52 protein-coding genes and 1 pseudogene (1 of these 53 only partly in view) are annotated in these 55,590 nt (G+C 70.9%); 26 read left to right on the top strand and 27 right to left on the bottom strand.

Features of this window, described 5'->3' with window-relative positions; genetic code table 11:
• Nucleotides 1–63 precede the first annotated feature (63 nt).
• Nucleotides 64–3,306, bottom strand: a complete 3,243-nt coding sequence (locus AB0J58_RS19975; RefSeq protein WP_364217586.1) for an efflux RND transporter permease subunit — start codon at nucleotides 3,304–3,306, stop codon at nucleotides 64–66.
• 116 nt (nucleotides 3,307–3,422) lie between these two features.
• Here AB0J58_RS19975 and AB0J58_RS19980 point away from each other — a divergent pair, with 116 nt between their 5' ends.
• From AB0J58_RS19980 to AB0J58_RS20010, 7 genes are all read left to right on the top strand, one after another.
• Nucleotides 3,423–3,905 (top strand): MarR family winged helix-turn-helix transcriptional regulator, encoded by a 483-nt coding sequence (locus AB0J58_RS19980; protein ID WP_364217588.1) that lies wholly within the window; start codon nucleotides 3,423–3,425, stop codon nucleotides 3,903–3,905.
• Nucleotides 3,906–3,916: 11 nt separating this feature from the next.
• Complete coding sequence (locus tag AB0J58_RS19985; protein ID WP_364217590.1) at nucleotides 3,917–4,690, top strand: SDR family oxidoreductase; 774 nt, start codon at nucleotides 3,917–3,919, stop codon at nucleotides 4,688–4,690.
• 337 nt (nucleotides 4,691–5,027) lie between these two features.
• On the top strand, nucleotides 5,028–6,188 hold the full coding sequence (locus AB0J58_RS19990) for an MFS transporter (RefSeq protein WP_364217592.1): 1,161 nt from the start codon (nucleotides 5,028–5,030) through the stop codon (nucleotides 6,186–6,188).
• Nucleotides 6,189–6,473: 285 nt separating this feature from the next.
• Complete coding sequence (locus AB0J58_RS19995) at nucleotides 6,474–7,343, top strand: SDR family oxidoreductase (protein ID WP_364217593.1); 870 nt, start codon at nucleotides 6,474–6,476, stop codon at nucleotides 7,341–7,343.
• A gap of 165 nt (nucleotides 7,344–7,508) precedes the next feature.
• Nucleotides 7,509–8,318: a hypothetical protein gene (locus AB0J58_RS20000; RefSeq protein ID WP_364217595.1), complete on the top strand. Its 810-nt coding sequence runs from the start codon at nucleotides 7,509–7,511 to the stop codon at nucleotides 8,316–8,318.
• A 210-nt stretch (nucleotides 8,319–8,528) separates the two neighbouring features.
• On the top strand, nucleotides 8,529–9,380 hold the full coding sequence (locus AB0J58_RS20005) for a helix-turn-helix domain-containing protein (protein WP_364217597.1): 852 nt from the start codon (nucleotides 8,529–8,531) through the stop codon (nucleotides 9,378–9,380).
• Nucleotides 9,381–9,447: 67 nt separating this feature from the next.
• Nucleotides 9,448–9,843 carry a VOC family protein gene (locus tag AB0J58_RS20010; protein ID WP_364217599.1) on the top strand — a complete coding sequence of 132 codons (396 nt, stop codon included), beginning with the start codon at nucleotides 9,448–9,450 and terminating at the stop codon, nucleotides 9,841–9,843.
• A gap of 540 nt (nucleotides 9,844–10,383) precedes the next feature.
• Here AB0J58_RS20010 and AB0J58_RS20015 read toward each other — a convergent pair.
• The 6 genes and pseudogenes from AB0J58_RS20015 to AB0J58_RS20040 all read right to left on the bottom strand — a co-directional run bounded on the left by AB0J58_RS20015 (nucleotide 10,384) and on the right by AB0J58_RS20040 (nucleotide 14,369).
• Nucleotides 10,384–10,923: a DUF1062 domain-containing protein gene (locus AB0J58_RS20015; RefSeq protein WP_364217601.1), complete on the bottom strand. Its 540-nt coding sequence runs from the start codon at nucleotides 10,921–10,923 to the stop codon at nucleotides 10,384–10,386.
• A gap of 349 nt (nucleotides 10,924–11,272) precedes the next feature.
• Nucleotides 11,273–11,632, bottom strand: a pseudogene (locus AB0J58_RS20020) (VOC family protein); the annotation flags it as partial.
• Between the two features lie 151 nt (nucleotides 11,633–11,783).
• A complete protein-coding gene (locus AB0J58_RS20025) occupies nucleotides 11,784–12,119 on the bottom strand; it encodes a DUF3703 domain-containing protein (RefSeq protein WP_364217603.1) in 336 nt (111 codons plus the stop codon).
• Nucleotides 12,112–12,864 carry a cation transporter gene (locus AB0J58_RS20030; protein WP_364217605.1) on the bottom strand — a complete coding sequence of 251 codons (753 nt, stop codon included), beginning with the start codon at nucleotides 12,862–12,864 and terminating at the stop codon, nucleotides 12,112–12,114. Before AB0J58_RS20030 ends, AB0J58_RS20025 begins: the two co-directional genes overlap by 8 nt.
• Complete coding sequence (locus AB0J58_RS20035) at nucleotides 12,861–13,337, bottom strand: metalloregulator ArsR/SmtB family transcription factor (protein ID WP_364217607.1); 477 nt, start codon at nucleotides 13,335–13,337, stop codon at nucleotides 12,861–12,863. The genes AB0J58_RS20030 and AB0J58_RS20035 overlap by 4 nt, the downstream gene beginning before the upstream one ends.
• Before the next feature lie 96 nt (nucleotides 13,338–13,433).
• Nucleotides 13,434–14,369: a LysR family transcriptional regulator gene (locus tag AB0J58_RS20040; RefSeq protein WP_364217609.1), complete on the bottom strand. Its 936-nt coding sequence runs from the start codon at nucleotides 14,367–14,369 to the stop codon at nucleotides 13,434–13,436.
• 131 nt (nucleotides 14,370–14,500) lie between these two features.
• Here AB0J58_RS20040 and AB0J58_RS20045 point away from each other — a divergent pair, with 131 nt between their 5' ends.
• Together AB0J58_RS20045 and AB0J58_RS20050 are read left to right on the top strand one after the other, a co-directional pair.
• A complete protein-coding gene (locus AB0J58_RS20045) occupies nucleotides 14,501–15,757 on the top strand; it encodes an MFS transporter (protein ID WP_364217611.1) in 1,257 nt (418 codons plus the stop codon).
• On the top strand, nucleotides 15,754–16,350 hold the full coding sequence (locus AB0J58_RS20050) for a cysteine hydrolase (protein ID WP_364217613.1): 597 nt from the start codon (nucleotides 15,754–15,756) through the stop codon (nucleotides 16,348–16,350). The genes AB0J58_RS20045 and AB0J58_RS20050 overlap by 4 nt, the downstream gene beginning before the upstream one ends.
• Before the next feature lie 233 nt (nucleotides 16,351–16,583).
• On the opposite strand, the gene AB0J58_RS20055 is transcribed toward AB0J58_RS20050, so the two are convergent.
• Nucleotides 16,584–17,627 carry a saccharopine dehydrogenase NADP-binding domain-containing protein gene (locus AB0J58_RS20055; protein WP_364217615.1) on the bottom strand — a complete coding sequence of 348 codons (1,044 nt, stop codon included), beginning with the start codon at nucleotides 17,625–17,627 and terminating at the stop codon, nucleotides 16,584–16,586.
• Nucleotides 17,628–17,728: 101 nt separating this feature from the next.
• Between AB0J58_RS20055 and AB0J58_RS20060 the strand changes: the two genes are divergently transcribed.
• On the top strand, nucleotides 17,729–18,676 hold the full coding sequence (locus AB0J58_RS20060; RefSeq protein WP_364217617.1) for a helix-turn-helix domain-containing protein: 948 nt from the start codon (nucleotides 17,729–17,731) through the stop codon (nucleotides 18,674–18,676).
• A 19-nt stretch (nucleotides 18,677–18,695) separates the two neighbouring features.
• Here the strand turns inward: AB0J58_RS20060 and AB0J58_RS20065 are convergent, their stop codons facing one another.
• Together AB0J58_RS20065 and AB0J58_RS20070 are read right to left on the bottom strand one after the other, a co-directional pair.
• Nucleotides 18,696–18,833 (bottom strand): hypothetical protein, encoded by a 138-nt coding sequence (locus AB0J58_RS20065; protein WP_364217619.1) that lies wholly within the window; start codon nucleotides 18,831–18,833, stop codon nucleotides 18,696–18,698.
• Between the two features lie 56 nt (nucleotides 18,834–18,889).
• Nucleotides 18,890–19,873: a YafY family protein gene (locus AB0J58_RS20070; protein WP_364217621.1), complete on the bottom strand. Its 984-nt coding sequence runs from the start codon at nucleotides 19,871–19,873 to the stop codon at nucleotides 18,890–18,892.
• Nucleotides 19,874–19,930: 57 nt separating this feature from the next.
• Between AB0J58_RS20070 and AB0J58_RS20075 the strand changes: the two genes are divergently transcribed.
• Nucleotides 19,931–20,689, top strand: a complete 759-nt coding sequence (locus tag AB0J58_RS20075; RefSeq protein ID WP_364217623.1) for a DeoR/GlpR family DNA-binding transcription regulator — start codon at nucleotides 19,931–19,933, stop codon at nucleotides 20,687–20,689.
• A gap of 77 nt (nucleotides 20,690–20,766) precedes the next feature.
• A complete protein-coding gene (locus AB0J58_RS20080) occupies nucleotides 20,767–21,936 on the top strand; it encodes an MFS transporter (protein WP_364217625.1) in 1,170 nt (389 codons plus the stop codon).
• 106 nt (nucleotides 21,937–22,042) lie between these two features.
• Here AB0J58_RS20080 and AB0J58_RS20085 read toward each other — a convergent pair whose 3' ends face one another.
• From AB0J58_RS20085 to AB0J58_RS20100, 4 genes are all read right to left on the bottom strand, one after another.
• Nucleotides 22,043–23,641, bottom strand: coding sequence for a glycoside hydrolase family 13 protein (locus AB0J58_RS20085; RefSeq protein ID WP_364217627.1), 1,599 nt, complete (start codon nucleotides 23,639–23,641; stop codon nucleotides 22,043–22,045).
• Nucleotides 23,642–23,680: 39 nt separating this feature from the next.
• Nucleotides 23,681–24,661, bottom strand: coding sequence for a carbohydrate ABC transporter permease (locus tag AB0J58_RS20090; protein WP_364217629.1), 981 nt, complete (start codon nucleotides 24,659–24,661; stop codon nucleotides 23,681–23,683).
• 15 nt (nucleotides 24,662–24,676) lie between these two features.
• A complete protein-coding gene (locus tag AB0J58_RS20095; protein WP_364217630.1) occupies nucleotides 24,677–25,594 on the bottom strand; it encodes a sugar ABC transporter permease in 918 nt (305 codons plus the stop codon).
• Between the two features lie 72 nt (nucleotides 25,595–25,666).
• Nucleotides 25,667–27,040, bottom strand: a complete 1,374-nt coding sequence (locus tag AB0J58_RS20100) for an extracellular solute-binding protein (protein WP_364217632.1) — start codon at nucleotides 27,038–27,040, stop codon at nucleotides 25,667–25,669.
• A 420-nt stretch (nucleotides 27,041–27,460) separates the two neighbouring features.
• Between AB0J58_RS20100 and AB0J58_RS20105 the strand changes: the two genes are divergently transcribed.
• Both AB0J58_RS20105 and AB0J58_RS20110 read left to right on the top strand, forming a co-directional pair.
• A complete protein-coding gene (locus tag AB0J58_RS20105; protein ID WP_364217634.1) occupies nucleotides 27,461–28,834 on the top strand; it encodes an FAD-dependent oxidoreductase in 1,374 nt (457 codons plus the stop codon).
• Between the two features lie 114 nt (nucleotides 28,835–28,948).
• Nucleotides 28,949–29,236, top strand: coding sequence for a Fe-S cluster assembly protein HesB (locus tag AB0J58_RS20110; protein WP_343973386.1), 288 nt, complete (start codon nucleotides 28,949–28,951; stop codon nucleotides 29,234–29,236).
• An 85-nt stretch (nucleotides 29,237–29,321) separates the two neighbouring features.
• On the opposite strand, the gene AB0J58_RS20115 is transcribed toward AB0J58_RS20110, so the two are convergent.
• Entirely contained in the window at nucleotides 29,322–31,637 is a 2,316-nt protein-coding gene (locus AB0J58_RS20115; protein ID WP_364217636.1) for a phosphoketolase family protein, read from the bottom strand.
• A gap of 250 nt (nucleotides 31,638–31,887) precedes the next feature.
• On the opposite strand from AB0J58_RS20115, the gene AB0J58_RS20120 reads away from it, so the two are divergent.
• Together AB0J58_RS20120 and AB0J58_RS20125 are read left to right on the top strand one after the other, a co-directional pair.
• A complete protein-coding gene (locus AB0J58_RS20120) occupies nucleotides 31,888–32,733 on the top strand; it encodes a fumarylacetoacetate hydrolase family protein (RefSeq protein WP_364217638.1) in 846 nt (281 codons plus the stop codon).
• Nucleotides 32,734–32,818: 85 nt separating this feature from the next.
• Nucleotides 32,819–34,006: an FAD-dependent monooxygenase gene (locus AB0J58_RS20125; RefSeq protein ID WP_364217640.1), complete on the top strand. Its 1,188-nt coding sequence runs from the start codon at nucleotides 32,819–32,821 to the stop codon at nucleotides 34,004–34,006.
• 90 nt (nucleotides 34,007–34,096) lie between these two features.
• On the opposite strand, the gene AB0J58_RS20130 is transcribed toward AB0J58_RS20125, so the two are convergent.
• The 3 genes from AB0J58_RS20130 to AB0J58_RS20140 are packed head-to-tail and all read right to left on the bottom strand — an operon-like array spanning nucleotide 34,097 to nucleotide 36,371.
• Nucleotides 34,097–35,836, bottom strand: a complete 1,740-nt coding sequence (locus tag AB0J58_RS20130; RefSeq protein ID WP_364217642.1) for a SulP family inorganic anion transporter — start codon at nucleotides 35,834–35,836, stop codon at nucleotides 34,097–34,099.
• The gene (locus AB0J58_RS20135; protein ID WP_343973370.1) at nucleotides 35,833–36,168 is read right to left on the bottom strand and encodes a metalloregulator ArsR/SmtB family transcription factor; all 336 of its coding nucleotides are present in this window, start codon (nucleotides 36,166–36,168) and stop codon (nucleotides 35,833–35,835) included. Before AB0J58_RS20135 ends, AB0J58_RS20130 begins: the two co-directional genes overlap by 4 nt.
• Before the next feature lie 2 nt (nucleotides 36,169–36,170).
• Entirely contained in the window at nucleotides 36,171–36,371 is a 201-nt protein-coding gene (locus AB0J58_RS20140; protein WP_364152826.1) for a hypothetical protein, read from the bottom strand.
• 292 nt (nucleotides 36,372–36,663) lie between these two features.
• On the opposite strand from AB0J58_RS20140, the gene AB0J58_RS20145 reads away from it, so the two are divergent.
• Both AB0J58_RS20145 and speB read left to right on the top strand, forming a co-directional pair.
• Nucleotides 36,664–36,831: a DUF3073 domain-containing protein gene (locus tag AB0J58_RS20145; RefSeq protein ID WP_084195352.1), complete on the top strand. Its 168-nt coding sequence runs from the start codon at nucleotides 36,664–36,666 to the stop codon at nucleotides 36,829–36,831.
• Nucleotides 36,832–37,194: 363 nt separating this feature from the next.
• Complete coding sequence (gene speB / locus AB0J58_RS20150) at nucleotides 37,195–38,220, top strand: agmatinase (protein ID WP_343973359.1); 1,026 nt, start codon at nucleotides 37,195–37,197, stop codon at nucleotides 38,218–38,220.
• 5 nt (nucleotides 38,221–38,225) lie between these two features.
• Here speB and AB0J58_RS20155 read toward each other — a convergent pair whose 3' ends face one another.
• The gene (locus AB0J58_RS20155) at nucleotides 38,226–38,675 is read right to left on the bottom strand and encodes a hypothetical protein (RefSeq protein WP_364217644.1); all 450 of its coding nucleotides are present in this window, start codon (nucleotides 38,673–38,675) and stop codon (nucleotides 38,226–38,228) included.
• Nucleotides 38,676–39,060: 385 nt separating this feature from the next.
• Here AB0J58_RS20155 and AB0J58_RS20160 point away from each other — a divergent pair, with 385 nt between their 5' ends.
• From AB0J58_RS20160 to AB0J58_RS20170, 3 genes are all read left to right on the top strand, one after another.
• Nucleotides 39,061–39,996 carry a CHAP domain-containing protein gene (locus AB0J58_RS20160; RefSeq protein ID WP_364217646.1) on the top strand — a complete coding sequence of 312 codons (936 nt, stop codon included), beginning with the start codon at nucleotides 39,061–39,063 and terminating at the stop codon, nucleotides 39,994–39,996.
• A 90-nt stretch (nucleotides 39,997–40,086) separates the two neighbouring features.
• On the top strand, nucleotides 40,087–41,028 hold the full coding sequence (locus tag AB0J58_RS20165; RefSeq protein WP_364217648.1) for a siderophore-interacting protein: 942 nt from the start codon (nucleotides 40,087–40,089) through the stop codon (nucleotides 41,026–41,028).
• 146 nt (nucleotides 41,029–41,174) lie between these two features.
• Nucleotides 41,175–43,013, top strand: a complete 1,839-nt coding sequence (locus AB0J58_RS20170; RefSeq protein WP_364217650.1) for a glycoside hydrolase family 15 protein — start codon at nucleotides 41,175–41,177, stop codon at nucleotides 43,011–43,013.
• A gap of 52 nt (nucleotides 43,014–43,065) precedes the next feature.
• Here AB0J58_RS20170 and cbiE read toward each other — a convergent pair whose 3' ends face one another.
• On the bottom strand, nucleotides 43,066–44,295 hold the full coding sequence (gene cbiE / locus AB0J58_RS20175) for a precorrin-6y C5,15-methyltransferase (decarboxylating) subunit CbiE (protein WP_364217652.1): 1,230 nt from the start codon (nucleotides 44,293–44,295) through the stop codon (nucleotides 43,066–43,068).
• A 145-nt stretch (nucleotides 44,296–44,440) separates the two neighbouring features.
• The gene (locus AB0J58_RS20180) at nucleotides 44,441–44,839 is read right to left on the bottom strand and encodes a TIGR03618 family F420-dependent PPOX class oxidoreductase (protein WP_364217654.1); all 399 of its coding nucleotides are present in this window, start codon (nucleotides 44,837–44,839) and stop codon (nucleotides 44,441–44,443) included.
• Between the two features lie 302 nt (nucleotides 44,840–45,141).
• On the opposite strand from AB0J58_RS20180, the gene AB0J58_RS20185 reads away from it, so the two are divergent.
• Nucleotides 45,142–45,615 (top strand): low molecular weight protein-tyrosine-phosphatase, encoded by a 474-nt coding sequence (locus AB0J58_RS20185; protein ID WP_364217656.1) that lies wholly within the window; start codon nucleotides 45,142–45,144, stop codon nucleotides 45,613–45,615.
• Between the two features lie 91 nt (nucleotides 45,616–45,706).
• Here the strand turns inward: AB0J58_RS20185 and AB0J58_RS20190 are convergent, their stop codons facing one another.
• Complete coding sequence (locus AB0J58_RS20190; RefSeq protein ID WP_364217658.1) at nucleotides 45,707–46,543, bottom strand: ABC transporter permease; 837 nt, start codon at nucleotides 46,541–46,543, stop codon at nucleotides 45,707–45,709.
• The gene (locus AB0J58_RS20195; RefSeq protein ID WP_364217660.1) at nucleotides 46,540–47,445 is read right to left on the bottom strand and encodes an ATP-binding cassette domain-containing protein; all 906 of its coding nucleotides are present in this window, start codon (nucleotides 47,443–47,445) and stop codon (nucleotides 46,540–46,542) included. Before AB0J58_RS20195 ends, AB0J58_RS20190 begins: the two co-directional genes overlap by 4 nt.
• 168 nt (nucleotides 47,446–47,613) lie before the next feature.
• On the opposite strand from AB0J58_RS20195, the gene AB0J58_RS20200 reads away from it, so the two are divergent.
• Together AB0J58_RS20200 and AB0J58_RS20205 are read left to right on the top strand one after the other, a co-directional pair.
• Nucleotides 47,614–48,759, top strand: coding sequence for a sensor histidine kinase (locus tag AB0J58_RS20200; protein WP_364217662.1), 1,146 nt, complete (start codon nucleotides 47,614–47,616; stop codon nucleotides 48,757–48,759).
• The gene (locus AB0J58_RS20205; protein ID WP_364217664.1) at nucleotides 48,756–49,427 is read left to right on the top strand and encodes a response regulator transcription factor; all 672 of its coding nucleotides are present in this window, start codon (nucleotides 48,756–48,758) and stop codon (nucleotides 49,425–49,427) included. Before AB0J58_RS20200 ends, AB0J58_RS20205 begins: the two co-directional genes overlap by 4 nt.
• Nucleotides 49,428–49,597: 170 nt before the next feature.
• Here the strand turns inward: AB0J58_RS20205 and AB0J58_RS20210 are convergent, their stop codons facing one another.
• Together AB0J58_RS20210 and AB0J58_RS20215 are read right to left on the bottom strand one after the other, a co-directional pair.
• Nucleotides 49,598–50,554, bottom strand: a complete 957-nt coding sequence (locus AB0J58_RS20210) for an FAD binding domain-containing protein (protein WP_364217666.1) — start codon at nucleotides 50,552–50,554, stop codon at nucleotides 49,598–49,600.
• 223 nt (nucleotides 50,555–50,777) lie between these two features.
• Nucleotides 50,778–53,291, bottom strand: a complete 2,514-nt coding sequence (locus AB0J58_RS20215) for a molybdopterin-dependent oxidoreductase (protein ID WP_364217667.1) — start codon at nucleotides 53,289–53,291, stop codon at nucleotides 50,778–50,780.
• Nucleotides 53,292–53,384: 93 nt separating this feature from the next.
• Between AB0J58_RS20215 and AB0J58_RS20220 the strand changes: the two genes are divergently transcribed.
• The gene (locus AB0J58_RS20220) at nucleotides 53,385–53,927 is read left to right on the top strand and encodes a TetR/AcrR family transcriptional regulator (protein ID WP_364217669.1); all 543 of its coding nucleotides are present in this window, start codon (nucleotides 53,385–53,387) and stop codon (nucleotides 53,925–53,927) included.
• A gap of 10 nt (nucleotides 53,928–53,937) precedes the next feature.
• On the opposite strand, the gene AB0J58_RS20225 is transcribed toward AB0J58_RS20220, so the two are convergent.
• Both AB0J58_RS20225 and AB0J58_RS20230 read right to left on the bottom strand, forming a co-directional pair.
• Nucleotides 53,938–54,855 carry a helix-turn-helix transcriptional regulator gene (locus tag AB0J58_RS20225; protein ID WP_343977209.1) on the bottom strand — a complete coding sequence of 306 codons (918 nt, stop codon included), beginning with the start codon at nucleotides 54,853–54,855 and terminating at the stop codon, nucleotides 53,938–53,940.
• Between the two features lie 129 nt (nucleotides 54,856–54,984).
• Nucleotides 54,985–55,221, bottom strand: coding sequence for a DUF397 domain-containing protein (locus AB0J58_RS20230; RefSeq protein WP_364217671.1), 237 nt, complete (start codon nucleotides 55,219–55,221; stop codon nucleotides 54,985–54,987).
• A 229-nt stretch (nucleotides 55,222–55,450) separates the two neighbouring features.
• Here AB0J58_RS20230 and AB0J58_RS20235 point away from each other — a divergent pair, with 229 nt between their 5' ends.
• Nucleotides 55,451–55,590, top strand: the 5' portion of a protein-coding gene (locus AB0J58_RS20235; protein WP_364217673.1) for an ATP-binding protein. The gene runs 361 nt beyond the window's last position; the window shows 140 of its 501 coding nt (coding positions 1–140); it begins with the start codon at nucleotides 55,451–55,453; its stop codon lies off the right edge, out of view.

The raw sequence follows: 55,590 nt of genomic DNA on the forward strand, positions 1-55,590 counted from the left end.
GTCGCGCGGTGCGCACCGCGCGACGACCGGCTCACAGGGCTTGCCCGGAACCTACTCCAGGGTTCACTGCCTGCTCGGCGCCAGCTCGTCCTTGTCGTAGACCTTCAGCTCCGGCCGCGAGTTCCCCTCCTTGGGGGTACGCCGCAGCCGCTCCTTGAGCCGCTCCACCATCACGTACAGGGTCGGCACCAGCACCAGCGTCAGCAGCGTCGACGACAGCAGCCCGCCGATCACCACGATCGCCAGCGGCTGGGAGATGAACCCGCCAGAACCGGTCAGCCCCAATGCCATCGGAATCAACGCGAAGATCGTCGCCACCGCGGTCATCAGGATCGGCCGCAGCCGCCGCCGCCCCCCCTCGACCACCGCCTCCACGATTCCCATGCCCTGCTCGCGGTACTGGTTGATCAGGTCGATCAGCACGATGGCGTTGGTCACCACGATGCCGATCAGCATCAGCATGCCGATCAGGGCCGGCACGCCCAGCGGCGTGCCCGTGGCCAGCAGCAGCCCGATCGCACCGGTCGCCGCGAACGGCACCGACACCAGCAAGATCAGCGGCTGCACGAAACTCCGGAACGTCGCCACCATGATCATGAAGACGATCGCGATCGCCGCGAGCATCGCCAGCCCCAGCTGCCCGAACGCCTCGGCCTGGTCGGCGCTGACCCCGCCCACGGTGAAGCTCGCCCCCGCGGGCATCGCCAGCTTGTCCAGCCTCGCGGTCAGCTCGGTGCTCACCGCACCCAGGTCACTGCCAACAGCCGTGCCCGACACCGTCGCGCTGCGCGCACCGTCGATCCGGGTCACCTGCGTGGGGCCGTCGACCTTGGAGACCTCGGCCACCTGCGACAGCCTGACCATGCCCGCCGCCGTCGGCAGCGTCAGCGCGCGCACCGCCTTGAGGTCCTCGGGAGCCTCACCGGCCCGCAGCACCACCGCACCGGCGCGCCCGTCCAGCGTCAGCTCACCTAGCGACATCCCGCGGAACCGCTGCGCGACCAGCTGCCCGATCTGCGTCTCGGTCAGTCCCCTGGCCGCAGCCTTCTGGCGGTCGACCCGCACCTCGATGCGCTGCGCGCCGGCCTCCAGGTTCGAGGTCACGTCCCGCAGTTCGCCCAGGTCCGCCATCGCCGCGCGCACCGTCTCGGTCGCGGTGCGCAGCGTCGTCACATCCGGCGCCTGCACGATCACCTGCAACTGATCGGTCGAACCGCCGCCGGGGGCGCCCTGAGCGCCGCCCACGGTGATCTCCCCGACGTCGGAGAGCCCCTTCAGCCGCTCACGCAGCGCCTCCTGCAACGCCTCGGCGTCGGCACCCTCCTCGATCGTCAGCGAGTAGGAGGCCCGGTCTCCGCCGCCACCACCGGTCAGCCCCTGGAGCCCACCGCCGGCACCCACGTTCACCTGATAGCCGTCCACCGCCTTCAGTGACCTCAGAACCTCCTCGACCTTCTTGGCCGCGGCGTCCGTCGTCGCCAGGTCCGTCCCCGCGGGCATCCGCTGGCTGATCGAGACCGTGTCCTGCCCCGAGGAGTCGATGAAGTTGGTCTCCAGCCGGCCGGCCAGCCCCATCGTCGCGGCGAACACCACCACCCCCACCAGCAGCGTCACCAGCCGCCGCCGGGTGGCGAAACGCAGCACCGGCAGGTAGGCCCGCTGCAACGGACTGCGCAGCTCCTTGGCCTCGGCCTCCTCGCGCACCGCCCGCGCCTGCTCGGGCGAGAGCACCGGCGTCTTCAGGAACCAGTAGGCCAGCACCGGCACCACGGTCAGCGACACCAGCAACGACGCCAGCAGCGCCACGCTCACCGTGATCGCGAACGGTGCGAACAGCTGCCCCACCATGCCGCCCACCACCGCGATCGGCACGAACACCGCGACGGTCGTCAAAGTCGAGGCCGTCACCGCGCCGCTGACCTCACGCACCCCCTCCAGCACCGCCTTGCGCTTGGCCTCGCCGTAGCCGAGATGACGCTTGATGTTCTCCAGCACCACGATCGAGTCGTCGACCACCCGGCCCACCGCGATCGTCAGCGCGCCCAGCGTCAGCATGTTCAGCGAGTAGTCACCCACCCACAGTGCGATCAGCGCGATGATCACCGACAGCGGGATGGAGGCCGCCGTCACCAGCGTCGAACGCACCGACAGCAGGAAGACCAAGATGACCAGCACCGCGAACGCCAGCCCCAGCAACCCCTCGGTCGTCAGGTCGTGGATCGACCGCTCCACGTAGGGCGCCTGGTCGAAGACCACCGTCACCTGCGAGGAGTCACCGATCGCCCGCACAAAGCCCGGAATCTTCTCGCGCACCGCGTGCGAGATCGCCACCGCGTTGCCGTCCGGCTTCATCGTCACCACCACACCCAGGCTCGGCTGCCCGTTGGTGCGCGTCAGCGAGGTGCCCTCGGCCAGCGACCGCTCCACCGTGGCCACCTCGCCCAGCCGCACCGGCTGGGGGGCCGGCGCCGGACGCTGGGCCTGAGCCTGCCGGCCCTGCGTGCCCTGCTGGGCACCTCCCGGCCGCGCCTGCGCCGGTGCCTGCGCGGGAACCTGCGCCGGCACCGCGGGGGTCAGATAGAGGTCCTTCAGCTCCTGCAGAGTCGAGACCCGCGCGCCGACCTGCACCGTCAGCGACGCCTTGTCCTCGGTCAGGCTGCCCGCGGGAATCGGCTGTCCGTTGGCGCGCAGCAGGTCGGCCACCGCCGTGGGCGCCAGACCCAGCAGCGCCAGCTTCCCAAGGTCCGGAGTGATCGTCACCACCTCGTCGCGGGTGCCCGTCACCGCCGCCTCGCGCACTCCCTCGATACCCTGCAGTTCCGGCACCACCAGCCGCTGCAGCCGCTCGGCCATGACCCGCTGGTCGCCGCCGTCGCCCACCGCCAGCTGCACCACCGGAATGTCGTCGGTCCCGCCCGTCAGCACCTGCGGGTCGACCTCCGCCGGCAGCTGCGTTTTGATCCGCGACAGCGCCTGCTGCATCTTCGAGACCGCGGCGTCGATGTCGGTGCCGTACTCGAACGCCACCTGGATCTGCGCCATCCCCTCCCGAGACGTCGAGGTCACCTCCGTGACGCCCTCCAGCCCCTGGAAACTGTTCTCGATCGGCTCGGTCACCTGCTCCTCGACGATCTCGGGAGAGGCGCCCAGGTAGGGGGCCACCACGAACGCCCCCGGGAAGGAGAGCGAGGGCAGCAGTTGTTGCTTCAACGACGGGATCGCGAAGACACCGAACGCGCTGAGCACCAGCGCGATCAGTATGACGAGGCTACGGTTGGCGAGGCTCAACCTGGCCAAGGAGGTCATGGGGGCGGGACTCCTCAATGGATGTCACAACAAGATTCGCCCCAGACTAACACTTCGCCTCATACGAATATTTAAGGAAGCTTACCGTTCCTGATAAACTTCTCAGGAAGCGAGAGGTGAGCGTGAACGACAACCGCGAACGACTGATCGACCAGATCGGTGCCATCCAGCGCGACCTGGGACGACTGTTCGCCCAGCACCGCCCCTCCTCGCCCCTCTTCGACTCCAACCTGACCATGCGCCAGCTCAAGGTCGTCATCTTCCTGTCCTGCCAGGACTCCGCCTCCGGCCAGGACCTCGCCGGCCACCTCGGCGTCGGCCTCGGCACCGTCACCGGCATCGTCGACCGCCTCGTCGCCCACGGCCTCGTCGACCGCCGCGAGGACCCCCACGACCGCCGGGTACGGCGCGTCGGACTCACCCCCGCCGGCCTGGCCCTGACCGAGCAGATCGCCGACGCCGGCTTCGCCGACTTCCGCCGCATCCTGTATCACCTCGACACCGCCACCCTGCGCGACCTGTCCAACGTCATGGAGAAGATCCAGCAGGCCGCCTCCACCCTGCACGACCACTCTGCACACGAAAAGGTAGGACGATAGGTTTCGTTGCTGTGATCACACCTATCAACGACCTCTTCCGCCTCACCGGCCGCACCGCCCTCGTCACCGGCGGCAGCTCCGGCATCGGACGCACCATCGCCCACACCCTAGGCCACGCCGGCGCGGCCGTCGTCATCGTCGCCCGCCGCACCGAACAACTCACCCGCACCCTCGACGAACTCCACGACCAGGCCATCAACGCCGCCGCCATCAGCGCAGACCTCGCCGACCCCGCCGACATCACCCGCATCCGCGACCAGGCCCCCACCCTCTTCGGCGACATCGACATCCTGGTCAACAACGCCGGCAACAACATCCGCCCCCCCATGGCAAAGCTCACCGACGACGACTACCACCAGACCATGGCCGTCAACATCACCGCCCCCTACCTCCTCGGCCAGCACTTCGGCCCGCGAATGGCCCAGCGCGGCTGGGGACGCATCATCAACCTCGGCTCCCAGCAATCCCACAAAGCCTTCGGCGACAGCGGCGCCTACGGCATCTCCAAAGCCGCCATCACCGGACTCACCCGCTCCCAGGCCGAAGCCTGGTCCCCCCACGGCGTCTGCGCCAACACCATCATCCCCGGCTTCGTCCTCACCCCCCTCACCGAACCCGCCCAGGCCATCCCCGGCCGCGTCGAAGCACTCGCCGCCCGCTCCATGATCGGCCGCAACGCCACCCCCGCCGACTTCGCCGGCCTCACCCTCCTCCTCGCCTCCGACGCCGGCGCCTACATCACCGGCCAGGCCATCTGCGTCGACGGCGGCTTCTCCGTCCACTGAGCCACCCACCGGCCACGCCATAGCGACCCCGCTGCCCCCCAAGCCATCAAAACCGTCCCCAGACCGCCCCCAAGCCGAGGTGGCGCGCGCCGGCACCGAGGAGACCGGCGCGCCGCCCATGCCGCAGCAGTCGCCGACCGGGACGACCCCGCCCGCGCCACCGCCCGCCGTGACCAGGACGACGCTCACGGACCTCCCCGCACCCCGGGCCTAGCACTACACCCACGAGCAGAATCCCAGCCCCCCAACCCGGCAAAACCCCCATACATCATCAGCCTGCGCATCACCCACCATGATTGAATAACGCCCCGGATCCCAAACACACCCGGGGACGCTCATGACCACCACACACCAGCACCCCACCAACGCCCGACGAGCCGTCTCCTACTTCTTCATCCTCCTCGGCACCGTCTCCGGAGCCTGGGCCGCCCGCATCCCCGCCGTCAAACACACCCTCGACCTCAGCGACGGCCAGCTCAGCTACGGACTCCTCGCCATCGCCATCGGACTCATCACCGGCATGCGCTTCGCCGGACACCTCACCGACCGCCTCGGCAGCGCCCGCCTCATCACCCCCGCCGCCATCGCCACCTCACTGACCGTCATCCCCCCCGGCTACGCCACCACCCTCCCCGCCCTCATCGCCACCCTCTTCCTCTTCGGCCTCGTCAACGCCTCCCTCGACGTCTCCATGAACGCCCACGGCGTCGAAGTCGAACGCGCCTACGGCCGCCCCATCATGTCCTCCTTCCACGGCATGTTCAGCATCGGCGGACTCATCGGCGCAGGCATCGGCGGACTCTTCGCCTGGCTCGACCTCAGCGCCGCCGCCACCCTCACCGCCGTCGGCATCCCCCTCGCCCTCGTCTCCCTGTACGCCCGGCGCCACCTCCTCCCCACCACCCCACCCCCGGCCACCCACACCACCACCCCACGCCGCGCCCCATGGACCAACTGGATCATCCTCATGGGAATCGTGGCCTTCGCCGGACTCGTCGGAGAGGGCGCCGCCAACGACTGGACCGCCGTCTACCTCTTCCAGAACCTCGGCGCCCCCCAAGCCGTCGCCGCCGCCGGATTCGCCGTCTTCTCCACCGCCATGACCATCGGCCGCTTCGCGGGAGACCACCTCGCCCAACGGTTCGGCCCGGTGCACCTGGTCCGCTACTCCGGGCTCGTCGCCGCCCTCGGCCTCGGCACCGCCCTGCTCGTCGGCCAGACCCTCGTCGCCTTCGTGGGATTCGCCCTGTTCGGCCTGGGCCTGGCCACCATCGTCCCCCAGGTCTTCTCCGCGGCGGGAAACCACGACCCGGCCCGCGCCGGGCAGGCCATCGCCCAAGTAGCCACCGTCGGTTACGCCGGGCTCGTCGCCGGCCCCGCCATCATCGGCGGCGCCGCCGAACTCATCGGCCTGCCCGCCGCTCTGGGGATTCCCGTCCTGCTCGCGGCGTTCATGGCGGCCTCCGCCGGAGCGCTACGCCACCCGCAATCATCATGATCGGTGAAACAGGACGGCCCTCGTTTTTTGGAGAGAGTCTTTAGTCCGCTGTAAATGATCTTGACAAAGAGCGGGCGCCTTTACATTGTAGATTTATAAGAGAGGTCCAAGTCCGTGCGACCACCGGTGCCGGTATGCCTTCGCCTGCCGGTGCTCCACCGGAAGCCATGAGACCGACCCCGTGGTCACCCCGCCCCCCGATGTGCGTGAAGGCCCCCTACCTGCCCGCAGACCTGGCTGGACAACACCCCGGCGTCATCCGCACCAGGAAGGAAAGACCCGCCCATGACCGACCAGCCCACCCGCTTCGGCGACGCGACGATCGCGGTCACCGGCGCCACCGGCCGTCTCGGCGGGCGTGTGGCCCGCCGCCTGGCCGCCACCGGCATCCCGCAGCTGCTGCTGGTGCGCGACCCCGCCCGCGCCCCGCGCCTGCCCGGCACCGCCGTCGCCCGCGTCGGCTACGGCGACCACGAGGCCGCAGCGGCCGCCCTGTGCGGCGTCGAGACGGTGCCGATGGTCTCGGCCTCCGAAAGCCCCGACCGTCTGGAGCAGCACCGCGCCTTCGTCGACGCCGCCGCCGAGGCCGGCGTCGCCCACCTGGTGTACATCTCCTTCTACGGCGCCGCACCGCAGGCCACGTTCACCCTGGCCCGCGACCACCGGGTCACCGAGCAGCACATCCGTGCCACCGGCCTGGCCTTCACCTTCCTGCGTGACAACCTGTACGCCGACTTCATGCCCGCCCTGGTCGGCGACGACGGCGTCACCCGCGGCCCCGCCGCCCTGGGCCGAGCCGCGGTCGTGGCCCAGGACGACATCGCCGACGCCGCGGTCGCCGTCCTCACCGACCCGGCCGGGCACGCCGGGGCCACCTACGACCTGACCGGCCCGCATGCTCTCACCATGGAGGAGATCGCCGCCATCCTGTCGCAGGCCACTGGCCGCGCCATCACCTACCGGCCGGAGACGGTGGAGGAGGCCTACCGCTCCCGCGCCGCCTACGGCGCCCCCGCCTGGCAGCTCGACGCGTGGATCTCCACCTACACCGCCATCGCCGCCGGCGAACTCGACGGCCTCGGCGACGCCGTTCCCCGCCTGACCGGCCATCCGGCCACTCCCCTGGCCGACGTCATCGGCGGGCGGAGCGGGTAACCCGAAAAGGGACGGACACGTCAAACGACAAGTTCGCAGCTTGGTGCAGTTTCGGGAGTGCCCGGCCGAACCAGCGGGGCGTCGGCGAGGAGCACAGGGAGTTGACACTGGGTTATCGCAACCTCACAGTGAAGCCAGCAGACGCTCCCGCCGCGAGGGGATCCCATGAGCGCATCGCACGATGCTGACCGCCGTCTCCGGGCCCTGGAACTGCTTCGGCGGGAAGGGGTCCACTCCCTCGACGACCTGGCGGGGCTACTGCTGGCCGAGGCCGACCGCACGGGAGCCTCTGAGGAGGACATCCTCTACCGCCGGGCCAGCGGCAAGCCGGTCGGGCTCGCCCAGCCCGCCTCCCCCGCGTTGCCTTGGCGGGCCGGGCGTACGAGCGGCCCCTACCGGCACCGGCCCACCCAGCTGCCGATACTGCTGGACGACAAACACGAGATCGCACCCGGCGAGGTGGCCGCACTGGATGGCCTCGCGCTGGATTACGTATGGGACGACGCAGCCGCCGAACGCCAGGTCCTTCGCGCCTTCTCCGTAACCCAGGAAGCGCTGGACTACATGCGCGCCCAACCCGTGCGGACCGCGTCCCCCGGCACCGGCACCCACTCCGCGGGCGAACCCGGCACCTCCGCCTTTCACCACGTCGACGGCACGCCCGCGACGTTGTGGGAGCACGTCGACTTCTCCGGCTGGCGCATCGACCTGGATCTCGGCCACGTCCTACCGGACCTGACCGAGGTACACATGGCCGGGATCTTGTGGTGGTGGACCAGCTGGAACGACCAGATCTCCTCCGTGAGAGCCGGATCCGGCTGGCTGACCTTGTGGGAGCACGTCTATCCCGCCACCTACGGTTTGCCGCCTGGATCCAAGCTGCACGTGCAGCCCTTCCAGAGCATCGCCGATCTGGGAGCCAAGGGGTTCAACGATCGCATCTCCGCTGTGAACCACCACTACTTCGCGTTCTAACAGTCGTTGGTGAGAATCGGCCGATCCCTGGGATCGGTCGCCGGGGTCGGCGACGCCCGCGACGTCGGTGCCCCCAGCACGTGAGGAGGCGACATCCGCAGGTGGGCGCTGTTCGACGATGTCCGACCATCGATCTCGGGGAGCCGCACCAGGCGGGCGGGCGACCGTAGCGAGGCGGAGAGAGCGGCCGCATCGCCGTACTGTGAATGGGTGACCACCGTGCCTGCTCATCAGAGGTCCGCGGCTCTGGCGCCGTTCGTGGCGACGCTGAGCGCCTACGAGCTCGGCCCGGGCTCGGTCGGCGTTCATCGCGGGCTGCCCTCGTCCACGATGTCGATCACGATCCCGGAGGCGGACTCGTTGGAGATCTCATGGCTCGGGCGGCCCGGCTCGCGGGAACGGTTCCGGGCCGTCGTCGCCGGGCTTCACCTGGAGGCAGCCGAGCTGAGGCAGGAAGGCGGCACTCGCGGCGTGTGGTTGACACTCAGCCCGCTGGGCGCCGGCGCGCTGCTGGGAATCCCGGCGTCGGCGCTGACCGGCCGCGTCGCCGATCTCACCGACGTGGCCCCAGCGATGGCGCACCTGCCGGAGCGGCTGGCGGCATGCCGGTCCTGGCCGCAACGCCGAGCCCTCGTCGAAGACGTCCTGATCGCCGGACGGGCCCGGCACGAGGAGAACACCGGCGGCCAAGAACTACGGGCCATGCTGGCGGCACTGTCCGGGACCGCCCGGGTGCAGGAGGCGGCTCGGCTTCTCGGGTGCTCCCGGCGTCACGTGAGCGGTACGGTTCGCACCGAGTTGGGGGTGACGCCGAAGGAGTACCAGCGGCTCCTTCGGTTCGAGGCCGCACGTGGCGGGCTCGTGGCCGCCGCCCGTGCCGGGGCGGTCAGCCTGGCGGCAGTGGCTGCGGCGTCGGGATTCGCCGACCAGGCGCACCTCACCCGGGAATGGCGGGCCATGGCCGGGTGCACGCCGACCGAGTGGTTACGCGCCGAAGGCCTGACCGCGCGGGGCCCATCAGCCCGCGACAGGCCACCAGGCCATGAGGGTGCGTCCAGATGACGGCGGACGCCTGGAGTGTTCCCAAATCTTCAAGACCCCTGCCTCCGTCCGGCCCGACGATGGGTTCATGACGCCTGACATTCACCTTTCTCCCCGTCTCATCGTGCCCGACCCAGAGCGCGCGTCGGCGTTCTACCGGGTCGCCCTTGGCGCTGAGCAGGTGTTCAGCGCTCCCCTGAGCGACGACGGCCGGCCCAGCGTCATTGATCATCGCGTCGGCGGGTCGTCCTTCCGGGTCTCGCCTGCCGTCTCGTCGTGGGGGTGGCTGTCACCCGATGATCTCGGCGGATCCGCGGTCCTCCTCGAGGTCGAGGTCGAGGATCCGGACGCGGCCGGCGAACGCATGATCACCCACGGCGCCGAGGTGATCGTGCCGATCGAGAACCGGCCCTACGGCAAGCGCTCGGGCCGCATCTGTGACCCGTTCGGCCACCTGTGGATCATCACGGGCGAGCTACGCTGAGACGGCCGTCCTGCCGGCCGTCTCGCGCGGGACGGCCGCACGGGCTGCGGGCGCGCATTCCGGACGGCCAGACCGACTGGCAACAGGCCGCCTACGAATCCAAGACCGCCGGCGGATTGCCGCGCGGCGCGGTCTCGGTCCTGGATTGGATGGGCCGATCGTGACGAAGCTGTCGGCGCGGGCCGCGCGGGAGAGGATCAAACGGACTCCGCCCGCTCACCCCCGCCCCGTGACCGGATCCGGGGCGGCACGCCGGGAGGCGGCGATGGTGACCCCAGACCGACGGCGGAGGGCCGACACCGTAACCGAAGGGGGCACCCCGGTGCCGGACAAGAGCGACGATCCTGTACGGCTACGACCGCAAGACCGACACCCTCCGGGGAGCCGTCACGACCTGGGGTGCCGGTAAGGGAGCTGCCACCGGACGTCATCTGAGGGTTCTTTCGCGTTTTACGGCGGGGTGTGGCTTGTACGTTCGGCATTGGCACGGTTTCGGAGGGGGTGGCCGGGCGAGCCGGATGACCCGCCCGGCCACACCCGCTAGTCTCCGGCCATCACGGTAAAGGTGAAGCCGGCGCTCGTCGGACGGCGTAGCGGAATGTCACACTTGATCCGGCGCAGTACCTCGCGCCTGCTGAGGCCGAGTCCTCGCGCGATGAGCCGTTCCGGGCGCACCGGTACCGGATCCTCGAAGAGGACCTCCACCTGGACCGGCCACGCCTCGTCGAGCCATGCCGACGGGGTGTCCAGCCGCCAGGCCCCCGTCCAGTCCAGCGTGAAGCGACTGCGCCGGGCGAGCAACGGATCCAACAACCTGGACGCCACCAGTTCCGGATCGTTGACGCGGTAGCCGTGGAGCTCGGCCGGCTCGAAGGATCTGACCGGCGCTCGCTCGTGCACGGTGAGCTTGCTCGTCCGATCGCAGGATACGCAGCGGACCAGCAGCCACACGTCCAGCAGCTTGCCGTTGGCGTTGACGCGGAACCTGCCCTCGCCGGTGGTGGCCGACTCCGACCGGCAGTCCACGCACCGCAACGACAGCAGAGGCAGCCTGGTCCGACGAACGACCCAGGGCAGCACGGTATGAGGTTGTGAAGACATGATCTCTCTAGACCTGACACGAGGCCGATTACGCGCGACCTCAAACGCTGTATGACCGGGCGCACGAGGGCAGCCCGGCAGAACCGACGAGAGCGTCGGCTACAGGTGAGCGGAAGAAGATGTCAGGTCTGAAGAGCAGGCGGGGTCACGCGGTTTTGTCCTCTGTCCTCACTACGACGGGCCATGGGCAACCTACGGGAACGCGGAAGGAAGGCTCAAACGATTTTCGTCAGGGCCGCCGGGACCCCTCAACGGTGTCGTCGAGGCCCGGCCGGTCGTCACCGGTGTCCACGGCGCGGGCCGGCGAGACTCCAGGTCAGCCCGGGGTGAGGACGCAGAACTCGTTGCCCTCCGGGTCGGCCAGAACCGTCCACGGGACATCGCCCCGGCCCACATCCGCGGGCGTCGCACCGAGGTCCTTCAGGCGCGCGACCAACTCCGCCTGATGGGCCGCAGAGGTGGTCGCGAGATCGAGGTGCACGTGGTACCTCACCGTTTCGGGGTCCGGGACGGTGACGACATCGACGCAGACGGCGACGGGGTCCGGCCAGGCGAAGCCCACGGGTTCGACGTTGGTCACACCGGGTCCCTCGCTGGAAACACCCCAGCCGAGCGCCTCCGCCCAAAACCGGCCGAGGGCTGAGTCGTCCCGAGCCTTGAAATTCACCTGGACAAGTCGCAGCGCCATGCCGCCCAACCCTACGCCCAGCATGAAGCGGCCGGGCGCGGCCGGTACCGTCGCCCCGACCGGGGCGGCTTTGACAGGGCGGCGGGAGTGCTCGCCCACCGGCGACCACCAGACATCGAGTCTGTCCGAACAGCCGACCCGATAGCTTCCATCAGGCGGCCTTGAGCACGGTGGCCAGGTCGTCGGGAACGGGCATGGGCCGGGTGAGGCCGACGCGGGCGCGGCCGGTGTTGCCCTCGGGGTAGCGGCCCAGCGCCGAGCCGGGCGCCGCGACGACGATGCGCACAACCTGGCCCAGGGCCTCGCGGCGGTCGCGCTGGGCCACGGCGAGGGCGAACATCGCGAGGTGGTTGGCGGTGTGCGGCCACGGCCAGGGCTGGGAAAGGATGTGGGCACGCTCCAGGTGCCGCCAGCGGGTCTGCGCCTGCGTGGCGGCGCGGGCGGCGCGCATCTCGGCCTGGTAGGCGACGCGCATGCGTTCAGGCATCCGGCCGATCATCATGCCTCCTGATCATCGTGTCGATGCTGACGGTGGCGGGGGCGTCGGCCTGGCAGCAGCCGTCGGCGCAGTCCTTCCCGTTCGCCGTGGCGGTCTGGCCCGCCTCACCGGTGGGGGCGCAGCAGGCGTCCCCGCGCCAGGCTTCGCGGCCTTCCTTGACCGCGACGGCGGCGATGACCAGGGCGGCGATCGGGTCGGCCCAGGACCAGCCGAACAGGCTGTTGAGCGCCAGGCCCACCAGCAGCACGCCGGACAGGTAGGTGCACAACAGCGTCTGCTTGGAGTCGGCCACCGCCGAGGCGGAGCCCAGTTCGCGGCCCGCGCGACGCTGCGCGTACGACAGGAACGGCATGATGACCAGGCTCAGGGCGGCCAGGGTCAGGCCAGGGGTGGAGTGCTCGGCCTCTCCGGCGCCGAGCAGGGCGCGGACGGCGTCGAAGGTGACGTAGGCGGCCAGGGCGAAGAACGAGATCGCGATGACGCGCAGCGCGGTCTTCTCGCGGCGTTCGTGGTCGGCGGCGGAGAACTGCCAGGCCACCGCCGCGGCGGAGGCGACCTCGACGATCGAGTCGAGGCCGAACCCGATCAGCGCCGCGGAGGAGGCGACGGTGCCGGCGGTGATGGCCACGGCCGCTTCGACCACGTTGTAGGTGATGGTGGCGGCAACCAGCAGCCGGATGCGGCGCTGCAGTAATACCCGCCGGTCCGGGGCGGGCAGGTTCAGCGTGGTCATGACACGCCCTCTGCTTCGATCGCGCCTGCCTGCTCGGCGAGGCGGCCGAGATCGTGGTCGATCTCGGCCCGCAGAGCGCCGTGCGCGTCGGCCGGGCCCTGCTGGGTGCCGGACCGGGTGCCGTGGACGGGGCACAGCACCACGGCGTGGCCGGTGACGGCCAGCAGGTGCTCGGCCGAGGCCAGCAGGTCCATCAGCTCGGGCCGGGCCAGGGAGTAGAAGGACTGGCGGCCTTCGGCGCGATAGTCGACCAGGTCGCAGTCGCGCAGGCAGGCCAGGTGTTTGGACACCGTCGACTGGGCCAGCCCCAGCTCTGCGGTGAGGTCCACCACCCGGGCCTCACCGCGGGCGAGCCGTTGCACGATGCGCAGCCGGCTCTCGTCGGCCAGGGAGTGGAACAGCGCTGCCGCCGGGGAGACACCGGCCGCGATGTCGGCACTGACACACCGGCCACCATCAGAATCAATCGCCATATGACGATGATATCCCGATTTGCTTATGTATTGGTGGGAGGGTGCGCTGCGCTCGGCGTTGACATCACGTCACGGTGATCGCAGACATGGCGGCGTTCAGCGCCGAATCGCCCAGCCCGGCGCCCAGGTCCCGGTAGCGTCGTGACCGGCGGCCACGGCGGCGAGGTGGGCGCGGAGGGTGGCCAGCGCCGGGTGGGGGTTGTCGCGACGCCACAGGAGCGAGTGCGGGTAGACGGGCGTCGGGTCGGTCACCGGGATGCGGCGCAGGCCGTGGTCGGCGGGCCAGACCAGGCGGGTCTGCTCGCTCATGAAAGTGGCCAGGGCCGGGGTGTCGGCGATGGTGTCGAGGAGCGCGTCGGAGCCGAAGTTGGGGCCGGTCGCCTCGATGGTGAGGCCGAACTCGGCGACGAGATCGTCGTAGTAGGCGGCCCACTCGGTGCCGGGGACGATGCCGGGCATCCAGATCCGGTGCCCGGCGAGCTGGGCGACGGTCACCGACCGGGCGCCGGCCAGCGCGTGGGCGGGCCCGGTGAGGAGCTGGAGCGGCTCGTCGAGCACCCAGGCGGACTCGATGTCCTCGGGAAGGGGCCGGCCGGGCACGACGACGGCGCGGAAGGACGCGTCGATCGTACCGGACCGAATGGCGGCGACGGCCGCCTCGATGTCGAACAGCATCACTACGTCGAGCTCGATCTCGGGGTGCGCGCGGTGGAAGCCGCGCATCAGGCCCGAGGTCGCGGTGCGTGAGGCGATCACGTCGACGCGCAGCGGACGGCTGCCGGGGAGCACGGACGCGACCGCCCGCTCGGCGACGCGCAGCAGCTCGCGCGCGTGGGGCAGGAAGGCCTGCCCGTCGATGGTGAGCCGGGCCCCGCGCGCAGCGCGAGTGAACAGCCGCACGGCGAGGTCCTTCTCCAGCCCGGCGATGCGCTTGGAGACGGCCTGCTGGGTGATCGACAGGTCTGCGGCGGCGTGCTGGAACTGGCCGGTGTCCACGACGGCGACGAACGTGCGCACAGCATCGAGATCCACACCGGCTGACCTTAGCGCACAACTCGCGGTTGTGTGACTTCGGTCGGCTGGTTGTTTGACCCGCCCGCTAGCTGCGCGTTTTGATCTCTCGAATCAACGGGTGGTTGTTTCCTAGAGATGGCGGGTGCGCGGTGGGGAGGTCGCTGGGGCGGCGGTTCAGGTGGTTCTGGACCGCCTATGCGGTCAGCACGTTCGGCACGAGGTTCGCCTTCGACTCGTTCGCCCTGATCGCGATTCTCGCTCTGGACGCAGGGCCCACCGAGGTGTCGGTGCTGGCCGCCGCGGGGCTCGCGGTCGGGGCTGTGGTCGCGGTGCCGCTCGGGCCGTGGGTGGAGTTCCGGCGCAAACGGCCTGTGATGATCGCGATGGACCTGATCCGGTTCGCGGCGCTGTCGAGCGTTCCCGCCTCCTACGTGCTCGGCCGGCTGAGCCTCGCTCAGCTCCTGGTCGTCGCGGTCGTTGTCGGCGCGGCCGACATCGCCTTCACCGCCGCGAGCGGAGCATGCCTGAAGGCGCTCGTCCGGTCCGAGGACCTGCTCGTCGCGAACGGGCGGCTCGAGGCCACGACCTGGACCGCCACCGCGCTCGGGCCGCCGCTCGGTACCGCCGCGCTCGGGCTGGTGGGCCCGGTGACGAGCGTGGCGGCCAACGCGGTCAGCTTCCTCCTCTCGGCCGCGGGGATCCGCGCCATCGGCGGGCGGGAGCCACGTCCCGCGCGAACCGCCACACCGCCCCGGCCTGGAGCCGGCGACCTGCTGGAGGGGTGGCGACACATCCTCGCCAGCCCGGCGCTGCGCCCGTTGTTCTTCAACACCGTCCTGGTCAACGGGCTGATCATGGCAGTCTCACCGTTGCTCGCCGTCCTCATGCTCGGCGACCTCGGGTTCGCCCCCTGGCAGTACGGCCTCGCCTTCGGAGCACCCTGCGTCGGCGGTCTCATCGGCTCGCGGCTGGCCCGCCCGCTCCTGGCGCGGTTCGGGCAGCACAAGGTCATGCTCACCACCGGGACGCTGCGCACGTGCTGGCCGCTCGGATTGGCCTTCATCGGCCCCGGCCCCGCCGGACTCCTCCTCGTCATCGCCGTCGAACTCGGGCTGATCACCTGCATGGGCGTGTTCAACCCGATATTCGCCACCTACCGGCTCGAACAGCTTCCGTCGGACCGGATCGCCCGCACGCTGTCCGCCTGGTCGATCACCAGTAAGGCCACCATCGCGGCCATGACCGGACTGTGGGGCCTGCTGGCCGGCCTCACCGGCCCCCGCACCGCGATCGCGATCGCCGGTCTCCTGCTTCTGGCGACCTCGCTCCTCCTGCCTCGACACGACCGCACATCCCAACTCAAGAACACCGACCAGGCGCCATCGGAAAGGCGAACACTCGCATGAGCACCGCCCCCGCGCTCGACCCCGCACACACCGCCCTGCTCGTCATGGACCGTCAGCCCGCGATCCTCGCGCTGTTCCCCGAAAGCGACAGTGAAGCCCTGCTGGGACGCGTGGAGAAGGCGATCCCCGAGGTCCGCGCCACGGGCGGCACCGTCGCCTATGTCCGGGTCGGCTTCACCGAAGCCGACTGGGCTGCGATCCCGCCCCCCAACAGATCTTTCGCACCGATCGCCCAGCACCGTCTCATGCACCACGCAGACCGTGACACCGCCGTCCACGAACGTCTCGCTCCCCAGGACGGAGACATCATCGTGCGTAAGATCCGTCACGGCGGCCTATCCACCACCGACCTCGATCGGCGGCTGCGTGAACACGGCATCACCACTTTGATCATCGCGGGCATCAGTACCAGCGGCGCCGCCCTGTCCGCCGTGCTCGACGCGGCCGACCGCGACAACCGGCTCCACGTCCTGGCCGACGGCGTCGCCGCCCCTGACCCCGAAGCGCACGAGGTCCTGCTCCATCAGGTCCTTCCCGCACAGGCCCACATCCTCGAAACCGCCGAGTTGCCCACCCTCCTGCGGGCCGGCTGACACCGGCCGCGCCCACCCCGCCCGGCGCGGCTCCCGAGGAGGCTCCCAGCCCAAAGTAGCGGGGCGGTGCGCGCCGACCTGCTGTGATCCAGCGCGCGCGGCGACGGGCGAGCGGATCGTTTTCGGCGGTGACGCGGGCGGCGGCAAGGAGTTCAGGGACGATGGAGCGCGACGGGCCGAAGCCGCCGTTCCGCCGTACCGGGCACGGCCCGGATCCCGGCGCGGGTCGCCGGTCAGCCGCGTGTGTCGAGCGGGACGTGCAGCGAGAGGTGCGAGGACAGGGCGCGGAGGAAGTCCGGGGCGTCGAAGACCGCGCCCGCGGAGGCGACGCCGGTGGTCCTGGTCCGGCCGGTGAGGATGCGGTCGACGGCCTCCACCGCGAGCGGCGCGCTGATGGCGTAGATGTCCTGACCGGCGGCGACCAGGCGGCGTTCCGTGCCGCCGGAACGGACCAGGACGTCGACGAGGAAGGTCTGCGCGGAGCGGCCGCGCTCGTCGACGGCGGCCGGTGCCGAGGCGCCGGGAGCGGACAGGTCCGCGGCCGCCTCGGCGGTCATGTAGGTACGCACCTCCGGGACGGCCAGGTGGCTGGGAACGGTGACGACGTCGGCCATGGTGAACTCTCCGATGACGCTCCGGGGGCCGAGCGGAGCCGGGAAGGGCCACTCCAGGATCGGCAGAGCGTCGTCGTGGTACTCCAGCCGTCCGCCGGTGTAGCGGACACGGCGGCCACCCCGTCGCCGCCCCGAGACCACGCCCGAGGCGAGCGTCCCGGCGGTGGGATGCCAACTGCTCAGGCCGTAGGCGATGTGCGCCTCGTCGGCCGCCGTCCAGTCGCCCATCGCGGTGGTGACCAACAGGTCGCCGAGGCCGCCGTAGAAGGCCATCGCCGGGACCACCACGGTGCCCGCGGCGCGGGCGCGCTCCGCGAAGTGCGCGAACGTGTCAAGGTTCGCCTCGATCTCGGCCGCCACGTCGACATACGGGATGCCGGCGCGCAGCGCCGCCTCGACCAGCGGGGCGACGGTCGTGGCGAAGGGCCCGGCGCAGTTGATCACGGCGGTCGCGCCGTTCAGCGCGCGGTCGAGCGAGGCCGGATCGTCGACCGACGCCTGCCGCACCTCGAGCCCCGGTTGGGCCTGCGCCAGCGCCAGCAGCTTGTCCCGGTCGCGGCCGAGGAGCAGCGGAACGTATCCGCGCTCGCGCAACTCCGCGACCACGAACCGTCCGGTATGCCCGTAAGCGCCGAACACCGTCACGTTTCGGTCCGATCCCATGCCTGCTCCCGCGTGCTCGAAGTGATCCACTGCGGGAATCCTGTCCTCGTCGGCCCATCGGGGCCAGTGTCTGAAATGACATCACCCGTACAATTTCCGACATGAGTCCTGTCTCGCGTTCCGTCGCGGTCGCCGCTACCGACGGGATGCTGCACTTCGAGCTGGCCCTGGCCTACGAGGTCTTCGGCTCCGCCCCGGCCGCGCTGCCAGGTCCCTGGTACGACGTCAGGGTGTGCGGCACGCACGCCGTCCGGGTCGGCCGGTTCCTGCTGGAGCCGGACTGCGGGCTCGACCGGCTGGCGCACGCCGGCACCGTGATCGTCCCCGCCTTGGCGGACGTCGACGAGGACCCGCCGGCCGACCTGGTCGAGGCGGTGCGCGCGGCCCACGAGTCGGGCGCGCGGGTGGTCTCCCTGTGCACGGGCGTGTTCGTGCTCGCCGCCGCCGGCCTGCTGGACGGGCTACGCGCGACCACGCACTGGGCCCACACCGAGGAACTGGCCGCGCGCCATCCCCGGGTGAAGGTCGATCCGGACGTGCTCTACGTCGACAACGGCAGCGTGCTCACGTCCGCGGGCAAGGCCGCGGCGATGGACCTGTGCCTGCATCTGGTCCGCCGCGACCACGGCTCGGCGATCGCCAACGTGGTCGCCCGCCGCCTGGTCGTGCCGCCTCACCGGGCCGGTGGCCAGGCCCAGTTCGTCACCACACCGGTGCCCGCCCAGGACGGCCATCCCCTGACCGAGCTGCTCCCCTGGGTGATGCGGCGGCTGGACCAGCCGCTCACCGTGGAGGACCTGGCCCGCCAGGCGAACATGAGCTCGCGCCACCTGACCCGCCACTTCCGCTCGGCGACCGGCACCACCCCGCTGCAGTGGCTGCTGACGCAGCGGATCCGCCGCGCGCAGGAACTGCTGGAGAGCACAGACGACAGCGTCGACGCCATCGCCTCGGCCGCGGGCATGGGCACGGCGACGACACTGCGCCGCCACTTCCACCGCACGATCGGCGTACCACCGGACACCTACCGTCGCACGTTCCGGGCATGAGGCCGCGGTCCTTTCTCGGTCAGCCGGTGGGGGTGATCGGGCCGGTGGCCACCGAGGGAGGACTCATCGCGACATCTGTGATCGCGCACATGAGGACGTAGTAGGTCTCCTCCGATTTCAGTCCCTGGACGACCGCGCTCGCCTGGTTCGCGGGCACGGTGACACGGCTGCGCGGGGAGGTGAGGATGGCGTAACCGAGGTGTGGACGCGAGGTCAGCCGGGACCCGGACCGTACAGCACGGCCAGGTCGGCGACGGTGGCGGCCATCCGCTCGCGCAGCTCGGGCGGCTCCAGCACCTCGATGTCCGCGCCCAGGCGCAGCAGCAGCCAGTGGGCGTGCCTGACGGACTCGGTCGGCAGGCGCAGCACCACCCAGCCGCGCTCGTCGGGCGGGCCCGCGGCGGCGAGCGCGGCGTCGGCGACCTCGGCGCCCACCGTGTACCGCAGCATCTTCTCGGTGCCGGGCGCCATCCGCACCAGTGCCTCACCGGTGTACATCCGCTCGCGGAAGTCGGCCGTATAGCGCTGCCAGAACCCGGGCAGGTCGAAGTCGGCGGGACGCTCGAAACGCCCCGCCAGGAGTTCGGCGCTCACGATCCGCGCCACCTTGTAGGTACGCGGCCCTCCCTCACCGGCGACGGCCACCATGTACCACGACCCGCCCTTGAGGACCAGGCCGTACGGGTGTGCCAGGCGCTCGACGTCACGAGGTCCCCAGCGGCGATAGGTCATGCGCAGCGGGCGCTGCTCCCACACCGCCTCGGCGACCTCCCCCAGGAAAGGGGTCGCGTCGGCGTCGCGATACCAGCCGGGCACGTCCAGGTGGAAGCGCTCGCGCATCCTGGCGGCATGGAAGCGCGGCTCGGGGGGCAGCGCGGCGAGCATCTTCAGCTCGGCGTTCGCCGCCACCTCGGCCAGTCCCAGTTCGGCGGCGGGGCCGGGCAGCGCCGCCAGGAACAGCGAGGAGGCCTCCTCGGCGGTCAGGCCGTTGAGGCGGGTGCGGTAGCCGTCCAGCAGGCGGTATCCACCGGCGGGCCCGCGGTCGGCGTAGACCGGCACCCCTGCCGACGACAGCGCCTCGACATCGCGGTAGACCGTGCGGACGGAGACCTCCAGCTCCCTGGCCAGCTCGGTGGCCGTCAACTGCCCCCGCGTCTGCAGGAGCAGCAGGAGGGAGAGCAGACGACTCGCGCGCATGGCGGCCATTGTTCCGCACGTTTGCCAATCTCACACACACCATGTTCAAATGAACACATGGAAGGTAACAATCGCATTCGCGCGATCATGTCGGCGCTACGCGCCAGCGACGCCGTCTCCGTCGCGGAGCTGGCGGTCGAACACGCCGTCTCGGAGATGACCATCCGCCGCGACCTCGACGAACTCGCCCAGCAGGGCGTGGTCAGGCGGGTCCGCGGCGGCGCGGTGAGCCTGCTGCTGCGCGGGGAGGAACCGCCCTTCGTGGTCCGCGAACGCGAGGCGGTGGAGGCCAAGCGGCGGATCGCGAGCGAGGTCGCGGCCCTGCTCGCCGACGGCGAGGCCGTGCTGCTCGACAGCGGCACCACTTCCCTGGAGATCGCCCGCGCCATCCGTGACCGCCGCCTGACGGTCCTGCCGCTCTGCCTGCAGGTGACCGCCGAGCTCAGCACCGCCCCCCGGATCCGCCTGGTGCTGCCCGGCGGGGAGGTCCGCCCCGGTGAGCTGAGCCTCACCGGGGCGCTGACCGAGAACGCCATCCGCTCCCTGCGCTTCGACACCGCGGTCATCGGTTGCTGCGGCCTGTCCGCCGAACACGGCCTCACCGCCCACGACCTGTCCGACGTCGCCGTCAAGCAGGCCGCGATCGCCTCCGCCCGGCGCGTGGTCGCGGCCACCGACTCCGGCAAGTTCACCCGCACCGCGTTCGGCGCGGTCTGCCCGCTGGACCGTCTCGACATGGTCGTCACCGACACCGCGCTCCCCCCCGCCGAGTACGACGCCATGATCGCGGCAGGCGTCGCCGTCCGCGCCGTCTGACCCGCCCGGCCGGAGCCCCTGCCGCACGGCCCGAACCGCCCGACCTGATCCGCACCACTTGACTGGAGCCCTCCCCCATGCGCGTCACCCCCCTCGACCGGACCGCGCTGCTGCGCGGCCGGGTGGCGGTCTACCTGCTCTTCCTGCTCTCGGGCATGGCCATCGGCACCTGGACGGCACGCATCCCATCGATCAAGCAGGGACTGGAACTGAGCGAGGGCGAACTCAGCGTCGCGCTGCTCGGCATCGCCGCCGGGGCGATCGCCGGCATGCAGGTGGTCGGTCACCTGGTCGACCGCTACGGCAGCGTCAAGGTGATGCTGCCGATGGCCTTCGCCCAGAGCGTGGTGCTGGTCCTGCCCGCCCATATGCCGAACCTGGCCGGCCTCGCCATCGCGCTGTTCGTCTTCGGCGCGGCGCACGGCACCCTGGACGTCGCGATGAACGCGAACGCCGTCGAGGTCGAGCAGGCCACGGGCCGGCCGATCATGTCGTCCTTCCACGCGGTGTTCAGCATCGGCGGGTTTCTCGGCGCCACCACCGGAGGACTGCTCGCCCAGGCTTCGTTCAGCCCGGGAGCCACGTTCGCCGCGGTCGCCGCGGTGATCGCCGCGCTCGCGCTCTGGGCGGCCCGCTGGGCGATCCCCCTGACCGCACAGGCCGTCCCCTCGGGAACGGAACCGGCGTCCGGCAGAGGTGAAGGGGTGATGCTGCTGGGTGTCCTGGCCTTCTGCTGCATGATCGGAGAAGGCGCCGCGGCCGACTGGAGTTCCGTCTACCTGAACGAGAGCCTCGGCAGCTCCGACGGGTTCGCCGCGGCCGCCTACGCCGCCTTCTCGGTCATGATGACCGCCGGCCGGTTCGCCGGCGACAGGCTGGCCGCCTGGCTGGGACCGGTGAACCTGGTACGCGCATGCGGTGCGCTGGCCGCCTCCGGACTCGGCCTGGCTCTGCTGGCCGACCATCAGGTCGCCGCGGTGATCGGTTTCGGCTGCTTCGGGGCGGGCCTGTCCTGCATCGTTCCCCAGGTCTTCTCCGCGGCCGGCCGGCGCGACCCGGCTCGCGCCGGACAGGCGCTGGCCCGGGTGTCGAGCCTGGGCTACGCGGGATTCCTCACCGGACCCGTGCTGATCGGGGGTGCCGCCGAGCTGATGGGCCTGCCTCTCGCGTTGGCGATCCCCGCCCTGCTGGCCTTTCTTGTCGCTCTGGCCGCGGGAGCGCTCAGAACCACGCCCTTTACAAAGTAGATCAAAATAGTGGGCGGGTCCCGCGCCAGGCCACCGGGACACGGCGTCGCTGACCGGCCGAGCGAGATACGGCCGGTCAGCGACGGCCCCGGGCCTTCGAAGGGGATCAGATCCGGCGGAGCCAGACGGCGGTGTCGGAGGGGAGCCTGTCCCCCTCCAGCGGACCGCTGGCCAGCAGGACCGACTCGTGCTCCGGCAGGGAGACCGACTCCGCGCCGAGGTTGACCACGCAGATCAGGCCCGACTCCCGGCGGAAGGCCAGCACCCCCTCCCCCACCTCCAGCCAGGCCAGCGTGCCGTCACCGAGCAGCTCACGACGGAGACGCAGCCCGGTGCGGTAGAGGGTGAACATGGACGCCGGGTCGGCGGCCTGCGCCTCGGCCGTCAGCGCCTTCCACTCCGGCGGCTGCGGCAGCCACGGCTGCCCCGCACCGAACCCGAACGGCGGTTCGTCACCCGACCAGGGCAGCGGCACCCGGCAGCCGTCACGGCCGGGATCGGTGTGGCCGGAACGGGCCCAGATCGGATCCTGGCGCCGCTCGTCCGGCAGGTCCTCCACCTCCGGCAGCCCCAGTTCCTCACCCTGGTAGACGTAGAGCCCGCCGGGAAGCGCCATCGCCAGCAGCGCGGCCGCGCGGGCCCGCCGCTCGCCCAGCACCGGATCCGACGGCATGCCGTGCTTGCGGTCGGCGTGGTCGAAGGAGGTGTCGGCCCTGCCGTACTTGGTCACCGGGCGGGTCACGTCGTGGTTGGACAACACCCAGGTGGGGGGCGCGCCCAGCGGGAGGTGCGTGGCCAGGGTCTCCTCGATCGACCGGCGCAGCGCGGCGGCGTCCCAGGCGCACGCCAGGAAGTCGAAGTTGAACGCGGTGTGCATCTCGTCGGGGCGCAGGTAGAGCGCGAAGCGCTCCTGGTCGGGCAGCCACACCTCGCCGATCAGGATCCGATCGTCGTACTCCTCGGCCACCCGGCGCCAGCCCCGGTAGATGTCGTGCACGCCGTCAAGGTCGGTGTACGCCTCCTCCCCTCCCTCGCTGTCCATCTCCTTGACCAGCAGGGCGGCCGAGTCGATCCGGATGCCGTCCACCCCCCGGTCGAACCAGAAGCGCAGCACGTCGTGGAACTCCTCGACGACCTCGGGGTTGGCCCAGTTGAAGTCGGGCTGCTCGGGGGCGAACAGGTGCAGGTACCACTGGCCGTCGGCGACCCGGGTCCACGCGGGACCGCCGAAGATCGACTGCCAGTCGTTGGGCGGCAGCTCACCACTCGCCCCCCGGCCCTCGCGAAACAGGAAGCGTTCGCGCTCGGGCGACCCGGGCCCGGCCTCCAGTGCCCGCACGAACCACTTCTGCTGGTCGGAGCCGTGGTTGGGGACGATGTCGGTGATCGTTTTGATACCCAGGGCGTGCGCCTCGGCGATGAACTCCTCCGCCTCGGCGAGCGTGCCGAACGATGGCTCGATGTCCCGGTAGTCGGCCACGTCGTACCCGCCGTCGGCCATCGGCGAGGGGTACCAGGGATTGAGCCAGATCGCACCGATGCCCAGGTCGGAGAGGTATGGCAGGCGGGCGCGAAGCCCCGCGAGGTCGCCGACCCCGTCGCCGTTGCCGTCGGCGAAGCTCCGGAGGTAGACCTGGTAGATCGCGGCTCCCCGCCACCATGCTTCGGGGTCCGGGGTCGCTCCCGGGAAGGTGCTGCCGGACATGCTGGAACAACTCCTTGCGGTTGAAAGTGGGTAACGAGGTCAGCCCTTGAGACTGCCGGCCGTGAGGCCGGCCATGATGCTGCGTTGGAAGATGAAGAAGACCACCATGGTCGGGATACTCGCGATCACCAATGAGGCGATCAGCACGTTCTGCGGCATCTGCGCCGAGAGCGAGGCGATGCCCACACTGATCGTCATCTTGTCCCCGTCCGGCAGCACGAGCAGCGGCCAGACGAAATCCTTCCAGACGTTGACCACCGAGAGAATGGACACCACTCCCAGGATCGGCCGGGAGACGGGCAGCACGATCGACCACAGGATGCGGGCCGGAGAGGCGCCGTCGATCTGGGCGGCCTCCAGCAACTCCCGGGGGATCGAGTCGAAGAACCGCTTGAGCAGGAAGATGAAGAACCCGTTGGCCGCCGCGGGCAACCAGATCACCCACGGGGTGTTCAGCAGGTCCCAGCCGAAGATCGGCATGTCCTTGACCGTCAGGTAGGCGGGCAGCAGGATGACCATCGGCGGGATCATGAGCGTGGCCAGCATCAGCGCCAGGACCACGTTGCCCAGCACCGGCCGCAGCTTGGACAGCGCGTAGGCGGCCGAGACGTCGATGGCCAGCGTGAACAGCCAGGCGCCACCGGCGTAGACGACGGTGTTGGTGAGGAAGAGTCCCAGGTCGAGCTGGTCCCACGCCTCGGCGTACACCCCGAAGTCGAAGGAGCCGGGAAAGAAACTCGGCGGGATCTGTGCCAGTTCCTCGGGGGTCTTCAGCGCGCCGGTGACCATCCAGTAGAGCGGGAACACGAACACGGCGGTGAAGACCGCCACCACCAGGGTCAGCGTGATCCGGTAGACCAGCCGCCCGCGCGGGGTGTTGAGCGTGTGCGGGGAGACCAGGCTGCGAAACTCCCTGGGCGCCTCCCTGGCCGCACGCGTCCGCCCGGCCTTCTTTCCCGAGCCCCGCTCCGGCGGCCGGGCGGGGGCGGGGCGAGGTGGGTGGACTGTAAGGTTCGACATCGGCTCGGCTCCTCCCTAGCTCTGGTTGTCCCGCGACAGGCGCAGGTAGAAGGCGGAGAACACCATCAGCACGACCATGAGCATCAGCCCGAGCGCGCCTCCGGCGCCGAAGTCACCGAAGTTGAAGGCGTACTGGTACATGAGATAGGCGACGGTGAGCGTCGCGTTCTCCGGGCCGCCGCCGGTGAGCAGGTACGGCTCGATGAAGACCTGCATGGTCGCCACGATCTGCAGCAGCAGCATCACCAGCAGGATCAGCCTGGTCTGCGGGATCGTGACGTGCCAGACCCTCTTGAAGAGCCCGGCACCGTCCAGTTCGGCGGCCTCGTACAGCTCACTCGGGATGCTCTGCAGCGCGGCGAGGTAGATCAGCGTGCCGGTTCCCAGGTTCATCCAGGTGGAGACGATCACGAGGGAGATCAGCGCGGTGTCCGTGGAGTCCAGCCAGCTCAGGGCCGGCAGGCGCGCCAGCTCCAGGATCTGGTTGAACAGTCCGGCGCCCGGGTCGTAGAACCACTTGAACAGCAGCACCCCGACGGCCGGCGGCAGCATCACCGGAAGGTAGACGATGAACCTCAGGTAGGCCCGTGCGTGTCGCAGCTCGTTGAGGACGATCGCCGCCACGAAGGGGATGACGTAGCCGAACACGAGTGCCAGGCCGGTGAAGGCGAGGGTGTTGAGCCACGCGTCGGCGAACGCCGAGTCCTCCGTCACGGTGCGGAAGTTCTCCAGGCCGACCCAGGTGGGCTCGTCGACGAAGTTCGTCTGCTGGAAGCTGAGCAGAACCTCCCGCACCATGGGGTACCAGGAGAAGAAGGCGAAGCAGATCAGCGCCGCGCAGAGGAACCCGTAGGCGGTCAGGTTGCGTTGCAGCCCACGCCGGAACGCCCCCGGTCCCCGCCGCCGTGAACCTTTCACGGTCATTGTGGTCATCGGTCGACTCCCGATTTCGACATGAATGCCGGGGTGCCGGCCGACGGACCGGCACCCCGGGAGGGCAGAAGATCAGCTCGACTTCGCCAGCACCTTGTTGGCCTTGGCCTCGGCGTCGGCCAGGAGCTTGTCGATGTCGGCGTCCTGCCTGGTCAGCACCGCCGACATGGGGACATCGAGGATCGCGTAGAGCTCCTGGGACTTCGGCGGCTCCAGCTTGTTCTGGATGGTCGCCGACCCCTCCACGAAGGGGGTGAAGTTCTCCACCGGCACCGTGGCGTTCGCCTTGCGCAGCTCGGTGATCTCCTTGCCCGGCGCGGCGTCGCCGTACAGGTCGGGGATGGGCAGGCCGACCGGGCGGCCCTGCTGCTTGCTGCGCGCGTAGTTGAACTGGCCCTGGCCTGGGGTCAGCTCATGGAACTCCAGCCACAGCATGGCGGCCTTGATCTTCTCGGGCGTGGCCTTGGGGTTGATCATGTAGCCGTCGCCGCCGTTGAGCGAGGCCCTGGCCTCGGGCAGGGCGGTGACCCCGTAGTCCTCGAACTTGCCCTTGAAGTCGTTGTTGACCGTCTGGACGACATCCGGGGCGCCGATCATCATGCCGAGTTTGCCGCCGCCCATCATCCGCATCAGGTCCTCCCACTGGAGGAGCTGCTTGGTGCCCATGCTGTCGTCGGTCCAGCGCATGGTCTTGAGGTTCTCCAGGACGGCCTTGCCCTCCGGGCTGTTGAACGCCGCGGTCTTGCCGTCGGGGGTGACCATCTCGCCGCCCCGCCCGTAGAGGGAGGCGGCGAAGTGCCAGCCGCCGGTGTTGCCGGCGCTGTACTCACCGAATCCGACATATCCGGCACCAAGTCCGGAGATCTTCTTCGCGGCCTCTCGCACCTCGGCCCAGGTCCTGGGCGGTGCGGCGGGGTCGAGACCCGCCTGGGTGAACAGCTTGCGGTTGTAGACCAGGCCCATGGAGTAGTTGTTCCTGGGAAGGCCGTAGATCTTGTCGCCTTCCTTGAAGATGCTCATGACGTCGGGCCGCAGGTCGCCCAGCCTGGTGACGCCGCCGACGTACGGGCTGATGTCGGCCGCCTGGCCCGCGGCGATGATCTTCTTGACATCGGTGTAGTAAACGTAGAAGACGTCCTCCATCGTGCCGCCGGCCAGCTTCGCCTGGAAGGTGTCCGGGTTGATGCAGGGGAAGGCGTCCTTGCTGTCGATCGTGATGTTCGGATGCAGTTTCTGGAACGCGGCGACGTCCTCGTCCCAGGCGGTTCGCTCCAGCGGGTTGCTCTTCGGCGGCTGGCAGCCGACGGAGATCGTGACCGGAGCATCGGCCCCAGCGGCGCTCGGACTGGTTTCGGCGGCCTTGGATCCGCTGTCGTCGCTGCCACAACCGGTGGCGGTGAGCGCGATGGCTGCGGCGAGCAGCATCGAGAGCTTGGGGGATTTCATCCGAGGCACTCCTTGGCGGGTCGGTTGCGAGAAACATATAGATACGTGCAGGAAGTAGCAAGACTCCGTCAGTTCAGATGCAAAAAAGTGACAGTGATCGGTCAGCCATCTCGCCGTAACACCTCGCCGCGAACCAAAACCCAACCTGACCTGCGAATATGTCGAGACGACACAGAATGACGTCATCCAACTGCAAGAAGATGCTTGATGACGTCGTTTTCTTGTCAGAACTTTCAGAAAGCGGTTGCCTGAAGCCGCACCGCACCAGGACATCGGGGGAAGAGCCCCAGGCCGCGGGGAGCGGTGCCCGCTCCCCGCGGGGACACTCGAAGGAGCGCGCGGGCACGACGTGGCGAGATGGCCGTTTGAGCACACCACACCGTGGAAGCCGTAGCATCGACGGTCCACGAGGGGGAGACGATGACGGAGCGACTGGTGGTGATCGGCGGCGACGCCGCGGGAATGAGTGCCGCCTCCCAGGCCAGGGACCGGCGCGGGCCCGATGACCTGCGGATCGTCGCCTTCGAGAAGGGCGCGCACGCCTCCTACTCGGCCTGCGGGATCCCCTACCTGGTGGGCGGTGAGGTCACCGACGTCGAATCCCTGGTCAGCCGGCGCCCGGAGGTGTTCCGCGACACGCTGGACATAGATCTGCGGCTGCGCACCGAGGTCGTCGAGATCGACCTCGACCGGCGCGCGGTGGCCGTACGCGACGAGGAGGGCGACCTCGGCTGGGAGCCGTTCGACCAGCTCGTCATCGCCACCGGCGCCGTGCCCGGCCGCCCCGACCTGCCCGGGGCCGGCGCCGGGGGCATCCACGGCGTGCAGACCCTGGACGACGGCATCGCGCTGCTGCGGGCCCTGGAGAGGGGGCCGCGCGAGGCGGTGGTGGTCGGCGGCGGCTACATCGGCCTGGAGATGGCCGAGGCGCTGGTGCGGCGCGGCCTGAAGGTCTCGCTGGTCGACGCCGCCGGCCAGCCGATGAGCACGCTCGACCCGGACATGGGCGCCCTGATCGCCGACGCACTGCGCGACCTGGGCATACGGGTGCACCTCGGCGAGCGCGTCGAGGGATTCGAGGAGTCAGGCGGGCACGTCACCGCGGTCCGCGGCGAGAACCTGACCCTGCCGGCGGACCTGGTCGTCCTGGGACTCGGCACCCGGCCCAACAGCGTGCTGGCCGAGGCGGCCGGCATCGAGGTCGGCGAGACCTCGGGGATCAGGACCGACCGGCGGATGCGGACCCCGACGGAGGGCGTCTGGGCCGCCGGCGACTGCGTCGAGACCTTCCACCTGGTCTCCCGGCAGCCCGTCGCGATCGCGCTCGGCACCCACGCCAACAAGCAGGGACGTGTCGCGGGCATCAACATCGGCGGCGGCCACGCCTCCTTCCCGGGGGTCGTCGGCACCGCGGTGTCCAAGATCTGCGAGTACGAGGTGGCGCGGACCGGCCTGACGACCGCGGAGGCGGCACGGGCCGGGTTCGAGCCGGTCGGTGAGATCATGGAGTCCACCACGCGCGCCGGCTACTATCCCGGCGCCCGCCGCATGAAGATCAAGATGATCGCCGACCGGGGGACGGGCCGGCTGCTGGGCGCCCAGATCGTCGGCCAGGAGGGCGCGGCCAAGCGCATCGACGCCCTGGCCATCGCCGTCTGGCACGAGATGACCGTGGAGGAGATCACCGGCCTCGACCTGTCGTACGCTCCCCCGTTCGCCCCCGTGTGGGACCCCGTCCTGATCGCCGCACGCAAGGCGGCCGAACACCTCGAGCGGCTCGGCCGGAGGGGCTGATCCGCCGGGACGGCCCGGACGCCGCGGCCACAAGAAAATCCAGGTGGATGGTTGGGCCGGATGAGAGCGGGCAAGGGCGAGGAATCCAAGTCCCGATACCGACAAGGAGTAGCAATGCTCACATTGACGGACACCGCAGCCCAGGTAATCCGGGATCTCAGCTCGCAGGTGACGGACTCCCCCGAGACCGGGGTCCGCATCTCGTCCCAGAGCGACGGCACCGGATCGCTCATGCTCTCGATCGCCGAACACCCCGAGTCCGCCGACAGGGTGGTGGAGTCGGCGGGGGCACGGATCTTCCTCGACCCGCAGGTCGTGGACATGCTGGACGACAAGTCCCTGGACGCCGACGTCGACGAGGGCGGCGGCGTCGCGTTTCTCGTCACCGAACAGCCTCACTGACCATCCGCCGTAAATCCGGCACGCGTGCCCCGGTCCCCAGGGGGACCGGGGCACGTCCGTGTTCCCGGCGCGGGTGGGGCCGCGGTCAGTACGGCCAGGTCCAGTCCCGGATCTCGGCGGGATCCTCACCGTACTCGCGGGTGTGGGCGCGAGCGCTCAGCCGGCGGTCCATCATGTGCTGACGCAGATGCGCCGACCGCTCCGCCAGTCCGGGAACCCGGTCGATGACATCCATGACCAGGTGGAAACGGTCGATGTCGTTGAGCATGGCCATGTCGAACGGGGTGGTGGTGGTCCCCTCCTCCTTGTAGCCGCGCACATGGATGTTGTCATGGCCGTGGCGCCGGTAGGTCAGCCGGTGGATCAGCCACGGATAGCCGTGGAAGTTGAAGATGATCGGCTTGTCGGCGGTGAAGAGCGTGTCGAACTCCGCGTCCGACATGCCGTGCGGATGCTCACTCGGCGGCTGCAACCGCATCAGGTCCACCACGTTGACCACCCGCACCCTCAGTTCGGGCAGGTACTCGCGCACCAGGGCCGCCGCCGCCAGCGTCTCCAGCGTGGGCACGTCCCCGGCGCACACCAGCACCACGTCCGGCTCGGTGCCGGCATCGCTGCTGGCCCACTCCAGGATGCCCAGGCCCCGGGTGCAGTGCGCGATCGCCTCGTCCATCGGCAGCAGGTCCAGCACCGGCTGCTTACCCGCCACGATCACGTTGACGTAGTCACGCGAGCGCAGGCAGTGATCCGCCGTCGACAGCAGCGTGTTGGCGTCCGGCGGCAGGTAGACCCGCACCACCTCGGCCTTCTTGTTCACCACCACATCCAGGAAGCCCGGATCCTGATGGCTGAAACCATTGTGATCCTGACGCCACACGTGCGACGACAGCAGGTAGTTCAACGACGCGATCGGCCGCCGCCAGTGGATCTTCCGGCAGGCCTCCAGCCATTTGGCATGCTGGTTGAACATCGCATCGACGATATGGATGAACGCCTCGTAGCAGTTGAAAAGCCCATGACGGCCGGTCAGCAGGTACCCCTCCAGCCACCCCTGGCACAGGTGCTCGCTGAGCACCTCCATCACCCGCCCACCCCTGGCGAGGTTCTCGTCGGTGGGCAGGGTCTCGGCGTCCCAGGCCCGGTCGGTGACCTCGAAGACCGCCGACAGCCGGTTGGACGCCGTCTCGTCGGGGCCCATCAACCGGAAGTTGTCGGGGTTGACGGCGATCACGTCACGCAGGAACATCCCCAGCACCCGGGTGGGCTCCGTCGACACCCGGGCGGGAGCCTTCACCTCGACCGCGTAGTCGCGGAAGTCGGGCAGCACCAGCGGCCGCAGCAGCTCACCGCCGTTGGCGTGCGGGTTGGCGCTCATCCGCAGCGGCCCCTCGGGGACCGTCTCCAGGACCTCCGCCACCGGGTGGCCCCGGCCGTCGAACAACTCCTCCGGCCGGTAGGAGCGCATCCACTCCTCCAGCATCGCCAGGTGCTCGGGACTGTCGCGCACTCTGGTCAACGGCACCTGATGCGCCCGCCAGGTCCCCTCCACCGGCAGGCCGTCGACCTCACGCGGCCCCGTCCACCCCTTCGGCGTCCGCAGGACGATCATCGGCAGGCGGTCGGCCCGTCCCTGCCGGTAGTCGGCGATCTGGTCGAACACCCGATCCAGGGTCTCGGCCATCAGCGCGTGCATGACCTCGGGGTCCTCACCGGAGACGAAGTGCGGACGGTAGCCGTACCCCTCCATCAGCTTGACCAGTTCCTCCTCGGGGATCCGGGCCAGCACGGTCGGGTTGGCGATCTTGTAACCGTTCAGATGCAGGATCGGCAGCACCGCCCCGTCGCAGGCGGGGTCGAGGAACTTGTTGGAGTGCCAACTACCCGCCAGCGGCCCGGTCTCGGCCTCGCCGTCGCCGATGACGCAGGCCACCACCAGGTCCGGGTTGTCGAACGCGGCTCCGTAGGCATGGGCCAGGGCATAGCCCAGCTCACCGCCCTCGTGGATCGACCCCGGTGTCTCGGGCGCGACATGGCTGGGTATGCCGCCGGGAAAGGAGAACTGCCGGAACAGCCGCTGCATCCCCCGAGCATCCTGCCCCACATCCGGATATTTCTCGGTATAAGAGCCCTCCAGCCAGGCATGCGCCACCGCCGCGGGACCGCCGTGACCGGGACCGGCGACGTAGATCATGTCCTGGTCGCGTTCGGTGATGATCCGGTTGAGGTGGGCGAAGCAGAAGTTCAGCCCCGGCGTGGTCCCCCAGTGCCCCAGCAGCCTGGGCTTGATGTGCTCGGGTCGCAACGGTTCGGTCAGCAGCGGGTTGGCCAGCAGGTAGATCTGACCGACCGACAGGTAGTTGGCCGCGCGCCAGTAGGCGTCGACGTGCGCGAGTGCGTCCATACATCGACAGTTCCTCCATGGCGGCGTTCCAATCTCGACCTGGCGGACGTGTTCGCCCCGTGTGCCGGGCACGAGCGCCCCCCGCGCCGGGCCGGAGCCGAGATCTCCACACCACCGTGATCATCTGTGTCCTCCGTCCCATTACCGTATTGAGGTGGAATGTACGAAGATCTCCGTGGTGAGCCGATGGCACCGTGGCGGTGTTCGAGGATGCGATGGTTCCCCTCGCCGGGAACGTCGGGAGTGAACGATGAGATTTGTCGGGTTCCAGGATGGTCGTCAGGTCCGGGTGGGAGTGCTGACCGGCACCGACCGGGTGGCGCCGCTGGCCGAGGTGAGCGAGTTCTACGAGGACCTGCCCGGCTGGACCGCCAGGGCGCGCGAGCTCACCACCGGCGAGCCCGCGGGTGAGCTCGCGTTGGGCGAACTGAGCCTGGCTCCGGCGGTGACCGGTTCCGCACGGGTGCTGTGCGTCGGGTTGAACTACCGCGAACACGCCGCGGAGGGCGGTTTCTCCACCCCGGAGACACCGACGATCTTCGGACGGTGGACGACGTCGCTCGCGGTCGACGGGACACCCGTGCCGGTGCCGCCGGACGAGGCGGGCCTGGACTGGGAGGTCGAACTGGTCGCGGTGGTCGGTGCGGCCATGCGGTGCGTGGACGCGGAGACCGCGCTCGCCGGGGTGTTCGGCTACGCGGTCTTCAACGACCTGAGCGCCCGGCGGGCACAGCGGCTGACCGCGCAGTGGACGCTCGGCAAGAACTCCGACCACAGCGGGCCGATCGGGCCCGTCGTGACCGCCGACGAGGTGGGCGACCCGGCCGGCGGCCTCCGGCTGGTGACCCGGGTCAACGGCGAGGTCGTCCAGGACGGCAACACAAAGGACATGATCTTCCCGGTCGGGCGGGTGCTGGCGCACCTGAGCCGGACGATGACGCTGCTGCCCGGAGACCTGGTGGCGACCGGCACCCCCTCGGGGGTGGGACACGCACGCACCCCGGCGTGGTTCCTGCGACCCGGTGACGTGGTCGAGGTGGAGATCGACCGGCTGGGCTCGGTGCGCAACCCGATCGTGGCCTGGCCGGAGAGCTGAGACGACGTCGCGGGCGTGTCGGCCGGTGCGCCTCCAGATCACGGTGCGCCGGAACGAGACGCCGTTCGAGGAGAGGAACCCCTGAGTGAGAATCGTCATCATCGGCGGAGGCCTCGGCGGGCTGGCCGCCGCCCTGCTGCTGCGGCAGGCGGGTGTCGAGGCAGTCGTGTACGAGCAGACCGCCGAGCTGCGTGAGGTCGGCGCCGGGATCGTGGTGGGCCCCAACATGGTCCGTCCCCTGGCGCGGGCCGGGCTCGGCGAGCGGCTGGCGTCCTTCGCCGTGCCGCTGGAGGCCGCCTGGGAGTTCCGGCGCTGGCAGGACGGCCGGGTACTGTTCTCCCAGCCGATGGGCGAGGAGTGCCGCCGGCTGTACGGCGCCGACTGCTACGTCGCGCACCGGGCCGACCTGCTCCAGATGCTGCTGGAGGCACTGCCCTCGGACGCGGTCAGGGCCGATCGGAGGCTGGAGACCCTGCGCCAGGACGGCCCCGAGGTCGAGCTGGTCTTCACCGACAGCCGGGGCGAGAAGACGACGGTGACCGCCGACGGGGTGATCGGCGCGGACGGCATCCACTCGGTGGTGCGGCCCGCGGTCGTCGAGGAGGAGCCGCCGCGTTTCTCCGGGCTGTGCGCCTACCGGTGCCTGGTCGAGGCCGAGCACGCGCCGGAGCTGGCGCTACGCCGGGTGCAGACGCTCTGGCTGGGCCCGGGCCGTCACTTCGTCCACTACCCCATCAGGGACAGAAAGCTGATCAACATCGTCGCGATCGTGCCCGCTGGCGAGTGGCGTGTCGAGTCGTGGACCGCCGAGGGACGGATCGAGGACCTGGCACGCGAGTTCGAGACCTGGGACCCGCGGCTGAGGCAGCTGGTCGCCTCGGCCACCGAGACCAGGCGCTGGGCCCTGTACGACCGCAGTCCCCTGGAGCGCTGGACGTCCGGGCGGGTGGCCCTGCTGGGGGACGCCGCCCACTCGATGCTGCCCTTCTTCGGCCAGGGAGCCGCCCAGGCGGTCGAGGACGCGGTGGTCCTCGCGAGCTGCCTGCGCGCCGCCACCCGCGAGACGGTGGCGCAGGCACTGGTCCGCTACGAGGAGATCCGCCGGCCCCGGGCCTCGCAGGTGCAGCTGATGAGCCGCGGCCGCGAGGTGCAGAACCACCTGCCCGACGGGCCCGCCCAGCTGGAGCGCGACGCGGCCTTCGCCGGCGGCGATCCGCTCCGGCAGAACGCCTGGCTCTACGGCCACGACCCAGAGACGATCATGGCTGGCTGAGGCGGCCGGTCCGCACGCTCCGGTACGCCCCAGGCCCGGCGTCGGAGCCTCCGTCGGGCGGCCGGGGCGCTCAGCGGCGCGCCCGGCCGTTCACGGTCCGGCCGCGACCTCGTCCCGGGGCTCGGTGGACGTCACGGTGGACGCCCTCGACGGCGGCTGCCTCTCGGCGGCGGTGAGCAGGTCACGGGCGTGCATGATGGCGGCGGGGGTGTCGGGAAAGATCAGGCCGTCGTGCCGCAGATGGTCGGCCACACCGAGCGCGGCCAGCACCTGATCGTGACCGGGCCGGATGCCGGACAGCAGCACGGCGACGCCGCGGTGTTCCAGATCGGTGATCACCTCTCCCAGCACCCGCGCCCCGGTCGCGTCGAGAGTGGAGACCCGGGACATGCGCAGGATCACCACGTGCGTGTCGGCGACCTCCGACAGCTCCAGCAGGAAACGATGGGCGGCGGCGAACACCAGTGGCCCGTCGAACCGGTAGGCGACGATGTGCTCCCGCAGCAGCCGGTACTCCTCCTCGCTGTGGTCACCGCTCTCCAACGGCACCCGCTGCACCTGCGCGTTCCTGACGATGGCGCGCAGCGCCAGGACGATCGCCGTACCGATGCCGACGGCGACCGCGGTCACCAGGTCCACGGCGACCGTGACGACGAAGGTGAGCAGCATGACGAGCCCGTCACCACGTGTCGCGCGGGCGATGGCGCGCAGCGAGCCGACCTCGACCATCCGCACCGTCGTGGCCAGCAGCACACCGGCCAGCGCCGCCAGCGGGATGTGCCCGACGACTCCGGAGGCCGCGAGCACGATCACTGCCAGCACCACCGCGTGGCTGAGCGCGGCCAGGCGGGAGCGGGCGCCCGAGCGGACGTTGACCGCGGTGCGGGCGATGGCGGCGGTGGCCGGGATGCCGCCGAACAGCGGCACGGCCAGGTTGGCGATGCCCTGGCCGAAAAGCTCGCGGTCGGGGTGGTGTCTCTCGTTGACGCTCATCCCGTCGGCCACGGAGGCGCACAGCAGGCTTTCCAGGGCCGCCAGCGCGGCGACGGCCAGCGCCGAGGGAAGCAGCGCGGCTATCGCGCCGGTGTCGAGGAAGCCCAGCGAGGGGGCGGGCAGACCTGTGGGAAGCGCTCCGACCTGGGCGACGTCAAGGCCGGCGAAGACGGTGACCACCGTCGCCAGCGCCACACCGATCAGCGAGAAGGGCAGGCCGGGCCGCAGACGGGTGCCGACCAGCATGAGGGCGGCCACCGCCACGGCCATCGCCACGGGCACCGGGTCGGGGGCGGCGGCGAAACGGGCGACGGCCTCGGCGGCCACCCGCCAGACCTGCTCCCCGTCCACTCCCGAGACCCCGAGGGCGGCGGGCACCTGCTGTAGCGCGATCACCACGGCGATCCCGGCGGTGAACCCCTCGATGACCGAGGTGGGGATGAACTGAACGTAGCGGCCGACCCTGGCCACCGCGAGCCCGACCAGCACCACCCCGGCCAGCAGCCCGACCATCAGCACACCGGGTGCGCCGAACTGGTGCACGATCGGCAACAGCACCACGGTCATCGCGCCGGTCGGCCCGGAGACCTGCAGGTTGCTTCCGCCGAAAACCGCCGCGAGCGCCCCGGCGACGATCGCGGTGACCAGGCCTGCCTGGGCCCCCATCCCCGAGCTGACCCCGAAGGCCAGCGCGAGGGGCAGCGCCACGACCGCCACGGTCAGCCCGGCCAGCAGATCCCGTCGCGGATCGCGACGTGCGGGTGTCCAGTCGGCGCGAGTGGGCAGCAGGTCCGACAGGCGGGCCCACCATCGCCCGGCGGCGGTGGACGCGCTCACCCGCGAGCCTCGGCGCGCAGCTCGGCGAGCAGCTCACCCTGTTCGGCGAGCAACTCGGTCAGGATGGATCGCGCCGCGAACATCAGGGTGGCCACATCCGGGGTGGAGAGCACGTACACGACGGTGGCGCCCTCCCGGGTGGCGGTCACGAGCCCGGCACGGCGCAGCACCGCCAGCTGCTGGGAGAGGTTGGACGCCTCGACGTCGATGGCGCTCAGCAGATCCCGCACCGGTAGAGGGCCGTCCTGCAGCAGCTCCAGCACCCGGACACGGACCGGATGGCCGAGGGTGCGAAAGAGCTCGGCCTTGGCCTGGTGCAGTGGCACCGGCATGATCACGCGGCCCCGGCGACTGGCCCGCCACCGGGGGGTCGTACCTCGACGCCGTGCCGGGCGGCGATGCGCAGCAGGTTCTCCAGGCGCCCGGTCAGGACCTCGACCGCGTAATCGTCGGAGTCTCGGCGCATGAGCTCCAACTCGTCGTCGACATCGGCTATGCGCGCCCTTAACTCCGCCGCGAACTCGCTCTCGCTCACGCCCCCCACCTCCCGTGGATCAGGTCATCCCCCGGCGCCCGGTTTACCGGCACACCCTTCCTGATGATGTGCCAAATTGCATAATTCTTCAAATCGTAATGACGTTGGCTATGATGGCGGGAGCCGTTTGCCACAGGTCCCCGGCCGGTCGGGCCCGATCAATGACGGATCGACCGCCAAGCGGGATACTTGGTGCGGCTACCGCGGGCTGACCTGCGGCGTCAGAGCGCGCCAGCCGGCGATGCGACAGTGACGAGAGGCCGAGCACGGCCTGCGTGAGGGAGTACAGCCAATGGGACGGGGCCGAGCCAAGGCGAAGCAGACAAAGGTTGCTCGCGAGCTGAAGTACAGCAGCCACAGCATGGATCTTGACCGGTTGCGTAAGGAGTTGGGCGCCGGTGACGATACCGCGCCGGAGAGCGAGGCCGACGACCCTGTCGGCGAGCCGACAGGCAGGTAGGGCTGGTTGCGCGGGACTTCGCGGATCGAGGGAACGGCCCGTGTCCCCGAGTACGACGGCGAATCCCGCGCAACATCCTGCAACATCATTGAGGCGACCTGGCAGAGCTGCTTACCGTCACGGTTGTGCGATACCGCCGCGACGGCGGGTCACACCCCCCGTACGGCGCGTCGACGGAGAGCTCTGGCGGGTCCCACCTCATCAAGACGGTGACCGGCTGCCCTTCCCCCCGGACGCCGGGATCCGCCAGTTCACACGCCGTGGCCCCGGGAAGAATCGCCGGCTCCCGCGAGGTCACGCCTCGCCGAGGCGGAAAGTCTCCCTGGGCCACGGCCACCACCCATCGCGTGCGCCGGAGAGTCCTTGACGAACCGCTACGGGGCCCAGTTCGGGCCCGACATCACCTTCCTCGGCGTCGGCCGGTGCTCACTGGACGACCCCGCCAGCTACGCGGGCGCCGACATCGTGATCGTGGGGGCGCCGTTCGACGGCGGTACCTCGCACCGGCCGGGAGCGCGCTTCGGGCCGCAGGCGATCCGGATGACCGACTACCTGCCGCACGACGGAGCGCGTCCCAGCCTGGCACTGCGCACCGACGGGCTGCGCGACCTGCGCGTCCTGGACGCCGGTGACGTCGAGATGCCGCCCGGCGACATTCTGGCCTCGCTGTCCGCGCTGGAGGCCGCCGTCGAGAAGGTGGCCCGAGCCGGAGCCATCCCGGTGGTCCTGGGCGGTGACCACTCGATCGCCTTCCCCGATGCCAAGGGCGTGGCCAACGTCCTGGGGCACGGCCGGATCTCGATGATCCACTTCGACGCCCACGCCGACACCGGCGACATCGAGTTCGGCTCGCTGTGGGGGCACGGGCAGCCGATGCGCAGGCTCATCGAGTCGGGGGCGCTACGCGGCGACCGGTTCCTGCAGATCGGCCTGCGCGGCTACTGGCCGCCGCCGGAGACGCTGGACTGGATGGCGGAGCGCTCGATGCGCTCGTACGAGATGACCGAGATCGTGCACCGCGGCCTGACGGAGTGCCTCACCGAGGCCTTCGCCATCGCGACCGACGAGTGCGACGGTGTCTTCCTGTCCGTCGACATCGACGTGTGCGACCCGGGTCACGCGCCGGGCACCGGGACGCCCGAGCCCGGCGGCATCACCGCGCGCCAGCTCCTCGACTCCGTGCGGCGCATCTGCCTGGAGCTGCCGGTCGTCGGAGTCGACGTGGTGGAGGTCAGCCCGCCCTACGACCACGCGGACATCACCGCAGCGCTGGCCAACCGCGTGGTTCTCGAGGCGTTGAGCGCCATCGCCCGGCGGCGGCGCGACGCCCGGGACGGTACGGCGTGGAACCCGCTGCTTCCCCTGCTCGCCGACCGCCCGGACCGCTGAGAGGTCTACCTGGTTCTCGGGCGGTTGCCCCACCTGGGCTTGCGGAACAGGTCGCGCCGCTCCAGCAGGTAGACGAGCTTGGCGGCCGCGAGCCTGACGGCCTCCTCGTGCCGGTGACGCTTCTGCGGTACGGCGGCGCTCCAGCGCTCAAGCAGCAGGGCGATCTCCTCGGCGAGTTCGCCGATCACCCGGTAGCGGGTGCTGAAGGCGTAGAGGTCCCCGTGCACCGCGTTCACCAGGTCCTCCTCGACCCGGTGGGCGAGCGGCCTGATCCGGCTGAGGATCCCGGCCTCCATCGCCGGGGTGACCGGCGCCCGGCGGGCGTCGCCCTCGGGCACCATGATGAGGGCCCGGATCCGCGCGACGGCCAGGGCACGCTCGGTCTGTGGGGTCGCGGAGTGCTCGGCGAGGTCCAGGAGGCGGCGGAGGGTCTCCTGTGTCTTGTCGTCGAACATGGAAACCCATTCCGCCTTCGCGTCCGATGTTCTCGCCGGACCGGGAGACCGGGTCTCGGTGTCGGCATTCGCGCATGCCGCGCATGTGCGATCACATGCTATTCGACCCGATGGGCACGGGCGGCTCCCGGTGTGCTCCCTGCTTCCCCCGAAGGTGGCCGCGGCCTCTCGCTCGCGGTGTCCGCTCCCGGCCGCCGGAAGATCCTAAGGGGTGCATGACAAGGTTTCATCCCTTTTGTCGAATCCGGTATCCGACAGCCCCTCAAGCCTGCTTTTTCCGTTAATAGCCTCACTTCTCGGTTTTTCTGCGAATACAGTCCAGCTCTATCGGACGGCGCCCCCTTCGCGGAAGGGCGGAGGAGAGTGGACGGGGTGGCTCGCGGCCATGGATCCGATCGGTGACGATCTGCTCAGAATCATCAGGCCCGAGATCGGGTACCGGGAGGGGCCCGGCCGGCACAGCAAGTTCGGCGAGTGGTACGCGGCCAACGTGGTCCAGGACCCGCAGTACGAGACGGCCCCGTGGTGCGCGATGTTCGTCGCCTGGGCCGCGGAACGGGCGGGCGTACAGCAGTACGTCGGGCAGTTCGCCTGGACCCCGTCACAGGCCCGCTGGTTCGAGACGAACGGCGCCTGGTCGCGGACGCCCGAGCCGGGCGCCCTGGTCTTCTTCGACTGGTCGGGCGGCAAGGACATCAAGGGGATCGACCACGTCGGTGTCGTCGAGAGCGTCGAGGGTGGAACGATCCACACCATCGAGGGGAACGTCGACCGGGTCTGGCTGAAGCGCAAGACCCGCGACCAGAGCAAGGTCGTGGGCTACGGCCTGCCACGGAAGGTCAAGGAACACCTGGCGAAAAAGGACGACACCGCACCGCAGCAGACCGGCCGGATCGAGGTCCGCCCGGCACTCGCCCCGGCCTCCACCGCCCTGACCGACGCCTCGGGCACGCTCCCCGTCTCCATGGAGACGGCCGCGGTCGCGGGGCTGCTGACCTTCGTCCTCGGCACGTCGTTCGTCCTGTCCCGGCTGCGTCCCCGCGTCTCGGCGGGACGGCACCGCAGGAGGAACGGGCGGGCGGAACGGCGGAACGGCGGAGGGTCCCGGGGCGGGGCCTCGCTCCTTCCGGCCGGGGCGTCCGAACAGGATCGGGCCGGCGGCCCGAAGACGCTCCGGGTGAGCAGACCGGACTGGGCGCACGAGCCGTACCGCGCGGATCGCCCGCGGTCCGTCACCGGTCTTGCCTCCGAGACCCGAGCCCCCGAGACCCGAGCCCTCGAGACTCCGGCCCCCGAGGCGGAGGCGCGCCGGGCCGCGTGACCTCCCGGCCGGCGAGCACGGACCCGCGGTTGATTAATAAGGTTAGGCAAAGCTAAGTTACTGGGAACGGCACTTCCCAGTAAAGGCGGCATGATGACAGCGGGCGGCGAGCAGACCCTGGAGCGGGCAGCGGGGGTTCCGGTCTACCGGGGCCACCACGTGGAGGTTCTGCGGACGGCACGGCTCAGCCCGAGCTTCGTCCGGGTCACCTTTGGCGGCGAGGACCTGGCGGGCTTCGCCGACAAGGGCTTCGACCAGCGGATCAAGGTGATCCTCCCGCTGCCGGACGGCAGCCTCACCCCCCTGGGCGACGGGGACGACTGGTACCAGCGGTGGCGTGCGCTCCCGCAGGAACTGCGCAACCCGATCCGCACCTACACCGCCCGCGCCGTCCGGCCGGAGCGGCGCGAGCTCGACGTCGACTTCGTCCTGCACGGCGAGACCGGCCCCGCGTCCCGGTGGGCGGCCCGCGCGACCCCCGGAGACCGGGTCGTGGTGGTCGGCCCCAACGCCGCCTACCCCGGCCCCACCGGCGGCCAGGAGTGGGCGCCGCCCGCCGGGGCGACGCACCTGCTGCTGGCCGGGGACGAGACGGCCGTACCCGCCATCACCACGATCGCCAAGTCGCTCTCCGGTTCCGTGCCCGCCACGGTGCTGCTGGAGGTCCCCGAGGCCGCCGACGCGCTCACCCTCGACGTCCGCCCGGGTGTGCGGGTCACCTGGCTGCCCCGCGACGGGGCCCGCCACGGCGACCTGCTCGTTCCCGCCGTCCGCGACGCCCTGGGCGCACTCGCCGTACCGGCGGGCACCGCCCCCGATGCCGCCGCCCCGCTGGAGGACGTCGACGTCGACGCGGAGATCCTTTGGGAGGTCCCGGACTCCTCCACGACCGGCGGCCTGTACGCCTGGCTGGCGGGCGAGGCGGGAATGGTCAAGCTGCTCCGCCGCCACCTGGTACGCGAGGCGGGGATCGACCGCTCCTCGGTGGCCTTCATGGGCTACTGGCGACTGGGACGCGCGGAGAGCGCCTGACCCCGGCGGCAGAGGCCCCGCGGGGCCTTTGCCGTTCCCTGCCCGAAAACCTGCCGACTCCTTGACCCGGGACGGAGCCGACCGGGCGTCCGGGCCGCGTAGCTTGAGGGCATAGGACGCCCGGCTCGCGGCCTGGGAGGGCCGACATGACAGCAGCACGGCCCGACTTTCACGACCCGGCGGGAACCACCGGATACCTGCCCATCGCCGACCACGGACTGATCGGCGACCTGCGCACCGTGGCGCTGGTGGACACCGGCGGCACGATCGACTGGTACTGCTGCCCGCGCTTCGACGCGCCCAGCGTGTTCGGCTCGATACTGGACACCACCCGGGGCGGATCGTTCGAGCTGGGCACCGATGTGCCCGCGAGGACCAGGCAGTTCTACTTCCCGGACACCAACGTGCTGATCACCCGGTTCTCCGCGACCGACGGTGTGGGCGAGATCCAGGACTTCATGCCGGTCGTCGACGACTCCGGCGAGTGCGACCGGCACCGGCTGATCCGGCGGGTGAGATGCGTACGGGGATCCCTGCCGTTCCGGGCACGGGTGGCTCCCAGGTTCGACTACGGCAGGCAGTCCCACGTCCTGAGCATGCGGGACGGCCGAGCGATCTTCGAATCACCGTCGCTCCGCCTGACCCTCTCCTCCACTGCGACCCTGGAGGCGGACGGTCAGGACATACGCTCGGAGTTCAAGCTCAACGAGGGAGAGTGCGCGGTGTTCGCCCTCGACAGGCTCAGCGACGACCTGGCCCCGCGCCCGTGCCCGATCGAGGAGGCCGAGGAGCAGTTCACCGCCACCGTCGCGTTCTGGCGCCACTGGCTGTCGGCGTCGCGCTACCGCGGCCGGTGGCGGGAGATGGTGCACCGCTCCGCGCTCACGCTGAAGCTCCTCACCTACGCGCCCACCGGCGGGATCGTGGCCGCCGCGACGACCAGCCTGCCCGAGCGGATCGGCGGGGAGCGCAACTGGGACTACCGGTACGTCTGGATCCGCGACTCGGCGTTCTGCGTGTACGCGCTGCTCAGGCTGGGCTTCGGCGAGGAGGCCGAGGCGTTCATGAACTTCCTGTCCAAGCACGTCAGCCACGACTGCGGCGGCCCCTCCGGGCCATTGCAGATCATGTACGGCATCGACGGGCGCACCGACCTGCCCGAGGTCGAGCTGGCCCACCTGGAGGGTTACCGGGGCTCGGCCCCGGTGCGCGTCGGAAACGCCGCCGTGGACCAGCTCCAGCTGGACATCTACGGCGCTCTCCTCGACTCGGTCTACCTCTACGACAAGTGGCACCGGCCGATCTCCAGTGACCTCTGGGAGGAGGTCCACCTCCTGGTGGACTGGGTCTGCGACAACTGGGACCGGCCGGACGAGGGCGTGTGGGAGACCCGGGGCGGGCGCAAGGACTTCGTCTACTCGCGGCTGATGTGCTGGGTGGCGATCGAACGGGCCATGCGGATGGCCGCCCACCGAGGCCTGCCCGCCGCCACCCAGCGCTGGCAGCTGGCCCGCGACGCGATCTACCGGCAGATCATGCGGCGCGGCTGGTCGGAGCAGCTGCGGGCGTTCATCCAGCACTTCGACGACGACGTCCTCGACGCCTCGGTGCTGATGATGCCGCTGACCAAGTTCATCTCCCCCGCCGACCCCAAGTGGCTGTCCACCCTCGACGCGCTCGGCGCGAACCTGGTCTCGGACTCGCTGGTCTACCGCTACGACCCCTCGGTCAGCCCGGACGGGCTACACGGGCAGGACGGCACGTTCTCGATCTGCTCGTTCTGGTACGTCGAGTCGCTCACCCGCGCCGGGCGCCTGGACGAGGCACGGCTGGCGTTCGAGAAGATGCTCACCTACGCCAACCACCTCGGCCTGTACGCCGAGGAGATCGGGCAGACCGGCGAGCAGCTCGGCAACTTCCCGCAGGCCTTCACCCACCTCTCGCTGATCAGCGCCGCGTTCAACCTCGACCAGGCCCTGGGCTGACCCCCGACCACGACGGGCGGCAGAACCCCGGCGGAGCCGAGGCCCGGGCCGTTCAGCGGGCGCTCTCCCGGACCGGCGGCTTGACCACGGTCCAGACCGTGACGGGCGCCAGGGGCCGCCAGCCGGTGAAGCCACCGGCCGGGGCGGTCCTGCTGACCGCCAGCCGGACCAGGTCTCCCCCGAGTTCCCCCTGCCAGGAGGCCAGCACCGCCTCCGACTCGACGGTCACCGCGCCGGCCACCAGCCTGCCGCCCGGCCGCAGCGCCTCCCAGCAGCCCTCCACCACCCCGGGAACGGTCACCCCACCGCCGATGAAGACGGCTCCCGGCGCCTTCAGCCCGGCGAGCACGGCGGGGGCGGCACCGGTCACCACGTCGAGACCGGGAACTCCCAGCGCCGCGGCGTTACGGGCGATCACGGCCGCCCGTGAGGGGTCCGACTCCACCGCGACGGCCCGGTTCTCCGGATGGGCACGCATCCACTCGACACCGATGCCGCCCGCCCCCGCACCGATGTCCCACAGCAGCTCACCCGGGGTGGGGGCAAGCCGGGACAGGACGACCGCGCGTACCTCGCTCCCGGTGAGCCGGCCGTCGTGCTCGTACACCTCGTCCGGCAGGCCGGGCAGCCGGGGCAGCGGAACGGTCCCGGCATCGGCACGGCACTCCACCGCGACGACGTTGAGAGCGTGGGCCACCGGCAGGGACCACTGACCGGCCGCACCGGAGATCACCCGCTCCTCGGCGCCGCCCAGCCTTTCCAGGACCGTCATCGCGCTCGCGCCGTAACCTCGGGCTGTGAGCAACCCGGCGACCCCGGCCGGAGTGCGGCCGTCGGCGCTGAGGACCAGGACCCGGCGACCGTCCTGGACGGCGGGGTGCAGCACCTCGACGGGACGCGCCACGAGGCTGACCACCTCGACCCGGTCGACCGCCCAGCCGAGCCTGGCACAGGCCAGGGAGACCGACGAGGGGTGCGGCAGGATTCGGACCCGGTCGGCACCGAGCAGCCGTACCAGGGTCGCGCCGATGCCGTGGAACATGGGATCGCCACTGGCCAGCACGCACACCCGGCGGCCCCGGTGGGGGGCGATCAGCCGGGGCAGGGCGGGCAGCAGCGGGGAGGGCCAGACGACGCGCTCGGCACCGGGCTCGGGGAGAAGCCCCAGCTGCCGTGCGCTCCCCATCAGGACCTCGGCGGCGTGCAGCTCGCGCCGCGCCTCCTGGGAGAGCCCGGCCCAGCCGTCGGCTCCGATGCCGACGACGGTGACGAGGTCAGACATCACCCACCCCTTCCCGATGCCGTTCTACCGCTCCACTGGGCGACATGCTAGCCCGGCACCGGGTCCGGCCGCGGATCGCGGCCGGACCCGGTGCCGGTCAGCCGTGCACCGGTGCGGCGGATGGGCGCGGGCACGCCGCGGCCACTCAGCTCCCCGGGTTGAAGATGACGTCGTCGGGCGTGATCCGCACCGTGACGCGCTGCTCACCCGGCTTACGGAAGGGATAGGACTCCACGCCGAGATACTTGTTCGCCAGGCCGTCGATGACCTCGTCCGCGCCCTCCAGCTCCAGCCGGGCCTTCCCCGAGACGCTGACCAGGTGATAGTCGTTCTTGGGATCCAGGACGCTCACCGACACGCGCGGGTCCTCGCGCAGGTGGCGCTCCTTGGCCCGGCCCACGGCCGTGTTGAAGACGACATCGTCTCCGTCGACGTCAACCCACACGACCGTGCTGTGCAGCGAACCATCCGGCCTGACGGTGGTCACCCAGGCATGAATCGGCTGCTTCAGCAGACTCTTGGCGTCTTCACTCAGTTTTCCCACGGGAACCTCCACCTCATGGACGATGTCTCTACAGGGCAGTCGAACATCGCTCACACGTGATCGATTCCACCTCCGTCGAGAAAACCGTCGGCGATTCGCGGAACCGGTCGCGCGTCGGCGGGCAGCCGTCCGGTCGCCCGTGAGGGCCTCCGGACGGCTGCCCGTGCGGGCGACGCCCCGGAGACGGCGGTCATCGCGGCTTCGCGGACGGATCCGGCGCGGAGTCCACGTCGACGACGATCCTTTTCCGGCAGGACCGCACATCCGGCCGCCGCACCCTCGGCAGACGGCATCCTGGTGGCATGAGTTATCACATATGCGTGGTGTGCATGGGAAACATCTGCCGGTCACCGATGGCCGAGGTCGTGCTGAGAAAGACCCTCGACGAGCACGGCCTCGGAGGTCGCGTCACGGTCGACAGCGCGGGAACCGGCGACTGGCACCAGGGGAATCCGATGGACGCACGGGCCGCCGAGGTGCTCGCCGACCACGGTTACGACGGCTCGCGGCACCGGGCCCGGCAGTTCCTGCGTGACTGGTACGGCCAGGTCGACCTGGTGCTGGCCATGGACACCCACAACCTGAGCGCCCTGCGCCGCCTTGCCCCCGAGGGCGCGGACGTGCGCCTGTTCCGCTCCTTCGACCCGGTGGCCCCGGAGGGCTCCGAGGTGCCCGATCCCTACTACGGCGGGCGCGCGGGTTTCGCCGAGGTACTGGAGATGGTCGAGGCCGCGAGCAGGGGACTGGCCGAGCATCTGTCGATCACTCTCAGATGAGACCTCCCGGGCACTGCTGTTCGATCTTGTCGGGAAGTCACCGGGGCCATCGCCTTTACAAAGTAAGCCACAGACTCGGCATCCGGGGAGATCACACGTCCCTGCGGGTGAGTGCGACGGCGGCCGCGGCGAGCGCGACGACGACGTACAGGGACATCACCGCCAGCGCCGCGGGCGGTGACAGCCCGATCCCGGCGGCCGCGTCGCCCAGGCCGACCGCCAGCGGCGGCTCGCCCACGGCCTGGACGGTCAGGTCCTCCAGCAGCACCGAACCGATCCTGGCGTTCCACGGGTCGGGCAGCAGGAGCACGAACCTCGGGAGCACGTACAGGTACACGACGACGGCGGTGATCGCCCCCGCGGTGGAGCGCAGCACGGCGCCCGCGCCGAGCCCGACCATGGCGAGCACCAGCACCGACAGTCCCCCGGCGAAAATCTTCGGAAACTCCTGCGCCAGTGGCGTGCCGAAGCCCGGGATCGGGCGGGCACCGATGATCAACCGGCTGGCGAAGAAGGCGATGAAACCGCTCGCCTGCCCCACCGTGAACGCGACGGCGGCCACGACCGCGGCCCTGGCCGCCAGCACGACTCCCCGTCGCGGCAGCACCGTGAAGCTGGTGCGGGCCATGCCGGTGGCGTACTCGGAGGTGAACGAGAGAACGCCGAGCACGGCCATGCAGATCTGTACCGGCATCAGGATGATCTGCTCGGGGCGTGCCGTGCGCAGGGTGAGCCGCCCCTCGGGCGGCAATCCGTCCCAGAGGCTGCCCACGTACAGGGTGAACACGGCCGAGAGTACGACGAAGGACGCGACGGCCGCCAGGACGTACCAGGTGGAGCGGACCGTGCGGAGCTTCAGCCACTCCGCGGCCGGCACGTCGACGGCCGCCGGACCCCCCGATCCCTCGCGCCGCGACAGGCCGGTCATCGCCCGCCCGCCCGGTACTCGACGCTGTCAGCGGTCAGCTCCATGTACGCCTCCTCCAGGGAGGCGCTGCGCGGGGTGACCTCGTGCAGGGCGAGGCCGCCCCCCGCGGCCAGGTCACCGATCGCCGCGACGTCCAGTCCCCTGACGACCAGTCCCCCGTCCGGCTCCGTCTCGACCGTCGCCCCGGCGGCCTCCAGTACTCCGGTGAGCTCGGCGGCCCGGGGGGAGCGCACCAGCACGCCCCGGTCATGGCGGGCGGCCAGCTCTCCGACCGTGGTCTCGGTGACCAGCCTGCCGCGCCCGATGATCACGAGGCGGTCGGCGGTGAGCTCCATCTCGCTCATCAGGTGGCTGGAGAGCAACACGGTGCGTCCCTCGGCGGCCAGTGAGCGCATCAGGCGGCGGATCCATCGCACGCCCTCCGGGTCGAGCCCGTTGACCGGCTCGTCGAACATCAGCACCCCCGGGTCGCCGAGCAGCGCCGCCGCCGTTCCCAGCCGCTGGCGCATGCCGAGCGAGAAGCCACCGACCCGCCTGCGGGCGACTCCGGCCAGGCCCACCTGTTCCAGGACGTCCGTCACCCTGGAGAGCCCGATCCGGTTGCCGCGCGCCAGGCAGCGCAGGTGGTCGAGCGCGCTGCGGCCGCCGTGCACCGCGTTCGCGTCGAGCAGCGCGCCGACCTCGCGCATCGGACGGCGCATCGTGGCGTAGCGGCGCCCGTTGACCAGCCCCTGGCCCGAGGTGGGTGCGTCCAGGCCGAGCAGGACGCGCATGGTGGTCGACTTGCCCGCACCGTTGGGGCCGAGGAAACCGGTGACCAGACCCGGTTTCACCTGGAACGACAGCTCGTCCAGCACGGTTTTCTCACCGTAGCGTTTGGTCAGTCGCATGATTTCGATCATGTCGTCGAGGCTCTCGCGGGGCGGGCCGCGCCCGCGTCGGCCCATGGCGGGCACTTCGCGGTCGGCCCCGGGTCCGACGGCAGCGGCCACGGCCCGGAAAGGTGGGCCCCAGGGATGACGTCCCCGAGGTGGAGGCGGCGACACGACCCCTGCGGATACCGTTCCAGCGTGGACGACTCACTCTTCCTGCGCCGCTGGAGTCATGACCGGCTCGTCCGCCTCGATGCCGTGGCGGCCGCCGGATACGCGGTCGCGCTCCTGCTGTTCGCGGCCGAAGTCCCGGATCCGGCGGTGCCCGCCTGGGCGGAGTACCTGGTCCTGGCCGGGATGACCCTGCCGCTCGCGGTGCGGCGGCTGTGGCCGCTCACCGTCTTCTGCGCCGTCCTCGCGACGTCACTGGCATCCGTCCTTCTCGGCCTGGTGCACGACAGGTTCGCGGCGGCGGCTTTCGCGATCTACATGGTGGCACTCACCCGGCACCGGCCGCGCGGGGAGCCCACCCTCGCCATCGGCGTCTGCAGTGCGGTGGCCGTCCTGCTGCTGTCGGTGGCGGGCGCCCCCGGCCCGTCGCCGGACATCCCCGGGGTGCTGCTGGGAGGGGTGGCCTTCATCGGCGGCGCCTGGATCGCCGGCCGCGTCGTGCGCGAGCGCCGGGCGCACGCGATGCGGTCGGCCGAGCAACTCGCCGACCGGGCGGTCACCGAGGAGCGGCTGCGGATCGCCCGCGAGCTGCACGACGTGGTGGCGCACAGTATGAGCCTGATCGCCGTCAAGGCGGGCATCGCCAACCATGTCGCCGCGGCGCGGCCCGAGGAGGCCGCGGACGCGCTGCGCGTCATCGAGGCCACGAGCCGGAGCGCGCTGACCGAGATGCGCCGGCTGCTGGGCGTGCTCCGCTCCGATCTCGACGCGGGGCCCGGCCTCGCCCCCTCCCCCGGCCTCACGGATCTCGCCGCACTGGCCGGGCAGGCGGCGATGGCCGGGGTCCAGGTCGAGCTGGACGTCCGGGCGACCGGCCTGCCGGAGGGGGTGGAGCTGTCGGTCTACCGGATCGTCCAGGAGGCGCTGACCAACGTCGTCAGGCACGCCGCCCCCGCCCGGTGCCGGGTCTCGGTCGAGGCGTCGGCGGGCGAGGTCAGGGTCGAGGTCGCCGACGACGGGCCCGGCGAGCGGATGCTGCCCGGCGGCCGGGGACACGGGTTGGTCGGGATGCGCGAGCGGGTGGCCGTGTACGGCGGCAGCCTCACGGCCGGGCGCCGTCCTGAGGGCGGGTTCGGGATCTCGGCGCGCATGCCGTACGGGGAGGCACCGTGATCCGGGTGCTCGTCGCGGACGACCAGGCGCTGCTGCGCGGAAGTTTCCGGCTGCTGGTGGACACCGCTCCCGACCTGGTGACGGTCGGCGAGGCTGGGACGGGTGCCGAGGCGGTGGAGTTGGCGCGCGGTGAGTCGCCGGACGTGGTGCTCATGGACGTGCGGATGCCGGACATGGACGGCATCGAGGCGACCCGGCGCATCTGCGGCCCCACGGGCGTCCCGGGGGTGCGCGTGCTCATCCTCACCACGTTCGACCTGGACGAGTACGTCCACGCGGCACTACGGGCAGGTGCCAGCGGCTTCCTGCTGAAGGACACCCCGCCGGGCGATCTGCTGGCCGCGATCCGGGTGGTCGCCTCCGGCGAGGCGCTGCTCGCCCCGACGGTGACGCGCCGGCTCATCGCCGAGTTCTCCCGGCTCCCGGAACCGGCGCGCCCGGTGGCCCGCGAACTCGAGGGGATCACCGGGCGGGAGCGCGACGTTCTGGCGCTCATCGCCCGGGGGTTGTCCAACGCCGAGATCGCCGAGCACCTGACCCTGAGCCTGGCGACCGTGAAGACGCACGTGGGCCGGCTGCTCGGCAAGCTCGGCGCGCGCGACCGGGCCCAGCTCGTCATCGTCGCCTACGAGACGGGGCTGGTCACGGCCGCGCGGCCGTCCCGCTGAGGCCTGTCCCGCGGGTCCTCGCCGTGGCGGGGATCCGCGGGATGGACGCCCGGCGAGGCGGAGGAGGAGTTCATGGCGGAGACGCCGCGTAGTGCCGTCCGAGCGACCTCGGCAGGCGGAAAGATCCGCGGAAAACGCCGTGTGGCCCCTCGCCGTGGCGGGTGAGCCGGTCAGCGGTGCCCTGCGGTTCCGGTGGCGCGCTCCAGAACCTCCAGGACGGTCCCGGAGAGCAGGGTGAGCTTGTGAGGGTTGCGAGCCGCCGGGGTACACCGGGCGGTGGCCAGCCCGGCCGCCCGGTCGAGAGGCTCCCCGGCCAGGAGCGCCTCCTCGACCTCGGGCAGGCGCACCGGGACGCGGGCGACGCCGCCCGCGGCCACCCTGGCGAAGGTGATCCTGCCTCCGTCCATGGCCAGCCGTGCCGCCGCCTCCACCAGCGGCCACTCGGCCTCGGACCTGCCGATCGCCCGGTGGTAGGCGGCCCGCTCGCCCGGCACGGGCGGCGGCAGGACGACGGACAGCAGGATCTCCCCCGGCCCCAGCAGGTGGTCGCGGGTGGGATCGGAGCCGTCCCCGTACAGGTCGCCGACCGGGAAGGGAGCCGCACTGCGGACGTCATCGTGGGCACCGCCGTGCACCTCGGCCAGGGCGTCGCAGGCGAGCAGCGCCACCGCCAGCGACGACGGGTGCGGGGCTATGCACGGCCCGGTGTCGACGATCGCGGCGTTCGGGGCGAGCCCGGCGCGGGCCGGGCAGTGGTCGCCGCCGTTCTGGTGGCAGGAGAAGGACGGGCTGCGGAAGTACGCGCAGCGGTTGCGCTGCAGCAGGTTGCCCCCGACCGTGGCCGCCTCCCGGATCTGGGGCGTGGCCAGGCCCGCCGCCGTCAGCGTCAGGCAGGGGTGGGCGGCACCGAGGCGCGCGTCGCGGGCGACCCGCGCGACCGTGCTGAGCGCGCCGATCCGGACCGAGCCGTCCGGCTGCCAGGTGACGTCGGACAGGTCGGGCAGGCCGCGCAGGTCCACGTGTGGCCCGGCCGCGCGGCGGCCCATCAGGTCGGTGCCTCCGGCGCGGAACTCGCCCCCGCGCCGCACCGCGTCGCCGAGGTCGTCGAGGTCGGTGAGCGCGGTCATCGAACGCCTTCCGGTGCGCGGCCCCGGAACCGCCGTCCCGGGGAGAAGGTCGGCGGGACGGCTCCCTCGGGGAGCAGGCGGTACGGCCCCGTCGTGCGGGCGCCGGGATCCGGCTCCGGGGAACGGGCCGGTCGGCGGCCGGCGACCGCGCGGATTTCAGGGTCCGGCTCCGGGGAGCGGGGAGCCGCCCCGGGGAGTCCGGGGGGCGGCTTCGGGACGGAGGTCAACGGGAGATCCCTTCGAGGAGCCGGTCGGGGCGGATGGGCAGGTCGTGGGGGCGCCAGCCGGTGGCGTTGTGCACGGCGTTGCCCAGCGAGGCGGCCACACCGACCGTGGAGACCTCGCCGACCCCGACACCGTGGCCGTTGACGTGCTCCCAGCCGTCGCGGTGGAAGTGCACGGTGATCTCGGGGGTGTCACCGATGCCGGGAACGCGGTAGTCGTCGAGGTTGGCGGTCAGCACGGTTCCGGTCACCGGGTCGACCAGGCGTTCCTCGTACAGCGCGTAGCCGATGCCCTGCACGACGCCGCCCTCGCACTGGCTGCGCGCCAGCCGCTCGGCGTAGATGTGGCCCACCGCGATCCCCGCCCACACCCGCAGCGGCCTGACGGCTCCCAGGCGGGTGTCGACCTCGACCTCGGTGACGTGGACGGCGCCGCTGAACCCCCGGCCGAGGGCCATACCGGCCACCGCGACCGGGGTCAGGTAGCCGCGCCGGTCGCGGCGGCGCCTGCCGACGACCCTGGCCCCGTCGCTCAGGCCCAGCTCCCGCAGGCGCCGCGCGGCGTCGCGTACGGCCGGGGCGACCGAGGCCGTGGTGCGGCTGCCGATGGAAGGCGGTCCGTGCACGGTGCCCGTCCTGCCGATCTCGACGCGGACGCGCTCGGCGGGCAGCGCGAGTTCCTCCCGCAGGACGCCGGCGATGACGCTGCGGATGCCGGTCCCGATGTCCTGGGTCGAGGTGGCGGCCACGACCACGTCGCCCTCGACGCGCAGCTCCACCTCGGTGGCGGGGTCGAGCATGTAGAGCCAGTTGGCGGCGGCCACCCCGACGCCCCTGCGGAAGCGGCCCGTCTGGGAGCCGGTCCGCGGCCGGTCGGCCCACAGCGGCAGGGCCAGTGCCCGGTCGTAGAGGGCGTGCCGTTTGCGGTTGCCGTCCCAGCGGCGGCGCAGTGCGATCGGGTCCTCGCCACGACGGTGGGCGGCCTCGTCCACCGCCTGCTCCAGTGCCCAGAGCAGGGGCGGTGCCCCGGGTCCGCGGAACGGGGTGCCCGGCGGCTCGTTGGTGACCACGTCGTAGTCGCGGAGCCGCCGTGGCGCGGTGCCGTACATGAGGCGGGCCATCCCGGCGACCATCGATCCGATGGCCACGCCGCCGCGCCCGTGGACGTCCACGGTGAGGGCGGCGAGGTCGCCTCGGTCGTCGGTGAGCAGTTCGAGCGTGGTGCGGGTGCCGGGGCGGTTGCCCGCGTCGCTGAGCTCCTCGGCGCGGCTGAGCACCACGCGCACCGGTGCTCCGCAGGCCCGCGCGAGTTCGACGGCCGCGACCGTCTCGACGGTGACGCCGGACTTGGCCCCGAAACCGCCGCCGACGTGGTCGGCGACGACATGGACCCGGTCGGCGGACAGGTTCCACCGCTTGGCGGCCTGTTCGGTGGCCAGTCCGATGGTCTGGGTGGACAGGTGCAGGTGAAGGTCGCCCTCACCGTCCCAGCGGGCCACGCAGGCGTGCGGTTCCAGCGGGGTGTGGACCTGCACGGCGGTGGTGAACGTGCCGCTCACCAGGCGGGGGTCGGCGTCGCGCCGCGCGGTCTCGATCCGTTTGACGGCGGTGCGACCGCGCCAGCTCGCCCTGGTGAAGGGGCCGCGCACGTTGCCGTGCCAGTCGCCGGGCAGCTCCAGCCCCTCGCTGGAACTGGGGGCGCGCTTCCTGTCGGACTCGTCGTAGACGGGCGGGGCCTCGGGCGTGTCGTCGAGCGCGGCGGGCATCGGGACGTAGCCGATCTCCGCGGCCTCCGCGATCGCCAGGGCCTCCCGGCGGGTGGCAGCGGCGACGGCGGCGACGGGCTGGCCCGCGTAGCGGACCATGCGGTCGGGCGGCAGCAGGTCGATGACGTGTGCGGTGCCGGCGGTCACCGAGGTGACGCGGGCGTGTGCCCTGGTGGAGCGGATGACCACGCCTTCCAGCTGGCCGTCCAGGTGTACGTCGGTGGTGTAGCGGGCTCGGCCGGTGACCTTGTCCATCGCCTCCAGGCGGGCGGGTGTTCCCGCGGCGTCGTCGTGTTCTCCCCGGCAGGCGGCGGCGATCGCCGCGTGAATCCCCTCGTAGGCTCCGCACCTGCACAGGTGGCCCGCCATGGCGGCGGCGATCCGCTCGCGCGGCGGAGCGACGTCGCCGTGCTCGGCGCGCCAGGCGTCGACGAAGGCCGCGGCCTCCACCACGAACCCCGGCGTGCAGTAGCCGCACTGCAGGCCGTCGTGGACCGCGAACGCCCGCTGGACGGGGTGGTCCAGGCCCTCCGCGGTGACGACCTCGCGTTCCTCCAGGACGGCGGCGGGCAGCAGGCAGCTCGCCTGGGGCGTGCCGCCCACCATGACCGTGCAGGCGCCGCAGACCCCGGTGCGGCAGGCGGCTTTGGCGCCGGTGAGGCCGAGCCCGTCGCGCAGCACGTCCACGGCGGCGTCGTCGGAGCCTGCGTCCACCGTGGCGGGGACACCGTTCACCGTGATCTTCATAGCTCTCCAGTTGACGTCGTCAACATCATGTTGACAGTGTCAACCAGCTACGTTGACATTGTCAACACGGGCTGCCGGGAAAGGTGCGGGCGCATGATGGACGACACCAGGACCCGCCTGGTCGAGAGCGCACTGAGGCTGCTGCGCGAGGAGGGGCTCGACGCCGTGACGCTGCGCGCCGTCGGCGACCTGGCCGGCCTGTCCCGCACGGCCCCCTACCGGCACTTCACCGACAAGACCGCGCTGCTGGCCGCGCTCGCCGTCCGGGTCATCGCCGACCTCAGCGCGCACGTCGCCGCGGCGATCCCGCAGGAGGCCGACCGGCGCGGCCGGCTGCGGGCCTTTTACCTGAGCTACGTCGAGTACGCCACGGCGCACCCTGAGGAGTACCGGCTGGTGTTCGCCTCGGAGTTCCTCGCGGGCCACCATCCGGAACTGGAGGAGGCGATCGACCAGGTGACGACGGCGCTCGGCATGGCGGGTGCCGGGGAGGGACCGGTGCCCAAGGCCCGGCTGATGGCCCTGCTCTCGACGGCCCACGGCCTCGCGGAACTCGCGGTGACAGGGCAGTTCGCGCACAAGGGAATCGGGTCCGGGGACATCGTCGACGTCCTCGTGTCCACCCACGGGGACTGACGACCCCGGCTCACCGCTTCCCGCTGAGCTCCTCGCGGATTCCCAGCAGGATCTCGCGGGTGCGGGTGACCGGCTCGGCCTCGATGCACAGGCGTTCCATGACCTCCAGGTAGCTGTCGACGTCGTCGCGCTTCTCCAGGTAGACGGCGCTGGTGAGCTGCTCCAGGTAGACCACGTCGGGCAGGTCGGGCTGGGCGAACCGCAGGATGCTGAAGGGCCCTCCGGCCGCGGCGTGCCCGCCCACGCTGAAGGGCACGATCTGGACCGTCACATTGGGCAGTTCGAGCGCCGTCAGGATGTGGTCGATCTGCTCGCACATCACCTGGACCCCGCCGAGCGGGCGGCGCAGCACGGCCTCGTCCAGCACCGCCCACAGGTGGGGCGGCGCGGAGCCGCGCAGCAGCCGCTGGCGCGCCATGCGCAGCCGCACCCGGCGGTCCAGTTCCTCCCGGGAGGCCGAGGGGAAGCCCAGTTGGACGACGGCTCTCGCATACCCCTCGCTCTGCAGCAGTCCCGGCACGAACTGGACCTCGTAGTTGCGGATGCCGGTGGCCGACTCCTCCAGCCCCACGTACGTCTCGAACCAGTTGGGCAGCACGTCGTTGTAGTTGTGCCACCAGCCGGTGAGGTTGGCCTTCTCGACGAGGGAGAGCAGCGGCTCCCGCTCGTCCTCGCTGGTCACGCCGTACAGGGTGAGCAGGTCCGCGACGTCCCTGATCCGGAAGCTGACCCTGCCGAGCTCCATGCGGCTGACCTTCGAGTGCGAGGCCCGGATGGCGTTCCCCGCCTCCTCCAGGGTGATGCCCCGGTGCTCGCGCAGCCGGCGGAGCTGCGCTCCCAGGACGATCCGCAGCACCGTGGAACTGCCCCTCGGCACGGCCATGGGAGTTGGAACGACCGGCTGATCGTCGGCGTGAGGTGTGATCATCTACAGTCCTTTGGGCACGGAGCGCGAGCCTGTTCCAACTTTCCTGCGGCGATCGCGACCCTTCACGCTACTCCGCCCGCCAGGCCCAGACCATAGAGAATTTTATTCTTCAACCACCCCTGCCGGCGGTCAGGCGATCAGGTCGTCGAACTCCCCGCCCTTCACCCCGCGCACGAAGGCGTCGGCCTCGCGGCGCGTGTAGATCAGCGCGGGCCCTTCGGGATCGCGGGAGTTGCGCATCGCGACCCTGCCGTCGGGGAGCTCCGCGAGTTCCACGCAGTTGCCGCTGGGGTTGCTGAAGTGACTCTTGCGCCAGACGATGCCGCCCATCAGGGCTGCCGACATGCCGTTGTACAGCTGGTTCATCCTCGCCTCTCACCGATTAGGGAGGGAAACAACACCACGAGCATAGAGCTTTTTGTGCAGATGCACGTGCATTTGTACTTGCCTATGCACATTACGGCGTGCAAGATGACTAGACGGATCGCCCTTGCCACACGATCGCCCACCCCCAAGGTCGTCGATGACTGGTTACCAGAGACATGAAGCCACACCCATCCGAGCTGAGATCGGAGGGTGGGAACGGTGGTTGTCGATGCTCGATCACCTACTGCCCCCGAGCGGCCTGCCTCCCTGGACCGGCGAGAGCCATGTCAACCGGCTGCAGATGGCCGTACGCAGCTTTCGCCACGATCCGTGCGCCGCACGGACCGCCCGTGAGTTCACCGCCGGCGC

Origin of the sequence: Streptosporangium sp. NPDC049644 (genome assembly GCF_040675205.1) — a bacterium.
Lineage (GTDB): Bacteria > Actinomycetota > Actinomycetes > Streptosporangiales > Streptosporangiaceae > Streptosporangium > Streptosporangium fukuiense.

What these genes read in the sequence shown, in the direction of transcription:
- AB0J58_RS19975 (WP_364217586.1), bottom strand. Translation starts at nt 3,306, where the DNA reads ATGACCTCCTTGGCCAGGTTGAGCCTCGCCAACCGTAGCCTCGTCATA.
- AB0J58_RS19990 (WP_364217592.1), top strand. Translation starts at nt 5,028, where the DNA reads ATGACCACCACACACCAGCACCCCACCAACGCCCGACGAGCCGTCTCC.
- AB0J58_RS19995 (WP_364217593.1), top strand. Translation starts at nt 6,474, where the DNA reads ATGACCGACCAGCCCACCCGCTTCGGCGACGCGACGATCGCGGTCACC.
- AB0J58_RS20000 (WP_364217595.1), top strand. Translation starts at nt 7,509, where the DNA reads ATGAGCGCATCGCACGATGCTGACCGCCGTCTCCGGGCCCTGGAACTG.
- AB0J58_RS20010 (WP_364217599.1), top strand. Translation starts at nt 9,448, where the DNA reads ATGACGCCTGACATTCACCTTTCTCCCCGTCTCATCGTGCCCGACCCA.
- AB0J58_RS20025 (WP_364217603.1), bottom strand. Translation starts at nt 12,119, where the DNA reads ATGCCTGAACGCATGCGCGTCGCCTACCAGGCCGAGATGCGCGCCGCC.
- AB0J58_RS20030 (WP_364217605.1), bottom strand. Translation starts at nt 12,864, where the DNA reads ATGACCACGCTGAACCTGCCCGCCCCGGACCGGCGGGTATTACTGCAG.
- AB0J58_RS20035 (WP_364217607.1), bottom strand. Translation starts at nt 13,337, where the DNA reads ATGGCGATTGATTCTGATGGTGGCCGGTGTGTCAGTGCCGACATCGCG.
- AB0J58_RS20050 (WP_364217613.1), top strand. Translation starts at nt 15,754, where the DNA reads ATGAGCACCGCCCCCGCGCTCGACCCCGCACACACCGCCCTGCTCGTC.
- AB0J58_RS20055 (WP_364217615.1), bottom strand. Translation starts at nt 17,627, where the DNA reads ATGGGATCGGACCGAAACGTGACGGTGTTCGGCGCTTACGGGCATACC.
- AB0J58_RS20060 (WP_364217617.1), top strand. Translation starts at nt 17,729, where the DNA reads ATGAGTCCTGTCTCGCGTTCCGTCGCGGTCGCCGCTACCGACGGGATG.
- AB0J58_RS20070 (WP_364217621.1), bottom strand. Translation starts at nt 19,873, where the DNA reads ATGCGCGCGAGTCGTCTGCTCTCCCTCCTGCTGCTCCTGCAGACGCGG.
- AB0J58_RS20075 (WP_364217623.1), top strand. Translation starts at nt 19,931, where the DNA reads ATGGAAGGTAACAATCGCATTCGCGCGATCATGTCGGCGCTACGCGCC.
- AB0J58_RS20080 (WP_364217625.1), top strand. Translation starts at nt 20,767, where the DNA reads ATGCGCGTCACCCCCCTCGACCGGACCGCGCTGCTGCGCGGCCGGGTG.
- AB0J58_RS20085 (WP_364217627.1), bottom strand. Translation starts at nt 23,641, where the DNA reads ATGTCCGGCAGCACCTTCCCGGGAGCGACCCCGGACCCCGAAGCATGG.
- AB0J58_RS20090 (WP_364217629.1), bottom strand. Translation starts at nt 24,661, where the DNA reads ATGTCGAACCTTACAGTCCACCCACCTCGCCCCGCCCCCGCCCGGCCG.
- AB0J58_RS20095 (WP_364217630.1), bottom strand. Translation starts at nt 25,594, where the DNA reads ATGACCACAATGACCGTGAAAGGTTCACGGCGGCGGGGACCGGGGGCG.
- AB0J58_RS20100 (WP_364217632.1), bottom strand. Translation starts at nt 27,040, where the DNA reads ATGAAATCCCCCAAGCTCTCGATGCTGCTCGCCGCAGCCATCGCGCTC.
- AB0J58_RS20105 (WP_364217634.1), top strand. Translation starts at nt 27,461, where the DNA reads ATGACGGAGCGACTGGTGGTGATCGGCGGCGACGCCGCGGGAATGAGT.
- AB0J58_RS20110 (WP_343973386.1), top strand. Translation starts at nt 28,949, where the DNA reads ATGCTCACATTGACGGACACCGCAGCCCAGGTAATCCGGGATCTCAGC.
- AB0J58_RS20115 (WP_364217636.1), bottom strand. Translation starts at nt 31,637, where the DNA reads ATGGACGCACTCGCGCACGTCGACGCCTACTGGCGCGCGGCCAACTAC.
- AB0J58_RS20120 (WP_364217638.1), top strand. Translation starts at nt 31,888, where the DNA reads ATGAGATTTGTCGGGTTCCAGGATGGTCGTCAGGTCCGGGTGGGAGTG.
- AB0J58_RS20135 (WP_343973370.1), bottom strand. Translation starts at nt 36,168, where the DNA reads ATGCCGGTGCCACTGCACCAGGCCAAGGCCGAGCTCTTTCGCACCCTC.
- AB0J58_RS20145 (WP_084195352.1), top strand. Translation starts at nt 36,664, where the DNA reads ATGGGACGGGGCCGAGCCAAGGCGAAGCAGACAAAGGTTGCTCGCGAG.
- AB0J58_RS20155 (WP_364217644.1), bottom strand. Translation starts at nt 38,675, where the DNA reads ATGTTCGACGACAAGACACAGGAGACCCTCCGCCGCCTCCTGGACCTC.
- AB0J58_RS20160 (WP_364217646.1), top strand. Translation starts at nt 39,061, where the DNA reads ATGGATCCGATCGGTGACGATCTGCTCAGAATCATCAGGCCCGAGATC.
- AB0J58_RS20165 (WP_364217648.1), top strand. Translation starts at nt 40,087, where the DNA reads ATGATGACAGCGGGCGGCGAGCAGACCCTGGAGCGGGCAGCGGGGGTT.
- AB0J58_RS20170 (WP_364217650.1), top strand. Translation starts at nt 41,175, where the DNA reads ATGACAGCAGCACGGCCCGACTTTCACGACCCGGCGGGAACCACCGGA.
- cbiE (WP_364217652.1), bottom strand. Translation starts at nt 44,295, where the DNA reads ATGTCTGACCTCGTCACCGTCGTCGGCATCGGAGCCGACGGCTGGGCC.
- AB0J58_RS20185 (WP_364217656.1), top strand. Translation starts at nt 45,142, where the DNA reads ATGAGTTATCACATATGCGTGGTGTGCATGGGAAACATCTGCCGGTCA.
- AB0J58_RS20190 (WP_364217658.1), bottom strand. Translation starts at nt 46,543, where the DNA reads ATGACCGGCCTGTCGCGGCGCGAGGGATCGGGGGGTCCGGCGGCCGTC.
- AB0J58_RS20195 (WP_364217660.1), bottom strand. Translation starts at nt 47,445, where the DNA reads ATGATCGAAATCATGCGACTGACCAAACGCTACGGTGAGAAAACCGTG.
- AB0J58_RS20210 (WP_364217666.1), bottom strand. Translation starts at nt 50,554, where the DNA reads ATGACCGCGCTCACCGACCTCGACGACCTCGGCGACGCGGTGCGGCGC.
- AB0J58_RS20215 (WP_364217667.1), bottom strand. Translation starts at nt 53,291, where the DNA reads ATGAAGATCACGGTGAACGGTGTCCCCGCCACGGTGGACGCAGGCTCC.
- AB0J58_RS20220 (WP_364217669.1), top strand. Translation starts at nt 53,385, where the DNA reads ATGATGGACGACACCAGGACCCGCCTGGTCGAGAGCGCACTGAGGCTG.
- AB0J58_RS20225 (WP_343977209.1), bottom strand. Translation starts at nt 54,855, where the DNA reads ATGATCACACCTCACGCCGACGATCAGCCGGTCGTTCCAACTCCCATG.
- AB0J58_RS20230 (WP_364217671.1), bottom strand. Translation starts at nt 55,221, where the DNA reads ATGAACCAGCTGTACAACGGCATGTCGGCAGCCCTGATGGGCGGCATC.